The following is a 55,370-nucleotide window of genomic DNA, read 5'->3' as shown; positions in this document are numbered from 1 at the left end:
GCATCCTCACCAACTTCGACAAGGCGGCGCTCCTGCCGCCCGGGCCGGAGCGGGATCGCCTGCTCACGGTCGTCGTGGTGGGCGGCGGGTTCGCCGGCATCGAGGTGTTCGCCGAGCTGCGTTCGTTCGTGAGCGCGCTGGTCGAGACCTACCCCGAGATCGACTTCGAAGACACGCACTTCCACCTCATCGAGGCGATGGGGCGCATCATGCCCGAGGTGAGCTTGCCGACGTCGCTCTGGGTGATCAAGAACCTCGCCGAGCGGGGTGCGCAGATCCACCTCGACACGCAGCTGAAGTCGGCGGTGGGCGGTGTCATCGAGCTCTCGACCGGTGAGAGCTTTGAGTCGGACACCATCATCTGGACGGCGGGCGTCATGGCCACGCCCGACATCAAGCACTACGGTCTCCCGATCGAGGAGCGCGGCCGCCTGCGCGTGCGCGCCGACCTGCGGGTCGAGGGCGACGACGGCATCGTCGAGGGCGCCTGGGGTGCCGGCGACGTCGCGGCCGTGCCCGACCTCACCGGTGGCGGAGTCGGCGGGTTCTGCGTGCCGAACGCCCAGCACGCGGTGCGTCAGGGCAAGCTGCTCGCGAAGAACATCGTCGCGGAGCTGCGCGGCGAGGGTGTGAAGGACTACTTCCACAAGAACATGGGCGCGGTGGCCGGTCTCGGTCTCGGCGTCGGCGTCTTCCAGTCGGGCAAGCTGGCCATCAAGGGTCTGCCGGCCTGGTTCGCCCACCGCGGCTATCACGGCCTGGCCATGCCGTCGTGGGAGCGCAAGCTGCGCGTCATCTGGGGCTGGGTGAACAATTTCTTCCTCGGGCGTGACAACGTGTCGCTCGAGGCGCGTGTGCACCCGCGTCGCGCGTTCGAGGAGTTCGCGGCCCGGCCGCGGGCTGCCGCCGTCGAGGCCCCAGCCGCGGCTCCCGCGCCGACGCCGGCTGCGGAGCCGGTCGCGGTGGGTGCTGCGTCCGTCGCTACGTCGGCGACTGCCGGAGCGCAGAACCCGCAGCTGCCCGGTTCGCACTCGTCGGAGCCCGCAGCCACCGCCGAGGCGAACGGTGTCGCCGCGAGCGACACCGCGCCGGAGGCGCCGAAGGCGAAGGCGACCAAGCCGCGCACCCGGACCACGAAGGCGGCGGCTCCCTCGGGAGAGTAGTCGCCGAATTCGCGCGCCGCGCATCCGTCGGTCTGCAGACCTGCGGATGCGCGGCGCCGTCGTTCGGCGACCGCCCGGTACGATGAGGCACCCGCCCCCATAGCCCAATTGGCAGAGGCAGACGACTTAAAATCGTCACAGTGAGGGTTCGAGTCCCTCTGGGGGTACCGACGGCGCGCACGCCCGATCAGCGGGTCGGTGGCCTCTCCCGGGTGGCGGCGGCGATCTCTTTCGCGATGGCGACGAGGCCGGGCTCGGCCGACCACAGGCCGTCCTTGCCCTTCTTGTAGATCACGTCCTCGATCCCCTTCCGCACCGCGTTGCGGATGACGGCGGAGAGGATGAGGATGGCGAGCACGAAGCCCACCACGTAGACCGCGATCGCGATGATGACAGCGACAGATCCGTCGAGCACGTTGTTCCCCCTCATGGTGACTAATGCTGGGAACGCTAGCGCGATTTGTGCGTAACGGCTCGGTCGCCTGTGCCGCGGCGTGCTAGTCTGGCCGACTTTGCACGCGTTGGTCAGAGGAGGGAAGTCGTGAACGCCGAGGGACGCACGCTCGTCACAGCCGAGTACGGCTCGCGCGCGGTGGGTGTCGCGACGGGGGACTCCGACCGGGATCTGATGAGCGTCTTCCTCGAGGCGCCTCGGTTCGTGACGGGTATCGAGTCGATCGACACCGTTGCGGGTGGCACGGCCGAACCGGGTGCGCGTTCGACGAGGAACGACGTCGACACCGTGCGTTACCCGCTCCGCAAGTGGGCGCGCCTGGCGGCGATCGGCAACCCCACGGTGCTGTTCCTGCTGTTCGTGCCGGAGTACGAGGTGCTGACGGAGAAGTGGCAGCGCATCCTCGACATCCGCGATGCATTCGTCTCCCGCGACGCCGGGCGGCGGTTCGCGGGCTACTCATGGGGTCAGCGGGAGGCCATGCTGGGGCTCCGCAACAAGCGCACGAACCGCCCCGAGCTGGTGCACCGACATGGCTATGACACGAAGTTCGCCTACCACATGGTGCGGACGGCGATGCAGGGCATCGAGCTCATGCGAACCGGTCGACTGGTTCTGCCGCTCGGGGAGGAACGGCTGGCGGTGCTGCGGGCGATCCGGCGGGGCGAACTCGACAAGGACTCGGTGCTCGACCTCTCGAACGACCTCGATGCCGAGCTCGAGCGCGCCATCGCGGATTCGTATCTGCCCGAGTGCGCCGACCGTGACGTCATCAATCGCACGCTTCATGCGATTCACCTCGACGTGTGGCGAGGCTTGTCGTGAGCGTGGGGGAGCGGACGACCGCGGCGCGTGGGCGGGCGGCGGTGATCATCGACGTCGACGGCACGCTGGCGGATGTCGCGGGCATCCGCCACTACGTCGTCGACGACCCGAAGCATCGCAACTTCCACAAGTTCCACGATGCTGCGAGTTGGGTGTCGCCGATCGCCGACGTCGCGCGCGTAGCCCGCGGGCTGCATGCTGCCGGCCTTCCGATCGTGGTGCTCACATCGCGCGCTGAGCGGTGGCGGTACCGCACGCGGGTGTGGCTGGCCAAGTGGGAGATTCCCTTCGATGCACTCGGAATGCGCGCTGACCTCGACACCCGCCGTGACGATGCAGTCAAACGAGATCTGCTGGAACGGATGCGACTCCTCGGCTACGAACCGGTGCTCGCGATCGATGACAATCCGCAGGTCATCGAGCTCTGGCGGTCCCTCGATATCCCGACTGTGGTGGTCCCTGGTTGGCCGGAGTCCGAGTCAGAGCCAGAGGCAGTGCTCGGCCGGTAAGGCGACAGAGCAGGCCCGCCCTCCTGAGTGGGCCGTGCACGTGGGCAGCTGCCGCGCGCTGCGCGCTTGCCGTCGACGTGTCGTGGTTGGGTTCGCGGGCGCGCCGGGTTAGGCGGCTGGTCGGTTGATGGTGCGTCGGCGGGTGGTCGGGATCGGGGTCTGGGTGATGTCGATCCACCTCGGCGGCACGAGGTGGGGGACGCCGTTGAGCATGACCAGCTTCCACGCCGCTTTATGGAGGTGGGAGTGGTGGAAGTGGCAGAGGAGCACGCCGTTGTCGATGTCGGTGCGGCCCGGTGGGTGATCGTCGTTCTCCCATTCGTCGACGTGGTGGGTTTCGCAGAACGAGGGTGGCCGGTCGCAGCCCGGGGCGACGCAGCCGCCATCGCGGGCGGAGAGGGCCCGGTTCTGCGCCGGGGTGAAGAACCTCTTCATCTTCCCCTGGTGCAGCACCTCGCCCCGGTCACCGAACACCGTCACCGCCGTGGGGGACGAGCAGCGCATCTGCGCGACGGTCGACGCCGGGATCGGGGCGTCGATCCCATCGATCCACCCCACACCCCGGCCGGCTTCGATGTCGTCGAGAGTGATATGCACGTTCACGGTGGTGGTAGCGCCGTTCAGGCGGGCCATGCCGGGTGCTCCGGCGGCGCGGGCGATCAACTCGGTGACGGTGTCCGCGTTCTTCTGCGCCTGACTCCGCATATCGGTCATGATCATGTCCGCGACGGCTTCCTCGTCGGTGAGGAACCGGGGCCCGGTCACGCGGGGGCTTTGCATCGCCTGGATACTCGCCAACCACACCCCGCCCTGCTCCGGTGTCAACGCGAACTTCCCCCGGATCATCCCATCCGGAGCCTGCGCGATCGTCAACGACCGTTGCGCTTGCAACACCTCGTCGCGCGGTTCAGCACCATCGGGGTCGATCACCTCGCGGAGGTGGATGGCCAACTTGTGGGTCTCATCCGTGGTCAGGTGCAACGCGACCGACTCGTCAACGAGGGTCTGTTCCGCGCCAGCCACGACATCGGGGGCGCATCCCCGGGTGGCCAGCGCACCGCACTCCCGCACGATCACCGCCGCCGCTTCCACACCCACCGTGCCGTCATCGAGGACCGCTCCCACGGCGGGGAACGGTGCGGGACCTTCGCCACCGCCGAGGAGCATCGCCCCCCGCAACCGCTGCCCGATCTCGAGCCGCGCCTTACACTCCCGCGCCGACGCCCCCGTCACGTTCGCAACGAGTTTCACCGGGCTGGTGAAGTTCAACGACCGACTGAGCCCCTCATCCCCGAGCTCACTCCGCGACCGCACCCCCACCTCACCCGCAACCCGAACCTGGGCCGCAGAAACCACTCGCCCGACCGCTTCGAACGCGGCCATCACCTCCAGCAAGCCCTCATCCGAAAGCCCACCCAGCCCCACCCCAACCATGCCCGCGACATCACGGAGATCGGTGACGATCTCTCGGAGTCGGGCAGCTGAAGTCATACTGATATTCTATCATCAATCAGTGACGAATGCTCAAACAATCGAAGATCTGTTCGCCTGGCGCCCGTATTCTCCTTACTCGCTCACTCGCGCTGGAACGCCCACTTCGGGGCCGACGAACCAGGACCCTGGTTCTCGAATTCCTCGACGATCGAACCGGACGCATCGAACCGCCAGCCGAGCACCCGCCAGCCCTGCACGGTGACCTTCATGGCGACGCCATTGACGCTCGCCGTGCTCGGAAGATCGATCGGGCCCTCGAAGTACCAGTACTCGGCACCCGCGATCTCCTCCGGGGTCTCGATCACGCGTCGATCCGTTGTCGTGTACAGGAAGGCATTCGCCGGATGCTCGTCGAACACCGCCAGCTTGTCGCCCGTGAGCAAAGCGCGGTACGGCGCCAGTTCGTCGTCGGTGGCTTGCGCAGCGCCGGTGATCCGCGCATCCGCTGCCGCGAACAGCGTGGTCATGCGCCTCCGGAGATCTCCGAGAGTCGTGGCTGCACCCGCCAATGCTGCGGGGTGATCGTCGGGCACGGCTGCTGCGCCGTCTGCCAGTGTGGCGTACTCCTCCCGCTCGGCCAGGACGGCTTCGGCCTGCAACACCTGCCCGAAGTCGAACGGTGGTGAGGCGGCCATCCCCGCCTCCCAGGTGAGCAGGAGCCGTTCCGCACGGTCGACGAACCGCTGCAGTGCCGCCGACGTCGTCTCGTCGAACATCGGCGGTGGGGCGACCGTGGGCGCCACGCGACGAGCGTAGACGTCCGTGACGTCCACCCAGCTGCCCGCCGTCTCGGCGTCGCCGAAGAACGCTCCCGACGTATCCTCCTCGCTCTCGATAACGCCGCCCGTCTCAGTTTCAGTGGCCGGCGCCTGCGCAGGCACCAGGACCACTGCGCCGCGTCCGGGGTCGAACTCCACGCGCCCAGGCGCGACAAGGAGCCCGCCCGCCACCTCGAACGGGACCATCCGCACCACCGCCGCGTCGCAGAGCAGCTTCACCTCGTAGCGACCGTCGTGCTCGTCGAGCAGGTGCCAGCCGGAGCCCCAGCCGGTGTCACGGAGGTTGTTCCAGCCGCGCACGCCATCGAACACCGCGACGACCTCCGTCAGTGCCCGGGTGCCATCATTGGCGGTGGATGCGCCGAGCACACTCACGTCGGCGGAACTCAGGCGCTGCCCGTCGTGGATGCAATGCGCCTCGAGTCGGTAGGCATCGACCTCACCCTCGACGAAGGTCGTGACGGTCAGTCGCGGAGCGTCGTACTCGTCGACCGCATCGAGACTGACGAAACCGAGGTCGAGCATCCAGCCCCCGTCGATCGCGAAACGCTGCTCGCCCTCGAGCGCGACAGCACTCAGCGAGCCGCGGTGCAGAAGCTTGTCGACGCCGTCCAAGTCTGACCGGAGGCGCAGTGAGAAGCCCACCGTCCCCGCCCCCGGCAGGTCTTCGCCATCGACCTGACGACGAAGATCGACCACCGTCGTCTCGCCCGCCGCCAACTCGGGCACCCGGACGCGCTGCTCGAACCAGGGTTCGCTGTTCGGCTGATCCACCGACCAGAGGAGTTCGGCTGCAGCTGGGGTCGGGCCCAGCAGCGTCACACGCAACGACGGGCTCCACCCATCGGGTCGGATCGAGCCCGTGGTGGTGGCTCCGGCGCGAAGTGCATGCTTGATCACAGTCGTCATTGAGGAATGATCACTTAAAGAGGTGCACCACGCAAGACCCGTGACCCGCGCGGAGTCGAGCCGATCGGCACGGATCATGGCAGCATTGCAGGTGGGACGCGGTGCCGAGCTGAATGCGGCACTTGGGGAGACGATGATGTCGAATGGCCGGGCGACGACTGTCGCCGTCGTGGATGCGGATGCGGGGGAGCTCGCTGCCAAGGCTGCTGCCCTCTCTGCCCTGCCGGGCGTCGACGTGCGCATCGAAGCCGTCTCGCTCGGCCGCTTGCTCACCGATCCGTCCTTTCCACCGGACGTGGTGATCATCCAGCAGCGCCCTGGCGAACGGGTGTCGGTCAACTACAAGATCCGCGTCTGCCGGCTCGCCGATGCCCGGGTGATCGTCGTCTCCGACGACGAACGCGAGCTGGAACCGGATGTGGCGACCCTGATGACTCCGGTCAGCACCTTCGCCGAGGCCCTCGCTGTGATGGCAGCCTGAACCGGCGGGCAACGGCCGGGTGTCGGCGCCCCGTTCTAGACTCGGGACATGACCATTCCCCTCCGCTTCGGATACAAAGCCTCAGCCGAGCAATTCGGGCCGACCGAGCTGCTGAACTATGCCGTTCTGGCTGAGGAGGCGGGGTTCGACTCGGTTTTCGTCTCCGACCACTTCCAACCCTGGAATCACGAGGGAGGGCACGCTCCCGCCGCCATGCCCTGGCTCGGCGCACTGGGGGCGCGTACGCAACGCATCCTGCTCGGCACCTCGGTGCTCACGCCGTCGTTCCGGTATCACCCCGCCGTCGTGGCGCAGGCGTTCGGCACGCTCGGGGCGATGTTCCCCGGTCGGGTCATTCTCGGAGTGGGCAGTGGCGAAGCGTTGAACGAGGCCGCGCTCGGCATCCCGTGGCCGGAGGTGAAGGAGAGGTTCGCCCGTCTGAAAGAGGCGATCACCATCATCGAGACGCTCTGGGCGGAAGACAGGGTGAGTTACGACGGTCAGTTCTTCCAGACCGTCAACGCCACGATCTACGACAAGCCCGAGACGCCCGTGCCCATCTACATCGGGGCATCGGGGCCGGCCGCCACTCGACTGGCGGGGCGCATGGCCTCCGGGTTCATCACGACCTCGGGCAAGGCGCCCGAGCTGTACACCGACACGCTCTTGCCGGCGCTGGCGGAGGGGATCGAGAAGGCGGGCCGCTCGGCCGACGACGTCGATACTTTGATGGAGATGAAGGTCTCCTTCGACCACGACCGCGAGCGAGCCCTGAACGACACGCGGTACTGGGCTCCGCTGGCCCTCACCCCTGAGGAGAAGATGGGGGTCGAAGACCCGATCGAGATGCAACGGCTCGCCGACGCACTTCCGATCGAGCGGGCGGCCTCGCGATGGATCGTCTCGACCGACCCCGACGAGCACGTCGAACGCATCCAGTCGTACATCGACCTCGGCTTCCGGCACCTCGTGTTCCATGGTCCGGGCGCCGACCAGGAGCGGTTCATCCGACTCTACGGAGAGGAGATCCTGCCGCGCCTGCGCGCCCGCCACGCGTGAGCTGCGCGCGACTACTGGATCTTCGAGTGCTCGCCCAAGCGGTGCCAGGTGCGGTTGTGGTACACCAGAGGCTCGGCTTCGGCGGCGTCGGCCGACGGGTCACCCGCGGGCGGAGCCTTCGTCTCGAGCGCCTGCACGGCGACCACGGTCGATCCACCCGCTTCCATCTTGTTCACCACACGGCCCCGGATCCAGGCGTGCGCGGCAGGGAAATAGGGCTCACCGGTCGGCAGCCTTTCCCAGATGGAGGTGTCCGCGAAGCGGTCGATACCGCTCGTGGCGCCCAGCTTCGCGATGTCGAGTTGCCCTGCACCGAGCAGATGCACCACCACGGTGTCGGCTTTGCGGATGGTGGGTGTGCTCGATGACAGGTCCGAGATCGAGAACACGAGCAGTGGCGGCTCTGCACTCACCGAGAACACCGAGGTCGCGGTCAGTGCGACCGGCCCCTCGCCGGCGTCGGCCGTGATGACCGCGACGCCGGCCGGGTGATTGCGGAAGGCCGCCTTGAACTCCTCCGGTGAGACGCTGTCGGCGTTCGGATGCGCCACCAGATTCCCCGCGTGCCGCCCGCGCGGGCGGTCGAACTGGTCGCCGGTGGGGGAAGTCTGCGCGTTCGTCACCCTTCGATCCTAAAACCGTTCAGGCACGTGAGGTCGCGCAGCGGTAACACGGCGCAACCCGGGCGCTGCGCGGGGCGGACCCGTCGGCGCGCCATCCGTCTCACGAGGCGTCGGAGTCGGCATCGGCCACGAAGGTGGTCCATGCCCAGGCGGAGACACTGACGGCTGCGAAGGCCGCGGCGGCGATGAGCAGGGCGACGGCCCTGCCATCGGCGACCACTGCGGCGAGAGTCGGCAGGAACAGCATGGCCAATGCGCTGAACGACGCGATCGTGAGGAGCAGCCAGGTCGCCGGCGACCACCGGAGCAGCTGTCGACCAGTGGAGCGGCCGATCGGCAGAAGCAGCAGCGAGCTCGCACCGAACGAGGCGAGCACCACGACGTGGAGGAATTCGGCCGTGGCGGCGAGCATCAGGTCGGCGGAGCCGGTCTGGTCGCCGAGCCAACCCGACCCGAGCCAGGCGATGGTGCCGACCACACCGAGCGCCAGCACCTGCACGGTGGCGAGCTTGCCGTCGGCGCCGCCCGCGGCGACGGTGCCCTGCCCGGCGGCCTGCAGGGGCGTGGAGGCGGGCGGCGACGACGCGGGCGACGAGCCGGTGCGGTGCGACCCGTTGCCCTCCGCCAACGGCGAGCCGGCCGCATCCGCCACCACGAGGCCGGCGACCAGTCCGAAGACGAGACTGGGTTCGAGATCGGCCAGCCGGGAGACCACGGCCAACGCGGCGGAGATCAGAAGGAGGCCGGGTCGGAGCCGCGTGACGCTCCGGATGCCGAAGGCGACCCGAGCGACGCCGGCGGGTACGACCGTGGCGACCACGTTCACGAGCGCGAGCGCGAGCGCCACCGCGACGAAGAGCCGGAGGTACGCGGGTTGACTCTGCACCGGACCCGACAGCGTGACGATCGCCGCGGCCGCGAGCACGGCGGCAGCGTTCGTGACCCGCGGGTCGATCCGCACCTCCGGCGCGCGATCGAACTCGTGACGTGAGCGATTGCGGCCGAGCAGCGAGCCGAGAAGGCGCGAGCGACGCGAAGGTGCCACCGCGCCGGCCGCGTCACGCGCAGCCACGGTCTCGACCGTGCCGGCGAGCAGACTCGCCGGAAGCGCCACGAGCAGGAGCGCGAGGGCGCCGATCGCCAGGGCGACCCACCAGACGCCGCCGACGCCGCCGCCCAGAACGGGCTGCAGCGACGCGGTGAAACGCGTGGCATCGCTCCACGTGCCGGCCGGTGGCAGCGCGCCGGCCGGCGGAACGGCGTCGCCCGGCGCCGGCGCCGTCGAACCGCCCGAGCCGCCGTCGGGCGTCGATCCCGAGCCGCCCGAGCCGCCCGAGCCACCGGTGCCGCCTGAATCCCCCTGGGCCGGCGCCGGCGTATCCGGCGAACCGGCGGAGCTCCCCGGCGTCGTGCCGGGCGCTCCGGTCGACGGGGCGCCGGGTGCCGTGGCGGTCGCGTCCTGGAACGTCAGCGTCAACGGCCCGCTTTGCACGCTCACGTTGCCGGCGGGGTCTTGTTGCAGCACCGCCACCGGGTAGTCGCCCGCCGGAACGGCTGCGGCCGAGCACGACCACGAGGTTCCGGACACCTGCACCTGGCAGAGCGAGTACGCGCCGGCGAAGACCGAGACGGTGGCGCCGTCCTCACCCGAACCGGTGAACGTCGCCCCGCCGAGTGGGAGCACCTGCCCGGAGCGGGGGGAGAACAGCTGCGGCGCCGCGGGAACGGTGACGTCGACCTGGATGCCAAGCGGCTCGCTCGAGGGCGAAGCGGCGCCGCCCGACCACGACGTGGTCTGCGTCGCCGTCACGACGTAGTCGCCATCGGTGATGCCGCCGCCGAGCGCGCACGACCACGCGCCGGATGCGTCGGCGGTGCCCGAACAGGTGAAGCCGGACGCCGTCGCGGTGACGACGCCTCCGGGCACCGCCGAGCCCTGCACCACTGCGTTGGTGAGGGTGCCCCGCGGGCCGCCGGTGACCACGGGGGCGTTGAGGATGCGGAGCGAGACGCTGTCCTGCAGCGACTCGCCACCCGATGCGAGTTCGACGGCGCGGATGCTCGTGCCCGGTGAACTGGTCAGTCCCTCGGCCAGGCAGGACCACTCGCCGGCCGCGTCGGGGGTGACGATGCAGAACGGCTCGCTGGCGCCCTGGGCGAGAATCTGCAGCGATCCGCCGGGGGTGCCCGTGCCGCTCAGCGTCACCGGCGAGGAGACGAGGGCGCCGTCGGCCGGCGACAGGATGCGCGGCTGCTCCGGCGCGGGTGGCGGTGTGGTGGCGTCATCCGCCGGCGGGGTCGGCGATTCGTCACCAGGAGGCGCGTCGCCCGAAGCGGGTGCGTCGCCCGAGGCGGGCGCACTGGGCGCGGGCGCGGAGGGCGGATCGGTCGGTGCCGCGACCGCTGCCGCCGCGCCGAACCCGGCTCCGGTCGCCAGCAAGAACGCCGTGATCGAGGCCGCCAGAACGAGGCGTACGGCCCGCGTGCGGGATCGCGACTCGACGGCGTCGCGCGGTTGCGACGCCGTTCCATCCCACACTCGTCGCGATGTCACCTCCTTCTATTCAGACAGATTCGCGCCGCAAACCCAAGAACGGGCGCGGGGTTTCGCATGAAATTCGGAGCGGACCGTGTACAGAAGGCGGCATCTGAGCCATACTTGCCCAACTGGGACGGATGACCCAGTCGACGGTGCGGTGCAACGGAGGGAGGGGCTCATGGCGCACATGCCCGTGGCCGAGCGTCGTGCTCGCCTCCTCGCCGCCGCCTTCGAAGTGATCTCCCGCGCCGGGGTGAGCGGCGCGACCACCCGTGCGATCGTCGACGAGGCGGGCATGAAGCTCGCGAGCTTCCACTACGCCTTCGAGTCCCGTGAAGACCTGCTGGCCCAGCTCGTCGACGTCGTCGTGCACCAGCAGGAAGTGGTGCTCGACCTGCGGGACGCCGAGCCGGTGAAGGGTTCGCCTGCTGCCGCCGTCGCCCCGGGCGAGCATGCCGCGCTCACGGCCCTCCGGCACCTGCTCGAGCGGGGCCTGGCGCGCTACTTCGACGAGGTGCGGGCGAACCCGTTGCGCGAGCGCGCGATGTTCGAGCTGACCCAGTACGCGTTGCGCACCACGAGCATGGCGGGCGTCGCCGAGCGGCAGTACGAGCGCTACCGCGGCCTGGCGGCCGCGTCGCTGCAGGAAGCCGCGACGCGCACCGGATGCACGTGGCGGCGTCCGCTCGACGAACTCGCCGCCGACCTGGTCGCCCTCACCGACGGCATCACGCTCGCCTGGCTCGCCGACGGCGACGACGCCCGCGCTGCCCGCACCATCGCCTTCGCCGCCCGCGCCCTGGCAGCCGAAGCCGCCCCACCCGCCGAGGCCGCCCCACCCGCCCCGACCACCCAAGCCGCCCCACCCGCCGAAGCCGCCCCGCCCGCCGAAGCCGCCCCACCCGCCCCACCCACCCCGACCCCGCCCACCACCACGGAGGCACCATGACCGCCGACCGCGAAGACACCGCCCCCGCGCCGCTCGCCGAACCGGTGCGCCGGGTCGGCGGTGCCTGGATCGCCCTGTTCGGCGCCGCCTGGCTCGGCATCTGGATGGCGCAGCTCACCCCGGTTCAGCTGCTGCTGCCCCTCCAGGTCGAGGAGCAGCTGCACGACGCCGCGAGCTGGACCGACAGCGTCGTGGCCTTCGGCGTCATCTCGGCCATCGCCGGCGTCTTCGCACTCATCACCTTCCCGCTCACCGGCGCCCTCTCCGACCGCACCACCTCGCGCTTCGGCCGCCGCCGCCCGTGGATCGCCGGCGGCGCCCTCCTGTTCGCCCTCGCGCTGTTCGCCCTGGGCTTCCAGAGCGGCCTCGTCGGCATCGGCGTGTGGTGGACGCTCGCCATCATCGGCTTCTGCGTGCTCTCCGCCGCGCTCACCGCCGCCATCTCCGACCAGGTGCCGGTGAACCAGCGCGGTTTCGTCTCGAGCTGGATCTCGGCGCCGCAAGCCGTCGGCCTCATCCTCGGGGTGCTGCTCGCGACCACGCTGTTCACCGGCCAGTTCCTCGGCTACACCGCCGTCGCCGTGCTCCTCGTCGTGCTGGTGGCCCCGTTCTGCCTCTGGATGCCGGATGCCCGACTGCGCCCCGCCGAACGCCCGCCGTTCACCGTTCAGGCGCTGGTCGAGGGCATGTGGGTGAGCCCGCGCGACCATCCGGATTTCGGCTGGACGCTCTCGAGCCGCATCCTCGTGAACATCGGCAACGCGCTCGGCACGACCCTGCTGCTCTACTTCCTCATGTTCGGCCTGAACGACGCCCATGCCGAAGACGACCTGCTGGTGCTCATCGTCATCTACACGATCTTCGTCGTGGTGGCCTCGATCGCCGCCGGCGCGCTCTCGGACCGCCTCGGGCGCCGCCGGGTCTTCGTGCTGGTCGCCGCCGTGCTCCAGGCGGTCGCGGCGCTGCTGCTCGCCTTCGTGCCCGAGCTCACGGTGACGATGGTGGGTGCCGCCCTCCTCGGTCTCGGCTACGGGTGCTTCCTCTCGGTCGACCAGGCCCTCGCCACCCAGGTGCTGCCCGACCCGGCGTCCCGGGGCAAGGACCTCGGCATCATGAACATCGCGACCGCCGTGCCCCAGGCCGTCGCGCCGCTGCTCGGTGCCGCGATCGTGTCGTGGCTCGGCGGTTTCCCCGGCCTCTTCCTGCTCTCGGCCCTGTTCGGGTTCGCGGGCGCCTTCGCCGTCTCTCGTGTCAGGAGTGTTCGATGACCCTGCCCCTCACCCTCGCCGCCGACGAGACCGTCGCCGCCAGTGCGCCCCGCCCGTGGCGCGACGAGCAGCGCTACTGGCGCGGCCTCACCGAAGCCACCGCCGACCGGGAGCCGCCGGTCGCGGTGATCGGCCTCGAGGCGCTCCGCCACAACGCGCAGTCGATGCTCCGGCGCGCCGGCGGCACGCCGATCCGCGTGGCCAGCAAGTCGATCCGGGTGCGCGCGGTTCAGGATGCGGTGCTCGCGCTCCCGGGGTACGCCGGGGTGCTCGCCTACACGCTGCCCGAGGCGCTCTGGCTCGCCGAGACGGTGGACGACGTCGTGGTGGGGTACCCGACCGTCGATCGCAGCGCCGTCCGCGCCCTCGCCGCCGACGAGCGCGCCGCGAGCCGGGTGACGCTCATGATCGATTCGGTCGCCCACCTCGACCTGATCGACCAGGCGGTCGCACCGGGCGCCCGCCCGCGCATCCGCGTCGCCATCGAACTCGACGCCGCGTACACCGCGCCCGGCCTCGGGCGGCTCGGCGTGTGGCGGTCGCCGATCGCGACCGTGGCGGATGCCACCGCTCTCGCGCGGGAGGTGGTGGCCCGCCGTGGCTTCGCCCTGGTGGGGATGATGGCGTACGAATCGCAGATCGCCGGGGTCGGCAACCGTCCGCGCGGCGGGCTCGTACGGGGCGTCGGCCAGGGCCGGGTGATCGACTGGATGCAGTCACGCTCCGCCGCCGAACTCGCCGAGCGCCGGGGTGCCGTCGTGGCGGCGGTGCGCCGCATCGCCGAGCTCGAGTTCGTGAACGGCGGCGGCACGGGCTCCCTCGAGTCGACGAGCGCCGACCCGTCCGTCACCGAGATCGCCGCCGGCAGCGGCCTGTTCGGCGGCCACCTCTTCGACACCTACTCGCGCTTCACACCCGCGCCCGCAGCCGCGTTCGCGTTGCCCGTCGTGCGCAAGCCCCGGCGTGACATGGCGACCCTCCTCGGCGGCGGCTGGATCGCATCCGGCCCGCCCGCCCCCGACCGCCTGCCCGAAGTGGTCTGGCCCAAGGCCACACGGATGCAGCCACGGGAGATGGCGGGGGAGGTGCAGACCCCGCTCTCCGGCCGGGGCGCTGCCGGGCTGAAGCTCGGCGACCGGGTGTGGCTGCGGCACACCAAGTCGGGCGAGCTCGCCGAGCACGTCAACGAGTTCTGCGTGGTCGACGGTGGACAGGTCGTGGCCGTGGTGCCGAGCTACCGCGGCGAGGGGAAGGCGTTCCTGTGACGGCGTTGAACGGCACCTGGCGCAACTGGGCGCGCACCGAATCGGTGAAGCCGGTGCGCATCGAACGCCCCGACAGCATCGGGGCGGTGCAGCGAGCGGTGCGCGGTGCAGCACGCGCCGGACTCCGGGTGAAGGCGGTCGGCGCCGGCCACAGCTTCACCGGCATCGCGGTGGCGACCGGGGTGCTGCTCGAACTGGACGAACTCACCGGCATCGTCTCGGTCGACCGTGAGCGGCAGCGGGTCACGCTGCTCGGCGGCACGCGCCTGTTCGACCTGCCGCGGTTGCTCCGGCCGCACGGGTTGGCCATGGCGAACATGGGCGACATCGACCGGCAGTCGATCAGCGGCGCCATCTCCACCGGCACCCACGGCACGGGCGCGCAGTTCGGCGGCATCTCGACGCAGGTCACCGGCCTCACGCTCGTGACCGCCGACGGCGAACTGCTGCACATCGACGAGAGCGAGAACGCCGAGCTGCTCCCCGCGGCCGCGCTCGGCCTCGGGGCCCTGGGCATCATCGTCGAGGTGACCCTGCAGTGCGTGCCGGCGTTCGTGCTCGAGGCCGTGGAGCGCCCGCTCCCGCTCGACGGTGTGCTGGAGCGGCTGGATGCGCACGTCGGCGACAACGATCACTTCGAGTTCTACTGGTTCCCCGGCACGCGCACCGCCGTCACGAAGACGAACACGCGCGCCGACGCATCCGCCGCCCGCCGCCCGCTGCCGGCGCTGCGTGCCTTCGTCGACGACACGCTGATGGCCAACGGCGTGTACCGGGTGACCTGCGCCGCCGGCGCCATGGTGCCCGCGCTCGTGCCGGGGGTCAACGCGCTCGCCGACAAGCTGTGGTCGAACCGCGAGTTCTCGGACCACTCGCACCGGGTGTTCACCACGAAACGCACCGTGCGGTTCCGCGAGATGGAATACGCGCTGCCCGCCGCCGACGTGCCGGTGGTGCTAGGCCGCATCGACCAGCTCATCCGGGAGCGCGGCTGGCGCATCTCGTTCCCGGTGGAGGTGCGCTTCGCGCAGGCCGACGAGTTGTGGCTGTCGACCGCGTCCGGGCGGGCGAGCGGGTACATCGCGGTGCACCGCTACTTCCGCGAGAATCACACGGAGTACTTCGAGGCGGTGGAGGAGATCATGACCGAGCACCAGGGGCGCCCGCACTGGGGCAAACTGCACACGCGCGACGCCGCCGACCTGGCGGTGCTGTACCCGAGACACGGCGACTTCGTGGCGCTGCGCGACCGGCTCGACCCCGAGCGCACCTTCGGCAACGCCTACCTCGACCGCGTGCTGGGGGCCTGAGGATGCCCGCACCCACGCCCGAGGAGCGCCGCGAGCTCGCCCGCGACCTCGGCTCCCGGCTGCCCGCCGGGTTCGTGCTGGGCGCCGCCACGAGCGCCTTCCAGATCGAGGGCGCCACCCAGGAGGGCGGCCGCGGCGAGTCGGTGTGGGACGCGTTCACGACGCAACCGGGCCGCATCCTGGACGGGTCGACGGCCGACCGGGCCACCGACCACTTCCACCGGGTCGACGAGGACGTGGAACTGCTGCGTACGCTCGGCATCGACTCCTACCGCTTCTCGTTCGCCTGGCCGCGCCTGCAGCCCGAGGGCAAGGGGGCGCTCCGGCAGGCGGGCGTGGACTTCTACGAGCGGCTGCTCGACCGGCTGGACGCCGCGGGTCTCACGAACCTCGCGACGCTGTTCCACTGGGACACCCCGAATGCCCTCGAGGGCGGCTGGTTCGCCCGCGACACGGCACAGCGCTTCGGGGACTTCGCGCACCTCATGGGGGAGCGCTTCGGCGACCGGATCGGTTCCTGGGCCACGATCAACGAGCCGGCCACCGTCACGCTAGAGGGCTACGCGCTCGGCGTGCACGCCCCGGGAGCGACGCGCCTGTTCAACGCGCTGCCCGCTGCCCACCACCTGCTGCTCGGCCACGGCATCGCCGTGCAGGCCCTGCGCGCCGCCGGGGTGACGGGCGGTGTCGGCATCGTGAACGTGCACTCGCCGGTGGTGCCGGCGACCGACGCCGAGGCCGACGTCGCCTTCGCAGAACTCTTCGACGTGCTGCACAACCGCATCTTCGCCGACCCCGTGCTGCTCGGCAGCTATCCCACCGTGCCGGAGGGATTCGAGGCGTTGTTCTCGGCGCTCGGCGAGGTCTCGGCCGCCGACCTGCAGCTGATCGGGCAGCCGCTCGACTTCTACGGCCTCAATTATTACGCCCCGACGCGGATCGCGGCGGGCTCCGGCGCCGCCTCGACCCCCGATGGCGCGTCGGCCGCGATGGCGTCGTTGCCGTTCCACCTCGCCGCCTGGCCGGAGTACCCCAGCACGGGGTTCGGGTGGCCGATCGCCCCGGAGTTCTTCGGCACGGCGCTCGACGAGCTGGCGACGCGGTACGGCTCGGTGCTCCCGCCCGTGTTCATCACCGAGAACGGGGCGAGCTTCCCCGACGCGGTGGAGTTCGACCCTGCGACGGGGGAGCGGCAGGTGCACGACGGCTCCCGTATCGACTACCTGGCGAGCCACCTCGATGCCGTCCTCACGGCGACGTCGGGCGGCGGTGCGGCGGGCGCCATCGACCTCCGCGGCTACTACGTGTGGTCGCTGCTCGACAACTTCGAGTGGGCCGCGGGCTACACCCAGCGGTTCGGGCTGGTGCACGTCGACTTCGCCGACTTCACCCGTACGCCGAAGGACTCCTACCGCTGGCTCCGGCTCGTCACCGAATCCCGCTGATCGCGTTCACACCGGAAGGACCATACGATCGTAGCCATGCGTACCGAAGGCGATCTCGCAGAACCGCTCATCACCGCTGGGCGCCGAGCCGTGCTGGCCGTGGGGCACGGGCGGTACGCCGACCCGTGGCATCCGTACGACGAGGTGGGCGAGCGGATGCGCGAACTCCTCGAGAGCGACGACTGGGTGGTGCGGGTCGAGACGGATGTCGACGCGGCGATGACGCGGCTCGACGACGCCGACCTGCTCGTGGTGCTGGCGGGCGACCCGTGGGGGCAGGGGGAGCGGTCGTTCGGCGCGCCGGCGGCGTCGATCGCGGGCCTGGACCGCGCACTGGGGCACGGAACCGGTGTGCTGGCGCTGCACTCCGCCGCGGCGTCGCTCCGCGACTACCCTGCCTGGGGGCAGGCGATCGGCGGGATCTGGATTCCGGAGGCCTCGATGCATCCGCCGTTCGAGGAGGCGGCCCTCGTGGAGGTGGCCGAGCATCCGCTCACCGTGGGGATCGGCGACTTCACCGTCGCCGACGAGCGGTACAGCCGCCTGCAACCGATCGGCGATCGCGTGGTGCTCGCGGAGCACACCGAAGATGGCGTGCGCGAACCGCTGGTGTGGCTGCGCCGGCTCGGTGCCGCCCGGGTCGCCTATGACGGGCTGGGGCACGACACCCGCTCCTACGACAGCGAGCCGCACCGCGAACTGCTGCGCCGGCTCGCGCGCTGGGTCGCCGGCCGTGACCTCCCGCCCGGTGTGGGCTGAGCGCGGGGTGGGCTGAGCGCGGGCGCGTAGTTTGCCCCTGAAAGCTGGGAGGCCGCCTCGATCCCGCTGAGGAGCTGGGTTCCGCTCGTTATAGTGGTCGCATGGAATGGCTCATCCCGGTAATCATCGTCGTCGTGATCCTCGCGATCATCGGTATCTACCTCTGGGCGACGTACAACTCGCTCGTCACGCTGAACGTGCGGGTCGACGAGGCCTGGAGCGACATCACCGTTCAGCTGAAGCGGCGTGCCGATCTGCTGCCGAACCTCATCGAGTCGGTGAAGGGCTACGCCGCGCACGAGAAGGCGGTGTTCGAGAACGTCACCAAGGCCCGGGCCGAGACGCTGTCGGCGCAGGGGCCGGCCCAGGCATCCGTCGCCGAGAACCACATGCAGCAGGCCCTGAAGTCGATCTTCGCGGTCGCGGAGGCCTACCCCCAGCTGCAGGCGAGCCAGAACTTCCTGCAGCTGCAGGCCGAGATCGTCGACACCGAAGACAAGGTGCAGGCCTCGCGCCGGTTCTACAACGGCGGGGTGCGGGAGCTCAACACCAAGATCAAGGTGTTCCCGAACACGCTGTTCGCGCGCAACCTCGGTTTCACCGAGCGCGAGTTCTTCGAGGTCTCCGACGTCGCGGCCATCGCTGAGCCGCCGCGCGTGCAGTTCTAGCCCGCTGACGGGTCCATGTACTCAGCGATAGCCAAGAACAAGCGCAACACCGTCTTCATCATCGCGCTGTTCCTCCTCATCATCGGCGGCCTCGGGTATCTGGCGAGCGTCATCTACGGCAACCTGTCGATCGTCATCATCACGGTGGTGGTCTCGATCGGGTACGCGCTCATCCAGTACTTCGCCGCCAGCGGGCAGGCGCTCGTGATGAGCGGGGCGCGCGAGATCCAGAAGCGCGACAATCCGCGGCTGTGGCGCGTGGTCGAGAACCTGTCGATCACCACGGGCACGCCGATGCCGAAGGTCTACATCATCAACGACCCGGCGCCCAACGCGTTCGCGACGGGGCGGGACCCGCAGCACGCGGTCGTGGCGGCGACAACCGGTCTCCTCGACATCATGGACGACGCGGAACTCGAGGGCGTCATGGCCCACGAGATCGGGCACGTGCGCAACTACGACATCCGGGTGTCGATGATCGTGTTCGGCCTCGTGGTGGCCGTGGGGTTCATCGCCGACATGTTCCTGCGGATGGCGTTCTTCGGCCGCAACAACAACAACCAGAACCCGATCGTGCTGGTGTTCGGTCTCGCCGCCATCATCGTGGCGCCGCTCGTGGCGACGGTGGTGCAGCTGGCCGTGTCCCGGCAGCGCGAGTACCTCGCGGATGCGACCGGTGCCATGACGACGCGCCACCCCGACGCCCTCGCCTCCGCACTCGAGAAGCTGGCCGCCTACGGCCGGCCGATGCAGCGCCAGGCCACATCGATGTCGCACATGTGGATCGCCGACCCGAACAAGCCCGGCATCATCGACAAGCTCTTCTCCACCCACCCGCCCATCCCCGACCGCGTCCGTCGCCTCCACGAAATGGGCGGCGCGTTCTAGCTGCCTTCGCACCCATGTGTGAGAATTGCTCATCTACGAATGCGAGATGGGATGGGCGATGAAGGGTTTGTGGCGAACCGGCGCGGTGGCCGCGACGATTGTGGCGGTAGCTATCGGGGTCAGCAGCTGCGCCAGCGTGAGTAAAGAGTCCACCGACGGCGGAAACCTCGGTGGCCCACCTGAGCGACACGAGCCCGTCGCGCCGAAGGATGCGAGCTGGCCACCCGCCCCGGTCGGCGACCCGAACCCGGTCACGATCGAGATCCCCGTGAACTGGCCCGAGGCGGACAAGGCAGTGGCACGGGAGTGGGTCACAGTTCAGCAAAGCACGCGGGCCTGCCAGCTCGCTCGCGGAATCGACTACCGGTACATTCCGGTCTGGGAGCAATCGCTGGATGAGGCGGGAAACGTTGTCGACGGGCCGCCGCCGGCCGACTGGTCGACTCACTTCCAGCGCCCGTTCCAGTGGTTCAGGAACAGCGCGATGGTGTGCTTCGATCGCGCCCTCGTCTCAGTGGGCCGCGAGAGTCCTGGGCCGCTCGACTTCTCTCCGCGCCTCCCACGCTTCGAGGAGTCGGACTTCGCCGATCCCACGACGCTCGACATGCCCGATGATTGGAGTGACGAGGAGCAGGCAGCGGGGCGCGAGTCCTGGGCGGTCGAGACGCATATCCGTGCCTGCATGGCGGAGGCAGGCTACCCCAGCTACGGTGTGGCGCCCTATTGGTTGCTGACCGACGAGCGTCGAGCTGAAGACCCATGGGTCAACTCGCTGCCATTGGCTGACCAGCCTGCCGGGTCGCTGGCGCTGAACGGCGAGAACGGTGGTGCTGTCTACGACTGGCAGACGGCGGGGTGCGTCGGCCGAGCCAACCACGAGGTTCATGGCTGAGTGGGATCGCCGATCAGTCGCTTGCGAGTTCGGCGGCCAGGGCGGGGGCCAGGGTGCCCCGGGGCATGACCTCGACGGGGCCGAGGCCCTGCCAGGCGGCGGCGTCGCGAAGGAGGGCGGCGATGCGCGGGACGTCGTCGGGGACGAGTGAGGGCTCGGCCCACGCCGCCTGCACCCGCAGCACCCCCGCCTGCCGGTCGCTCTTGAGGTCGAGCCGGGCCGGGATGCAGTCGTCGAGCAGCACCGGCAGCACGTAGTAGCCGTAGACCCGCTTGGGCTGGGGCGTGTAGATCTCGATGCGGTAGTGGAAGTCGAACATCCGCAGCGCCCGGTCGCGCTCCCAGACCACCGGATCGAACGGCGACAGCAGCGCCGCCGCCGCCATCCGTCGTGGCAGCCGTGCGTCGCGGTGGAGCCACGCCGGGCGCCCCCAGCCGGCACCGTCACCGGCAGCAGCTCGCCGGACGAGACCAGCTCCGCGATCGCCGGCTGCACGTCGCCCTGCTTCAACCGGAAGTAGTCGGCCAGGTCTTTCGCCGTGCCGATGCCGTGCGCGCGCGCCGAGATGGCCACGAGTTCGCGCACCGCATCCGCCCGCGGCACCGAGGCGTTGAGCACCGCCGAGGGCAGCACCTGCTCCGGCAGCGCATACGCCCGCTCGAACCGGATTCGCCCCGCCGACACCACATCCCCCTGCCGGAACAGCGTCTCGAGCCCCCGCTTCACGTCGGACCAGCCCCACCACGGCCCCTGCCGCTTGTTCGACTCGTGCTCGATGTCGCTCGCCCGGAGCGGCCCTTTCGCCTGGAGCTCTGCGAGCAACCACGCCATGGTCTCGGGATTCGAGGCGCCCCACGAGTCGGGGTGCGAGGCGTAGTAGGCGCGGTAGTCGTCTTTTCGCCACGCGAGTAGCGGCAGCGTCTCCATCGGGAGGAAGGATGCCTCGTGCGCCCAGTACTCGGTGACCGCACGACCGTAGGTGAGCTTGTCGAGCAGCGCCTTGTCGTACGCGCCGAGGCGCGCGAACACTGGCTGGTAGTGACTTCGTTCGTAGACGTTCACGGAATCGATCTGCAGCAACCCCAGCCGACGCAGCAGCACGCCGAACTGGCGCGTGCCCGGCACCACCTGCCGGGCGGCGCCGAAGCCCTGCGCGGCCAAAGCGACTCGGCGCGCCAATGCGGGTGAAATCGACTCGACCATCGGATACGACCCTATCGACAGCCTCCGACATCCGCCGTTCATCCGGGGTTCACAGCGGCGACCACGCCTCGACGACTGCCGGCCCTAACCTCCAGAACGTCGGCCCTTCCCGGCAGAGAACAGCACGCACACAGCGCGGGCGGCCTGGGGCCGCGAACCCCGTCACCCTGGAGGAACACTTGTTCACGAAGCGCATCGCGAAGGTCGGCCTCGCCGTCGCCGCAGCCCTCGCCGTCGGCCTGAGCGGATGCTCGGCCAGCGCCGAGGCCGGCTCGACCGACAGCGGAACCGACGCCGCCACCGCCACCAGCCTCGACGCCTTCGGCGGCCTCGCCGGCCTCGAGGAAGCCGCGAAGGCGGAAGGCGCGCTCAACGTCATCGCGCTGCCGCGCGACTGGGCCAACTACGGCGCCATTCTCGACGCCTTCGCCGAGAAGTACCCCGAGATCACGATCAACGAGGCCACCCCGGATGCCTCGAGCGCCGAGGAGATCCAGGCCGCGAAGAACCTCGACGGGCAGGACACCGCGCCCGACGTGTTCGACGTCGGCGCCGCGGTCGCCCTCGCCAACACCGACCAGTTCGCGCCCTACCAGGTGGCCACCTGGGCCGACATCCCCGACGCCTTGAAGGAGCAGAGCGGCCTCTGGGTCGGCGACTACGGCGGGTACATGGCCATCGGCTACGACCCCGACGCCGTGCCCGAGCCGAAGAGCCTCGACGACCTGCTCGGCGCCGACTTCAAGGGCAAGGTCGCCATCAACGGCGACCCCACCCAGGCCGGTGCCGCCTTCGCCGCGGTCGGCATGGCCGCGGTGCAGAACGGCGGGGGAGTCGACGACTTCCAGCCCGGCATCGACTTCTTCGCCGAGCTCAACAAGGCCGGCAACTTCGTGAAGATCGACCCGACCCCCGCCACCATCGCGTCAGGCGAGACCCCGGTCGTCTTCGATTGGGACTACCTCAACGTCGGCTACGGCAAAGACCTCGAGGGGCAGCGCAACTGGAAGGTCACCATCCTCCCGGGCGACGGCTACGCCGGGTACTACAACCAGGCCGTGAACAAGGATGCCCCGCACCCCGCGGCCGCCCGCCTCTGGCAGGAGTTCCTCTACAGCGACGACGCCCAGAACCTGTGGCTGGCCGGCGGTGCCCGCCCGGTGCGCGCCGACGCGATGGCCGAGGCCGGCACCATCGACAAGGAGCTGTTCGCGGCCCTGCCCGAGGTCGACGGCGAGACCGTCGTGCCGGATGCCGACCAGGCGGCGACCGCATCCGCTCTGCTCGGTCAGAAGTGGGCTGCGGCCGTCCAGTAGGGCGGCAGCAGAATGAGCGCAGGGACGACCGATGACTGACACGATCACCTCGACGGTCGTCCCTGCGACCCCGCCGGCGCGGATGCCCGCGGCGGTGGCCGCCACCGGCAGCACCCCTCGTCGGCGCCTCCGGGTGCCGGGCAGCGTTCTCGGACTGGTTCCGTTCGCGGCCTACATCCTGCTCTTCCTCGGTCTCCCCACCGTCATCGCCTTGGCCACCGGGTTCCTCGACGGGGACGGCGCGTTCACCTGGTCGAACCTCACCGCGCTCGGCAACCCGGTGGTGCTGAGCGCGTTCGGCAACTCGCTCTGGCTCTCCACCCTCACCGCGGTGGTCGGCGCCCTGATCGGGGCCCTGTTCTGCTACGCCATGATCGGCGCGGCTCCCACCGGCGCCCTCCGCGCCGTGGTCGACGCGGCCAGCGGCGTGCTCGCCCAGTTCGGCGGCGTGATGCTCGCGTTCGCGTTCGTCGCGACGATCGGCATCCAGGGCATGATCACGGTGTTCCTCCGCGACAGCCTCGGCATCGACATCTTCGCCGACGGCGTGTGGCTCTACGACACGCCGGGCCTCATCCTGCCCTACATCTACTTCCAGGTGCCGCTCATGATCATCACCTTCGCGCCGGCGCTCGAGAGCCTGAAGCCGCAGTGGGCCGAGGCGAACGCCATGCTCGGCGGCTCCACCCTGAGCTACTGGCGGCACATCGGCGTGCCCGTGCTGCTGCCCTCCTTCGTCGGCTGCCTGCTGCTCCTGTTCGCCAACGCGTTCTCCTCGTTCGCCACGGCCGCGGCGCTCACCAGTCAGGGCTCGCAGATCGTGCCGCTGCAGATCCGTGGCGCCCTCACCAGCGAGACCGTGCTCGGCCAGGAGAACCTCGCCGGGTCGCTCGCGCTCGGGATGATCGTGGTGATGGTGATCGTCATGTCGGCCTACTCGGCGCTCATGCGGCGGGCCGCGCGGTGGCAGCGATGAGCCGGATCGTGGCGGACGTGCATCCGGGCCCCGGCCGCCGCACCCGCTGGATCATCATCGGCGTCATCGGGCTGCTCTTCCTCGTCCCCGTCGTCGCCATGATCGAGTTCACCCTGCGCAAGGGTCTCGGCGGCGGCTACGACCTCAGCCGCTGGATCGCGGTGTTCAGCGGCGGCCTCGGCCCCGAGTACAAGCCGATCTTCACCGGGCTCGGCAACTCGTTGCTGCTCGCGGTGGTGACGGTGGCCGTGATGCTCGTGCTCCTCGTGCCCACGATGGTGCTGGTGCGCATCCAGTTCCCGAAGCTGCAGCGGATGCTCGAGTTCGTGTGCCTCGTGCCCATCACCATCCCCGCGATCGTGCTCGTGGTCGGGCTCGCGCCGGTGTACTCGGTGATCGCCCGCCTGTTCGGGAGCGGCGTCTGGACGCTCGCCTTCGCCTACGGCGTCATCGTGCTGCCCTACGCGTACCGCGCCATCCAGACCAACCTCGCCGCGGTCGACGTGGTGACGCTCAGCGAAGCCGCGCGCTCGCTCGGCGCCGGCTGGCTGACCATCCTGTTCCGGGTCATCGTGCCGAACCTCCGGCGCGGGCTCCTCGCCGCCTCCTTCATCTCGGTGGCGGTCGTGCTCGGCGAGTTCACCATCGCCGCGCTGCTGAACCGGGTGAACCTGCAGACCGCGCTCGTGGTGGTGAACAAGGCCGATCCCTTCGTCGCCGTCATCTTCGCTCTGCTCGCGCTGGCGTTCGCCTTCGTGCTGCTCATCGCGATCGGGCGCATCGGCGGCCGGCCGCACTCCTCCCACCGTTCGAAGAAGGCCTCGGCATGACGCTCTCGATCTCCCGCCCCGCTCCCGCGCCCGCTGAACCCCGCTCGCCGGGTTCGCGGGTCGAACTCCGCTCGATCGTGAAGGAGTTCGCGGGCGGCCACCGCGGCCTCGACGGCATCGACCTCGCGATCGAGCCCGGCGAATTCGTGGCCCTGCTCGGGCCGTCGGGCTGCGGCAAGACGACGGCGCTGCGCGTGCTCGCGGGGCTGGAGGCCGCCACCAGCGGCACCGTGCTGATCGACGACGCGGATGTCTCGCGGCTGCCCGCGCGCAAACGCGACATCGGCATGGTGTTCCAGTCGTACTCGCTGTTCCCGCACCTGACGGCCCTCGCCAACGTCGAGTTCGGGCTCCGGATGCGCAAGGTCGACGGTGACGAACGTCGCCTCCGCGCCGGCAACGCGCTCGAGATGGTGGGTCTCGGCTCCTTCGGCGGCCGCTACGCGCACGAGCTGTCCGGCGGCCAGCAGCAACGGGTCGCCCTGGCCCGTGCACTCGTCACCGAGCCGCGCGTGCTGCTCCTGGACGAACCGCTGTCGGCGCTGGATGCGCGGGTGCGGGTTCAGCTGCGCGACGAGATCCGGCGCATCCAGCAGGACTTCGGGATCACCACCCTGTTCGTCACGCACGACCAGGAGGAGGCGCTCGCGGTCGCCGACCGGGTCGCCGTGATGCGAGCGGGCACGATCGAGCAGATCGGCGCACCCGAGGACCTCTACGCGCGCGCGACCACGCCCTTCGTGGCCGAGTTCGTGGGCCTCAGCAACCGGCTGCGTGCCACGGTCGAGGGCGGGTGGGCCGAGTTCTGCGGCGTTCGGCTGCCGCTGCTCGACCCGGCCACCCCGGACGGTGAGGCGATCGTGTTCGTTCGGCCGGAGGACATCCGGTTCGCCGCGACCGGAGTGCCGGTCGACGTGGTGTCGACGAGCTTCCTGGGCGCGTTCCGTCGCACCGCGGTGGCGCTCGAGGACGGCACGGTGCTGTCGGTGCAGCACGCCGCCGGATTCGTGCCCGAGGTCGACGCGCGGCTGCACGTCGAGTTCGATCCGGCTCCCGTCACGGTCAAGCCCTGGGAGTCGTGAGCGCGCCGTCTGACGCATGCGGGCGGCTGCATACATCCGCTCCTAGACTTGGCTCATGTCCGACAACGAGCCGGCTCGCCGCGGCGGCCTGAAGCGCAGCAAGACGACGCTGTCCGGCCCGCGCGGGCGGTCGCGCAGCGGTGACGACTCCGTGCCGCTCGGCATGCGCATCGCGGGTGCGTGGTCGTGGCGCATCCTCGTGGTGCTGGCCGTGCTCGCGGCGCTGGTGTTCCTGATCATCCAACTGCGGCTGCTCATCATCCCGCTGCTGGTGGCCGTGGTGCTCTCGGCGTTGCTGGTGCCGTTCAAGAACTTCCTGGTGCGGCACCGGTGGCCGCGCTGGGCCGCGATCGCGGTGGCCGAGCTCAGCACGATCGTGGTGGTGGCGGGCCTCGTCTTCCTGGTCGTGACCCAGGTCACCTCCGGCTTCGACGACTTGCGCACGCAGTCGATGAACTCCTACAACGACCTCAAGGCCTTCCTCGCCGACTCGCCGCTGCACGTCTCGGAGAGCGACTTCAACTCCTACGTGGCGCAGGCCTGGGCCGCGGTGCAGCAGGACAGCGCGGCGCTGCTCTCCGGTGCCGCGGCGGTGGGTTCGAGCGTCGGGCACGTGCTCACCGGTGTGCTGCTGACCCTGTTCTCCACCCTGTTCATCCTGATCGACGGCTCGCGCATCTGGGCCTGGCTGGTGCGGCTGTTCCCGCGCCGGGCGCGGGCGGCGACGGATGGCGCGGGCAAGGCCGGCTGGGCGACGCTGCAGAGCTTCGTGAAGGTGCAGATCCTCGTCGCCTCGATCGATGCGGTGGGCATCGGGCTCGGGGCCTTCATCCTGCAGGTGCCGCTCGCCATCCCGATCGCGGTGCTGGTGTTCCTCGGCTCGTTCATCCCGATCATCGGTGCGGTCGTCACCGGGGCGGTCGCCGTGTTCATCGCCCTCGTCTACAACGGGCCGGTCATCGCCCTCATCATGCTCGGCGTGGTGCTGCTCGTGCAGCAGATCGAGGGGCACGTGCTGCAGCCGCTCGTGATGGGCACGGCCGTGCGCGTGCATCCGCTCGCCGTGGTGCTCGCGGTGGCGGGCGGATCGATGGTCGCCGGCATCGCCGGGGCCTTCTTCGCCGTGCCCGTGGTGGCGACCCTCAACGTCATGATCAACTACATCGCCGGGGGCACCTGGCGCGACCCCGCTCTGCGAACCCGTGAGGAACCACCGCTGAATGTCTGAGTCCGACACCACTTTCGCCGGCCCCGCCCTGGCCGACATCGAGAACGCCCGGGAGCGGGTGGCCAAGGCCGCCCAGGTGACCCCCATGGAGAGCTCGCGTTACCTCGCCGAGATCGTGGGTTCCCCGGTGTACCTCAAGTGCGAGAACCTGCAGCGCACGGGGTCGTACAAGATCCGTGGCGCCTACAACCGCATCTCGTCGCTGAGCGACGCCGAGAAGGCCGCCGGCGTCGTCGCGGCGTCGGCCGGCAACCATGCCCAGGGCGTGGCCTTCGCGGCACGCGAGCTCGGCATCAAAGCCACCATCTTCATGCCGATCGGTGTGCCGCTGCCGAAGCTGCAGGCCACCCGGCACTACGGCGCCGACGTCATCCTGCGTGGTCATTCCGTGGAGGAGGCGTTGCGCGCGGCGGCCGAGTTCTCGCACGCGACCGGTGCCGTCATCATCCCGCCGTTCGACCACATCGACGTCGTCACCGGCCAGGGCACGCTCGGCCTCGAGATGCTCGACCAGGTTCCGGATGCCGACACCTTTGTGGTCTCGATCGGCGGCGGCGGGCTCATCTCGGGCATCGCGAGCGCCGTGAAGCAGCGGGCGGCTGCCGAGGGCCGCACGGTGCGGGTGATCGGCGTGCAGGCCGCCAACGCGGCGCCCTACCCGCCGTCGTTGGCCGCGGGGGAGCCCGTGCAGATCACGACGAGCCCCACCATCGCCGACGGCATCCACGTGGCGAAGCCGGGCATCCTGAACTTCGAGATCATCCGCGACCTCGTCGACGAGGTCGTGACGGTCTCGGAGGCCGACATCGCACGGGCGCTGCTCGTGCTGCTGGAACGCGCCAAGCAGGTCGTCGAGCCGGCCGGCGCGGCCGGGGTCGCGGCGATCCTCTCCGGTCAGGTGCGCGACACCGGGAAGACGGTGGTGGTGCTCTCCGGCGGCAACATCGACCCGCTGCTCATGCAGCGCGTGATCAGTCACGGCCTCGCCGCATCCGACCGCTACCTGAAGCTGCGCATCATGCTGCCCGATCGGCCCGGCCAGCTCGCCCGCACGGCCGAGCTCGTGGCCGAGGCGAACGCCAACGTGGTCGAGGTGCTGCACACCCGGCACGGCAAGGGGTTGCAGATCAGCCAGGTCGAGCTCGAGCTGCACATCGAGACCCGCGGGCCCGACCACCGTGACCAGGTCATCGCGAAACTCCGCGACGCGGGCTACGAGCTGCGCCTCGAGGACTGACCTCCTCGCGGTCAGCCGGTGAAGGTCTCGACGTTCGTGACCTCGACGGTGATGTCACGGCCGTTGGGGGCCGTGTACGTCGTCTTCTCGCCGATCTTCAGGCCCATGATGGCCGCGCCGAGCGGGCTCTGCTCGCTGTAGACGTCGAGGTCGGTGTTGCCCGCGATCTCGCGGCTGCCGAGCAGGAACCGCTCCTCACCGCCGGCGACCACGGCCGTCACGACGACACCCGACTCCACGACGCCGTGGCTCTCGGGCGTCTCGCCGACCTGAGCGGTGCGCAGCAGCTGCGTGAGCTGACGGATGCGCGCCTCGATCTTGCCCTGTTCGTCCTTGGCCGCGTGGTAGCCGCCGTTCTCCTTGAGGTCGCCCTCCTCGCGCGCCGCTTCGATGCGCTTCGCGATCTCGGTGCGGGCCGGCCCCGACAGTTCCTCGAGCTCGTTCGCCAGACGGTCGTACGCCTCCTGGGTGAGGAAGGTGACCTGCGTGTCTTCAGCCATCGGAATACTCCCTTTGAGCAGCAGTCGTCCGAGCCGAACCGGCCCGGACGATCAAGAAAGACTATGTGAGCCAACAGTCGTAAATCAAACCCGTCGAGGCCAATTCGCTCGTGCGCACGGTCTCCGAGAACGAGCGGGTGGACTGGTCGGATGCGGGCAGATCGATGACCTTCCAGCCCACCACCGCGAACTTCTCGCTGAGCGCCTGCACCGCGCAACTGGCGGTGGCGCCCCGCGGCACGGTGACGTCGAACTCCACCTGCACGCTGCGGGAGTCGATGACGGTGTGCGCGGTGTCCTGCGTGGCGACCGTCGCGGAACTGCCGTCGAGCCCGGCCCAGATCACCCACACCAAGGCCACCAGCACCGCGCCTGCGCCGCCGATCCACGCGAACAGCCGGCCCCGCAGGCGGCGCCCCGGGGTGCGACCGTAGCGTGCCTGCAGTTCAGCGGATTCGACGGGTGCGGCGGGCGACGCCGGCTGCGTCTCGTCGTCCATGCTCACGCGGCATACTCCCGGGGGAAAACAATTAGTCTTGGTGGTGGTCTGGTACCAGGCTAATTGCTATTCCTGAGGAGTTGAGACCGCTGACGCTGCGCCTCATGGCCGTGCACGCCCATCCCGACGACGAGTCGAGCAAGGGTGCCGCCACCTACGCCTACTATCTCGATCGCGGCGTGGACGTGATGGTGGTCAGCTGCACCGGCGGTGAGCGCGGCTCCATCCTCAACGAGAAGCTCGAGCCGCGATTCTGGGCCGAGCGCGACATGGGCGGCCTCCGCCGGGTCGAGATGGCGGCCGCGCAGGCGGCGGTGGGCTTCCAGCACCGTTGGCTGGGCTACGTCGACTCCGGCTACCAGGAGCCGGGCTCGGGCGACCCGGTGCCCACCAACTCCTTCGGCGCCATCCCGGTCGAGACCTCCGCGGCGCCGCTCGTGAAGCTCATCCGCGAGTACCGTCCGCACGTGCTCATCACCTACGACGAGAACGGCGGTTACCCGCACGCCGACCACATCCGCTGCCACGAGGTCTCGGCGCTGGCCTACCGGGCCGCGGCCGACGCATCCGCGTACCCGGATGCGGGGCCGGCCTGGTCGGTGTCGAAGCTCTACTACGACCAGATCATGAACCCGAAGCGGTTCGAGGCGGCATTCACCATGCTGCAGGCCGAAGACCCGGAGAACCCGCTGATCGAGTCGCTCACCGAGATGCGGGGCTGGATGAAGGACCGCGAGTACGTGGCCACCGTGAGCATCCCCGCCGGACCGTTCTTCCCGGTGCGCGACGCCGCGCTGCGTTCGCACGCGAGCCAGGTCGCCCCCGATCATCCGTTCTTCTTCTGGCCGGGGGACGTGCAGCAGCGCGCCTGGCCGTTCGAGGACTTCCAGCTCGCCGACTCCCGGGTCGACGCACCGACGCCCGAGGCCGACCTCTTCGACGGGATCGAGGACGACGAGTGATCGCCACGTCCCTCCTCGTCGCGGCCGGTGCCGTGTTCGCCGACGACCAGGTCACCCCCGATCCCGACACCGTGACGCCCGGTGTGGTCGGCTTCATCGTGACCTTCCTCGTCGCCGTGATCACGGTGCTCCTGATCATCGACATGGTGCGCCGGGTGCGCCGGGTGAACTACCGCGACCAGGTGCGGCAGGAGCTCGAGGCGGAGCTCGCCGCGAAGCAGGCGAGCGAGAGCGGCGAGACGCCCGCGGAGGGCCCCGGCCGCTGACGCCGCTGACGCCGCTGACGGGTCAGCCGTTGAACGGCGGGGCGATCGCGAGCAGGAGGATCGCCGTCCAGTGGCAGAGGAAGGCCACCACGGTCAGCGTGTGGAAGATCTCGTGGAACCCGAATCGGCCGGGGAACGGGTTGGGGCGCTTCAGGCCGTAGGCCACCGCCCCGAGCGTGTAGGCGAGGCCGCCGACGAGCACGAGCACGAGCGACGCCGGGTTGGCCTGGAAGATGTCGACGACGTACATCACCGCCGCCCAGCCGAGCGCCAGGTAGAGGATGACGTACAGCCAGCGGGGCGCGTGAATCCAGAACACCCGGAACCCGATGCCGAGCAGGGCCCCCGCCCAGACGGCGCTGAGCAGCAACACGCCCTTCTCCGGCGGCAGCGCCAGCACCGCGATCGGGGTGTACGTGCCCGCGATCAGCAAGAAGATGTTGGCGTGGTCGATGCGCTTCAGCAGCAGCTTCGTCTTCGGCTTCCAGTTGAAGCGGTGGTAGAGCGCGGAGTTGCCGAAGAGCAGCATCGAGGTGAGCATGAACACGGCGCTCGCCCACTTGGCCGGCGCGCCGTCGGCCAGGCAGATGAGCACGATGCCCATGGCGATGGTGAAGGGGAAGGTGCCCGCGTGGATCCAGCCGCGCCAGGTGGGCTTGAGTTCCGCCGCCAGATGCTCGATCACGTCCTCGAGCAGCGGGATCTTCGGTAACTCCGGGCCGCCGTCGGCGGGGGAGTCGCTCACCGCATCCGTCGACCCGGCGAGCTGGCTCGCCCGCGTCTCGGGGCCCGGATGGGTGGGGGAGGGGGACTCGGGGGACGCCATGCCGCCAGACTACGCCCGCCCTCCGCACGGGCGTTGGGAACGCACCGGGTGCCGGATGGCATCCGGGGGTGCATGCAGGTGGTGCCCGCCGGGAGCGAGTACGGTATCGGTGTGTCGAATCGCCAGCAGAAGGTCGGGAAAGGGCTGCTCTACCGTCTGTACCAGCGGCGCATCCGTCAGCACCTCGAGGCCGACGGGGTGGTGCTGCCGAAGCACGTCGCGATGATCCTCGACGGCAACCGGCGGTGGGCGAAACAGCGGTCACTCGGCACCGCGGCGCACGGGCACCGGGCGGGTGCGGCGAAGATCCGCGAGTTCCTGGTGTGGTGCGACGACCTCGGCATCGAGGTGGTGACGCTGTACCTGCTCTCCACCGACAACCTCAAGAACCGCTCCGGCGAGGAGCTCACCGAGCTGATCGAGATCATCGCCGACCTCGCCGACGACATCTCGCGCTACCGCGACTGGCGCGTCAAGCACGTCGGGTCGGATGCGGGACTCCCTGAACCCCTGATCGCAGCGCTCGACGCGGCCGAGGCCCGCACGGCGACGAACAGCGGGCTGCACGTGAACCTCGCCATCGGCTACGGTGGGCGGTCGGAGATCGAGGATGCGGTGCGCAGCATCATCCAGAAGCACAAGGCGCTCGGTCACGGGCTCGACGAGCTCGAGGCGGCCATCGACCAGGAGCTGATCGGCGAACACCTCTACACCGGAGGTCAACCCGACCCTGACCTGGTCATCCGCACCTCCGGCGAGCAGCGGCTGAGCGACTTCATGCTGTGGCAGTCGGCGCACAGCGAGTTCTACTTCATGGAGGCGCTCGGCCCGGATGTGCGTGAGGTCGACTTCCTCCGCGCGCTGCGCGACTACGCCCGGCGCCAGCGCCGCTTCGGCGGCTGAGGGGCGCCCATCGGCTGCGCCGATTGCGTTCGCGCCGCGTGAATTACAGGCGTGTAACACGAAGTTAATCCGATTCGGTGCGTGTCGTAACCTGCCGCGGGCGACACGGACGTAGGTTCGTCTCATCAGGCATGGCGCCTGATCGAAACGGCCACATAAGTACGTTTCGACACTCTGACTGTGGCCCGATCGCCGACTGAACCGAGCGCCGCGCGTTCGGAATTGGAGTGGATGTGGCCGAGCCCATGACTCACCAGACCAGCGGGACCAACACCGGAAAGGATGCACGAAGCACCACCCACCGCCCGAGTACGACATCGACGACCGAGGTGACCTACGTTCTGGACACCTCGGTCTTACTGTCCGACCCGAAGGCGATCTTCCGGTTCGCCGAGCACGCGGTCGTCCTCCCGGTGATCGTCATCACCGAGCTGGAGTCGAAGCGCAACGACCCCGAGATCGGCTACTTCGCCCGGCAGGCGCTGCGCAACCTCGATGAGCTGCGCATCCAGCACGAACGACTCGACTTCCCGATCTCGGTCGGCACGGAAGGCGGGACGCTGCGGGTCGAGCTCAACCACTCCAACACGTCGGTGCTGCCCTCGGGGCTGCAGCTGGGCGACAACGACACGCGCATCCTCGCCGTGGCGATGAACCTGGCGAACGAGGGCTACGCGGTCACGGTGGTGTCGAAAGACCTCCCGCTGCGGGTGAAGGCAGCCTCGATCGGTCTGGCGGCCGAGGAGTACCGGGCCGAACTCGCGGTCGACTCGGGCTGGACGGGGCTCGCCGACATCACGCTCGGCTCCGACGAGATGTCCCGGCTGTACGACGACGAGGAGTTCGTGACGCCGCTGGTGCGCGACCTGCCCGTGAACACCGGCCTCGTCATCCACTCCGACCGTGGCTCGGCGCTCGGCCGGGTGAACGGGCGCGACTCCTTCCGGCTCGTGCGCGGCGACCGCGACGTGTTCGGCCTGCACGGCCGCTCAGCCGAACAGCGGGTGGCGATCGACATGCTGCTCGACCCGGAGGTCGGGATCGTGTCGCTGGGGGGTCGAGCTGGTACGGGGAAGTCCGCTCTGGCCCTCTGCGCCGGGCTCGAGGCGGTGCTCGAGAAGCAGCAGCACAAGAAGATCATGGTGTTCCGGCCGCTGTACGCGGTGGGTGGCCAGGAGCTCGGCTTCCTGCCGGGTGACGCTGCCGAGAAGATGAACCCGTGGGCGCAGGCGGTGTTCGACACGCTCGGCTCGCTGGTGTCGCAGAACGTGCTCGACGAGGTGATCGACCGGGGCATGCTCGAGGTGCTGCCGCTCACGCACATCCGTGGGCGCTCGCTGCACGACGCCTTCGTGATCGTCGACGAGGCGCAGTCGCTCGAGCGCAACGTGCTGCTGACGGTGCTCTCCCGCATCGGGCAGAACTCGCGGGTGGTGCTGACGCACGACGTGGCGCAGCGCGACAACCTGCGCGTCGGCCGGCACGACGGCGTCGCCTCGGTGATCGAGACCCTGAAGGGGCACGCGCTGTTCGGACACATCACGCTGACGCGCTCGGAGCGCTCGGCGATCGCGGCTCTCGTCACCGAGATGCTGGAGTCGAACGAGCTCGCGTAACCCTCACCTCGCTGGGTCTTGCCGGCCCGTCCGTTCGTCCTGAACGGGCGGGCCGGCTTTGTGCACACGCCGGCGTCATCCACAGATCGCGCGGATGCTCCCGGCCCGGGATGCGATCCTCGTAGCGTCGGGGCATGTCGATCTTCGCCCTCGTGCCGCTCGTCCATCTCGCCGCTGTCAGCGTGCCGCTGGCGGTGACGGATGCACGAGAACACCGTCTCCCGAACGCGCTCGTGGTGCCGGGGCTGGTGGTGCTGACGTGGGCGCTGATCGGTGCGGCCCTGCGGGGGCCACCGGATGCGCTGGCCGGGTTCGCCGGGCTGGCCGGCGTCGTTGTCGCTGCCGGCGTGCTGGGGGCCGGCTGGGCGGTCGGCGCTGTAGGAATGGGCGACGTCAAGCTGGGCGCGTGGCTCGGCGGCTCGGCGGGGATGACAGGGGTGCTCGGGCGTCCGGACGTCATTGCCCACGCTCTCGTCGTGGGCGGGACGCTCGTGGCGGTGCAGGTCGCGGCGACGCTCGTGGGCGGAGCGACGCTCGCCGCCACCCGCGTGCCGCTCGGCCCAGCCCTGCTCGCCACCTTCTGGGCCGCCGCCGCCCTCGGGGTCGCCGCCTGATCGCTCCGTGCTACCCGCTCGGCGGCCCGGAACGACGGAGAATCGGCCCGAAAAGCCGAAACGACGGAGCCTGCGACCGAAGGTGGGCGCAGGCTCCGTCGTTCTCGTGTGGGCGCCGGGGCGCCGCGCGGGCTACTTGGCCGCCGGCGGGCGGGTCATCGACAGCACGTCGAGGGCCGCGTCGAGCTGCTCGAGGGTGACCTCTCCGCGCTCGACGAAGCCGAGGTCGATGACGGCCTCGCGCACCGTGATGCCGCGGGCCACCGAGTGCTTGGCGATCTTCGCCGCCGCCTCGTAGCCGATGATGCGGTTGAGCGGTGTCACGATCGACGGCGACGACTCGGCCAGTGCCCGCGCCCGGTCGAGATTGGCCTCGAGGCCCGCCACGGTCTTGTCGGCCAGCAGCACCGCCGAGTTCGACAGCAGCCGGATCGACTCGAGCAGCGCCGTGCCCATCACCGGGATCGCCACGTTGAGTTCGAACGCTCCCGACGCGCCCGACCAGGCGATCGACGCGTCGTTGCCGATGACGCGCGAGCACACCATCAGCACGGCCTCCGGGATGACCGGGTTGACCTTGCCGGGCATGATCGACGAGCCCGGCTGGAGGTCGGGGATGTGCAGTTCGCCGATGCCGGTGTTGGGGCCCGACCCCATCCAGCGGAGGTCGTTGCAGATCTTCGTGAGCGACACGGCGAGCACCCGCAGCGCACCGGATGCCTCGACGAGCGAGTCCCGCGCGCCCTGCGCCTCGAAGTGGTCGCGCGCCTCGGTGATCGGGAGGCCCGTCTCATCGGCGAGCAGCTCGATGACGAGCTGCGGGAACCCGGCGGGCGTATTGATGCCGGTCCCGACGGCGGTGCCGCCGAGCGGAACCTCCGCCACCCGGGGCAGCGCCGACTTCACGCGCTCGATGCCGAGCCGGATCTGCATGGCGTACCCGCCGAACTCCTGGCCGAGCGTCACGGGCGTCGCATCCATGAGGTGGGTGCGGCCGGACTTCACGGCGGTCGCCCACAGCGTCGCCTTCTCTTCGAAGGCTTCCGCGAGGTGCTCGAGCGACGGGATGAGGTCGTGGATGAGGGCGCTGGTCACCGCGACGTGCACCGAGGTGGGGAACACGTCGTTCGACGACTGGGAGGCGTTCACGTGGTCGTTCGGGTGCACCGGCGAACCGAGCGACTCGGAGGCGAGCGAGGAGAGCACCTCGTTCATGTTCATGTTCGACGAGGTGCCGCTGCCGGTCTGGTAGACGTCGATCGGGAAGTCGCTGCCGAACTCGCCGGCCACGACGCGGTCGGCGGCGGCGGCGATCGCATCCGCGATGCCGGCGTCGAGCACACCGAGCTGCTTGTTCGCGAGTGCCGCCGCCTTCTTGATGCGGGCCAGCGCCGCGATCTGGGCGGGCTCGAGCACATCGCCCGAGACCGGGAAGTTCTCCACCGCGCGCTGGGTCTGGGCGCCGTAGCGGGCACTCACCGGAACCCTGACCTCACCCATGGTGTCGTGCTCGATGCGGTACTCGGTCTCCGAGGCGTTCTCCACCACTGTGTGGTCGTCCTTTCGTGTGCCCGTGGCGCGCTGCGCCGCCGGTTCGGGGTTGTCGCGGGGGTTGGTCGGATGCGTCAGATCTCGCCGATGGCGATGTCGGCGACGGCACGGCCCTCGGCCAGCCGGTAGTTCGCACCCACCACAGCCAATCTACCGTCCGCCACCGCCGCTGTGACGATCTCCGATGACTCCAGGAGCTCGCGCACGGTGTCGCGGAGGTGGGCGCGGCCGACCACCGCCGCATCCGGAGCCTCGAGCAGACTGCCGTCGTCGGCGCGCCCCGCGTCGACGTGGGCGAGCGCCGGCACGATCCGGTCGACGAGGGAGCCGATGTGGCCGGGCAGCGGCGCCGCATCCGGCAGCTGGGAGTCGATGGCGGCCCGCACCGCACCGCAGGCGTCGTGCGCGAGCACCACGATGAGCGAGACGCCCAGCACTTCGACGGCGTACTCGAGACTGCCGATGGCCGACTCGGACACCACCTGGCCGGCGTTCCGCACCACGAAGAGGTCGCCGAGGCCGAGGTCGAAGATGATCTCGGCCGCGAGCCGGGAGTCGGAGCAGCCGAGGAGCGCCGCGCGAGGCGTCTGCAGACCGGCCAGCTCGGCTCGGGTCTCCGCGTCCTGGCGGGGGTGCTTGGGCGTGCCGGCGATGAACCGCTCGTTTCCGCGCACCATGGTGGCCCAGACCCGGGCGGGCGTCGTCGCTTCGGTGGTGCTGTCGGTCATTTCGCTCCGTTGGTCGCCGTCGCCGGCGAATCGTCCTGCTGCTGGATGTTGTCGGTGAGGGAGCCCGCGACCAGCGCGATCTCCTCCGGCGTGGCCGAACCGAACACGACATAGGTCGCGCGGCCCGCTTCGGTCGTGAGCGCGTACTCGGCGTTGCCGACATCGGCCGACGAGGTGCGGTTGTCGTAGACGTCCCATTGCACGCCGTCGATGGTGACGACGTCGGATGCCCGCCCCTTCGCCACCTGGTCGTTCAGCCAGCTCGGGTTCGCGTCGAGCGCCTGCGTGATGCCCACGTACTGCTTCTCGGGCGTCAACAGCCCGATGTACCAGGACACGATGTCGTCGCCCGTGGAGGTGCGGATCTCGGCGGCGTTCGAGGTCCAGCCGTCGGGGAGAGCGGGCACGGTGAGCGGAATGGGCATCGACGGCTGCGCATCCGCCGCCACCTTCTGGTAATCGACCGCCTGCAGGAGCGAGGTGTCGCTGCGCGGCACGAGGAAGACGATCACCGCGACCAGGCCCACGCACACCAGCAGGGCGTAGAGGAGGTTGTTGAGCGTCTTGCGGTCGCGGTAGAGCCGCGACTGCTCCGCCTTGCGGGCCGCGGTCTCCTCGGGGGTCTCGGGCCGGCCGAGTTCGGCGACGACCGGCTTCTCCGTGCTCCTGGCCATCAGCCCTGCCCGCTCGCCGCGCCGCGCGCGGCATCGAGGCGCTCCTTGGCGCCGATCAGCCACTCCTCGCAGCGCGAGGCGAGCGCTTCGCCGCGCTCCCAGAGCGAGAGCGACTGCTCGAGCGTGGCCGAGCCCTGCTCGAGCTCCGCGACCACCCGGATGAGTTCGTCGCGCGCGTCTTCATAGCTCAACGCCTGGACGTCGGATGCGGGCGGGACTGCCATGGTTCAATCCTATCGATCGCCGGGGTGCCGGGAGTCTGAGTGCGGCCCGCGGGAGACCGCGTCGAGCGAGCCCTCCGCCACGGTCACGGTGAGGGCGGTGCCGTCCGGCGCATCCGTGCTCGTGCGGACGATGTGACCGTCGGCGCCCTGCACGATGGCGTAGCCGCGGTCGAGGGTGCGCTGCGGCGAGAGCGCCCGGAGGTGGCCCGCGAGCTCGCGCACCGTGTTGCCCTCGCGCTCGATCACCCGGGTGACCAGTTCGTCGCCCCGGGCGACGAAGCGGGTGAGCTCCTCGGAGCGGGAATCGATGATCCAGCCGGGGTTCGCGAGCGCCGGCCTGCTGCGGATCTGCTCCACGCGGTCGATTTCGCGGGAGAGGTAGGCCGTCAGACGGCTCCGGATGCGCGTGCGCGCCTGGTCGACCCGTGCCAGCTCCTCGGTGACGTCGGGGACGACCCGCTTCGCCGCATCGGTCGGGGTGGAGGCGCGCAGGTCGGCCACCGAGTCGAGCAACGGCCGGTCGGCCTCGTGCCCGATCGCGCTCACGATGGGTGTCGTCGCCGCGGCCGCCGCACGAACGACGGATTCGTCGCTGAAGCCGAGCAGGTTCTGGAAGTCGCCGCCGCCGCGGGCCACGATGATGACGTCGATCTCGGGGTCGGCGTCGAGCTCCCGGATGGCGGCCACCACCTCGCGGGCCGTGCGGTCGCCCTGCACCGCGGCGTGCACCACCCGGAAGCGCACCGAGGGCCAGCGGAGCTGGGCGTTGCGCAGCACGTCTTTCTCGGCGTCGCTGTCTTTGCCCGTGATGAGCCCGACGCCCCGGGGGAGGAACGGCAGCGGGCGTTTGCGAGACGCGTCGAACAGCCCCTCAGCGGCGAGTTGGGCGCGCAACCGCTCCAGGCGCTCGAGCAGGTCGCCGAGCCCCACGTGCTTCATCTCGAACACCTGCATGGTGAGCGTGCCGCCACGCACCCAGTAGTTCGGCTTGATGAGCGCGACCACGTGGTCGCCGTGCTTCAGATCGGCCGGGATGCGCGCCTTCACCGACGACCAGATGGTGAAGCTGATCGTGGCATCGCCCTCGAGATCCTTGAGTTTGCCGTAGACGTTGCCGCCGGAGACGCCCCACTGGGTGATCTCGCCTTCGACCCAGGCGGTGCCGAGCCGCTCGATGTAGCCGCGGATCTTCGCCGCCAGCTCGCCGACCGGCCACGGGTTGTCGGCCGTCGGCGGACCCGAGACGAAGCTGGGGGCGTCGGTCACGGCGGATGCTCCTGAGGTGTGGTTGGGTGCGGTCGGTTCGGTCATCCGGCAGTTGTCCAGATCGTTCGACGTAGACTCAGAGGGTGAGCACTGCGACGACCATCAGCCTGCCGATGCCGAGGATCCCCGGCACTCGCAACAGGCTAAAGGATAATCCCGTGGCCGGGCACAAGCGTGTGTTGCTCGCCGCCCCCCGTGGCTATTGTGCAGGAGTGGACAGGGCGGTCGTGGCCGTCGAGAAGGCGCTCGAGCACTACGGGGCTCCGGTCTACGTGCGGAAGCAGATCGTGCACAACGTGCACGTCGTCACGACGCTCGAGAAGCGCGGCGCCATCTTCGTCGACGAGATCGACGAGGTGCCCGCGGGTGCGCACGTGGTGTTCTCGGCGCACGGTGTCTCGCCCGCGGTCGTCCAGGGAGCGGCCGATCGGGGCCTGCAGGCCATCGATGCGACTTGCCCGCTGGTCACCAAGGTGCATCGCGAGGCGGTTCGGTTCGCGCGCGACGACTTCGAGATCCTGCTGATCGGCCACGAGGGCCACGAAGAGGTCGAGGGCACCGCCGGTGAGGCACCCGAGCACATCACGCTCGTGAACAGCCCCGACGACGTGCCGAACATCGAGGTGAAGGACCCCGACAAGGTGGTCTGGCTCTCGCAGACCACGCTCTCGGTCGACGAGACCATGGAGACCGTGCGGCGTCTGCGGGAGAAGTTCCCGAACCTGCAGGACCCGCCGTCGGACGACATCTGCTACGCCACCCAGAACCGGCAGGTCGCCATCAAGAAGGTGGCGCAGGGCGCCGACCTCGTGATCGTGGTCGGCTCGGCGAACTCGTCGAACTCGGTGCGTCTCGTGGAGGTGGCGCTGGAATACGGCGCGAAGGCTGCCTACCGCGTCGACTACGCGCACGAGGTGAAGCAGGAGTGGCTCGACGGCGTGGAGACGGTCGGGGTGACCTCTGGCGCATCCGTTCCCGAGGTGCTCGTGCAGGAGCTGCTCGACGACCTCGCGGGCGCCGGCTACGGCGACATCGAGACCGTGCAGACGGCGGAGGAAGACCTCGTGTTCTCGCTGCCCAAAGAGCTGCGGCGCGACACCGCGGGCAAGAAGGACACCCGGGCGCTGGGCGGCCGCCACCGCGCCTGAGGACGCCGGCCGGGTCTGAGCGCGAGCCCGTGCCCGAACCGCGCAGCGCTAGCGCGACTGCTCGAGGATGGCGTTCATGAGCCCGCCGTCGGCGAAGAACGCGAGCATCAGCACGAAGAACATCGCCATGAAGCTGAGCACGGCGCAGGCGATCGGAATGGGGAACGCCCGCCGTCGCGCCCGCAGCGCGATGACCGAGAGCCACACCGCCGCCGCGTAGATGAGCGCGAGCACCACCGCGCCGATGGTGCCGAGCAGGTTGGCTGCCGCTGTCGCCGTATAGGTGACGTCGAGGCCCTGGATGTCGAGCACCTGCTGGATGATCGCCGGCAGCTCGAGCAGGCTCGAGACACTGTTGGCCGTGGTGATGAGGCCGATGACGAGCAGGATCGAGGTGATCACCAGATCGGTCGTGTTGCGCGGCTTCGTCGACGAGTCCGGCGCCTCCGCCCGCGCGGTCGGCGAAACGACCGGAGCCGAAGCCGGCGAGGGGGTCTGGTGCGCATCCGGAGTCGTGGGCTGGGGTGGTTTCCACACCCAGCCTTCCGGGGCCAGCTCGCCGTACTTCGGCTTCGGTCGTTCGTCGGTCACGCGTTCGTCTCCCGAATGGTGGTTCTCCCGGTGCTTACTTGCCCGAGTGGCCGGCCGAGCCCAGCTGCTGGGTGGCCTCGACCACGCGCGCGGCCATGGCGGTCTCGGCCACCTTGCCCCAGGCGCGGGGGTCGTACTGCTTCTTGTTGCCGACCTCGCCGTCGACCTTCAGCACACCCTCGTAGTTGGTGAACATCGAGCCCGCGATCGAGCGGGTGAAGGCGTACTGCGTGTCGGTGTCGATGTTCATCTTGATGACGCCGTTCGCGACCGCCTCCGCGATCTCGGCGTCGGAGGAGCCCGATCCGCCGTGGAAGACGAGGTCGAGCGGCTTCGGGCCGGTGCCGTACTTCGCGGCGAGGCCGTCCTGGATCTCCTTCAGCAGCTCCGGGCGCAGCTTCACGTTGCCCGGCTTGTACACGCCGTGCACGTTGCCGAAGGTGAGCGCGGCCATGTACCGGCCCTGCTCGCCGAAGCCGAGCGCTTCGACCGTCTTGATCGCGTCATCCAGCGTCGTGTAGAGGTGCTCGTTGATGTCGTGGCTGACGCCGTCCTCCTCGCCGCCGACGACGCCGATCTCCACCTCGAGGATGGCGTTGATGGCCTTCGTGCGCTTCAGCATGTCCTCGGCGATGGTGAGGTTCTCGTCGAGCGGGATGGCCGAGCCATCCCACATGTGGGACTGGAAGATGGGGTTACGGCCCGCCTTGACCTCCTCTTCGGAAGCGGCGATCAGCGGAAGCACGAAGTCGGCCAGCGCGGGCTGGGGGCAGTGGTCGGTGTGCAGCGCGACGGTGATGGGGTAACTCTTGGCCACCTCGTGCGCGAACGCGGCGAACGCGAGCGCACCGGTGGCGCGGGCCTTGACGGTATGGCCGGCGAAGTAGTCGGCGCCGCCGGTGGTGACCTGGATGATGCCATCCGACTCCGCCTCGGCCAGGCCCTGCAGCACCGCGTTGAGCGTCTGCGACGACGAGACGTTCACCGCGGGGTACGCGAACCCCTTGGCCTTCGCCTTGTCGAGCATCTCTGCATACTGGTCGGGGGTTGCAATGGGCATGTCATCTCCTTTGGTGGGCGCGACAGCAGCGCGCCGGCCGGACCCGTGTCATCCCGATTCTAGCCAGCGCGCGTGGCACCGGCCGGGCCGATAGGCTGGATCGCGGCAACGGATGCGCCCCGCTTCACTCCGTCGTGACGCCGCCGTCGCGCTCCGGCCCGCCAGACTCTCCCGAAAGGACACGTCATGACCGCCGACTCCGCCCCCCTCTACGAGCAGCCCGACCGCAACCTCGCACTCGAGCTCGTGCGGGCCACCGAGGCCGCGGCCATCCGGGCGCAGCCGTTCATCGGAAAAGGCGACAAGAACGCCGCCGACGGAGCCGCGGTGGACGCGATGCGCGCGTTCCTCGGCACGGTCGACTTCGACGGCGTGATCGTGATCGGTGAGGGCGAGAAAGACAAGGCGCCGATGCTCTTCAACGGCGAGCACGTCGGCACCGGCCGCGGGCCGTCGTGCGACATCGCCGTCGACCCGATCGACGGCACCTCGCTCACCGCCGCGGGGCGACAGAACGCCATCTCGATGCTCGCCGCCTCCGACCGCGGTTCGATGCTCGACGCGTCGTCGGTGTTCTACATGAACAAGATCGTGACGGATGCCGACGGCATCGGCGTGATCGACATCGACCGGCCGATCGGCGACAACATCCGGGCCCTCGCGAAAGCCAAGGGCAAGGAGGTCGGCGACATCCGCGTGGCCGTGCTCGACCGGCCGCGGCACGCACAGCTGATCGACGACATCCGTGCCGCCGGGGCCGGCACCCGGCTCATGCTCGACGGCGACGTCGCCGGCGGCATCAACGCGGCCCGGTACGGCACCCGGATCGACATGTGCGTGGGGATCGGCGGCAGCCCCGAGGGCGTCGCCACGGCGTGCGCGATCAAGGCGCTCGGCGGCTTCATCCAGACGCGGCTCGCGCCCAAGGACGACGACGAACGGCAGAAGGGGATCGACGCGGGGCTCGACGTCGACAAGCTGTACGAAGCCGACGACCTGGTTCGGGGGGACAACACGTTCTTCGTGGCGACCGGGGTGACCGACGGAGGGCTCGTGGCCGGGGTGAAGCGGTTGGGGCCGATCATCCGCACCGAGTCGATCGTTCTTCGGTCGCATTCGGGGACTATTCGGCGGATTGAAGCCGATCACTTGGTGTCCAAGTGGTTGTAGGGGGTTGCTCGGTGGCGCTGGCGGGATGGCGGTTTCGGGTTCCCGCCTAAGGGTTGAGCGGAGCTCAAAGGCGGCGTGAACCCGAAACCGCCATCCCGCCAGCTCTCGTTGACCCACGGGTGGGGCGGCGAGGAGGCTTCGCCTCCCGCCTTGGCCGTGGGTTCGGAGTTGACCGGGGCTACGGGCCTGTGGTGCCGGAGCGGTCGTCGAGGTCGAGGTCGAGCTCGATGACTCGGTCGTGCTCGGTCTCGAGGAAGGCGGCGTCGCGGAGCGACGCGCCCCGGCCGAGGGCATCGAGCTCGGCGATGGTGCGCTCGACCTCCGCTGCGCGCTCGTCGTCGGACTCCTCCGCTGCGCGGTCGTTGTCGGGGTCCGTCGACGACTCCGCCTCCGCCACCTCGAGGTCGACGTCGGGGCCGTTCGAGTTCTCGGTCCTGGTCGCGTTATCGGGGTCGTCGGGGTGCTCGGATGTGGTCGCGTCGGGGTCGGGGCGTTCGGGGGAGGACGTGTCATCCGTGTCGGGGCGGGCCGAGGGGTGCGGGGCGGCTGCGGCGTCGGGGGTGGCCGCGGGGTCGGAGGTCACGACCACCAGGGGCGGGGTGGGGGCGGGCTGCTGCTCGGGGGTGGGGGACTCGAGCTCGGCGAGGAGCTCGCGGCCCGTGACCTCGCGAGGGGCCTCCTCGATGGCGGCGAGCTCGGGGAAGAGGTTCTCGCTGCTGAGGGCCGCCAGCTTGCGTGCGGTGGGGAAGACCTGGCGCTCGAATGAACCGATGAAGGCGTTGTAGTCCTTCACCGTGCGGTCGATCGTGCGGCCGAGCTTGTCGATGTGCTGCGCCGTCTTGCCGAGCCGGGTGTAGAGCTGCTGGCTGAGGTCGAAGAGCTGGCGCGCCTCCTGGGTGAGCACGTCCTGCTGCCAGCTGAACGCGACCGTCTTGAGCACCGACCACAGGGTCACCGGCGACGCCAGCGCCACCTTCTTGCCGAAGGCGAACTCCATGATCGAGGGGTCGGCCTCGAGCGCGCTCGAGACGAGCGACTCGCTCGGGATGAACGCGATCACGAGTTCGGGCGACGCCTCCAGCCCGTTCCAGTAGCCCTTGGTGCCGAGCGCCGTGATGTGGTCGCGGAGCGCCTTCACGTGCTTCTTCATCAGCTGTGCCCGGCGTTCGCCCTCGAGACCCGTGGCCGACGCCGCGATGGTCGACGCCTCGAGGTACGCGTCGAACGGCACCTTCGCGTCGACGGCGATGTTCTTGCCGCCGGGCAGGTGCACCACCATGTCGGGGCGCCCGGCGCCCGAGTCGCTGAGGATGCTCGTCTGCACGTCGAAGTCGACCCGCTCGATGAGCCCGGCCGCCTCGACGACGCTCCGCAGCTGCGTCTCGCCCCACACGCCGCGCGTGCTGTTCGAGCGGAGCGCCGACGCGAGCGACTCGGCCGTCGACCGCAGCCGCTCCTCCGACTCGGTGGCCGACTTGAGCTGCTGGGCGAGCTCGCCGTACTGCTGCTGCCGCTGCGTCTCGAGCTCGACCACCTTGGCCTGCACCGCCTTCAGGCTCTCCTGCACCGGGCTCAACGCCACAAGCACCTTGCCGTCTTCTTTCACCCGCGCCGCCTCGGCCTCCTGGAGGGAGCGCAGCCGCTCCTGGAAGTCGGCCAGCCGGTGCTCCTGGGTGGCGATCTGGTCTTTGAACTGGGTCTCCTGCTGGGCCAGTCGCTCCTGCGACTGCTCGCGGAAGAACAGCAGCTGTGCCTCGAACTGCTCGCGCACCTGCACGCTCTGCTCCCGCAGGGCGGTGGTGGTGGCGTCGGCGGCCGCCAGTCTGCTCTGCAGTGAGGCGCGCTCTTCGGTGAGCTCGCGCATCCGTTCGCCCGCCTGGGCCACCTCGGCCTCGAGCCTGGCGCGCACCTCCGCCTCGGCGCCCGCTCCGTCGGCGGGAACGGCCGTGCGGGCGCGCAGGACGAACCACACGGCGGCGGCGCCGACGACGATTCCGACCAGGAGACCGATGAGGAGGGGGGCGAGTGCGTCCATGCTGACAGTGTGTCATCGGCCACCGACACTGGCGTTCACGCCACGGCGGAGAACACCTATGCTTGCCTGCAACAGCTCGTAGGAAGAAGTGGGAACCATGTCTGAAACACGCCCCGTCGTCGATGTTCTGAGCGAGTCCGATGTGCTGCCCGTGGTGAACCACTGGGTGGCCGGGGCGGAGTACGTGAGCTCGAGCGGGCGCACGGCGCCGGTCTACGACCCGGCGCTCGGGGTGCAGACCAAGAGCGTGGCGCTGGCCGACCAGGCCGAGATCGACGTGGCGGTCGCGGCGGCGAAAGCGGCCTTCCCGGGGTGGCGCGACACGTCGATCGCGAAGCGGCAGCAGGTGCTCTTCGCCTTCCGCGAGCTGCTGAACGCGCGTCGCGGCGAGCTGGCCGAGATCCTGACCAGCGAGCACGGGAAGGTGCTGAGCGACGCGGCGGGCGAGATCACGCGCGGCCTCGAAGTGGTGGAGCTCGCCACCGGGTTCCCGCACCTGATCAAGGGCGAGTACTCCGAGAACGTGTCCACCGGGGTCGACGTTTACTCCACCAAGCAGCCGCTCGGCGTGGTGGGCATCATCTCGCCGTTCAACTTCCCGGCGATGGTGCCGATGTGGTTCTTCCCGATCGCGATCGCGGCGGGCAACACGGTGGTGCTGAAGCCCAGCGAGAAGGACCCGTCGGCGGCGAACTGGCTGGCGGCGCTGTTCCAGGAGGCAGGGCTGCCCGACGGTGTGTTCAACGTGCTGCACGGCGACAAGGAGGCGGTCGACGGGCTGCTCGAGCACAAGGATGTGAAGTCGATCTCGTTCGTGGGCTCGACCCCCATCGCGCACTACATCTACGAGACCGCTGCGCGCAACGGCAAGCGCGTGCAGGCGCTCGGCGGCGCGAAGAACCACATGCTGGTGCTGCCGGACGCCGACCTCGACCTGGCGGCGGATGCCGCGATCAACGCCGGCTTCGGGTCGGCGGGGGAGCGCTGCATGGCGATCTCGGTGCTCGTCGCCGTCGACACCATCGCCGACGAGCTCGTGGCGAAGATCACCGAGCGGATGGGCACGCTGAAGATCGGCGACGGCCGCCGCAACTGCGACATGGGCCCGCTCGTCACCGAGGTGCACCGCGACAAGGTCGCCTCTTACATCGACCTCGCCGCCGCCGACGGTGCGACCGTGGTGGTCGACGGGCGCGGCGTCGAGGTGGATGGGGCATCCGATGGTTTCTGGCTCGGCCCGACGCTGATCGACGACGTGCCGATCACCTCGCGGGTCTACCTCGACGAGATCTTCGGCCCGGTGCTCTCGGTGGTGCGGGTGCACTCCTACGAGGAGGGCGTGGAGCTCATCAACAACGGCGCGTACGGCAACGGCACCGCGATCTTCACGAACGACGGCGGGGCGGCGCGGCGGTTCCAGAACGAGGTGGAGGTCGGGATGATCGGCATCAACGTGCCCATCCCGGTGCCGGTCGCGTACCACTCGTTCGGCGGAGTCAAGGATTCGATCTTCGGCGACTCGAAGGCCTACGGGCTGGCCGGGTTCCGCTTCTTCACGCAGGAGAAGGCGATCACCTCGCGCTGGCTCGACCCGTCGCACGGCGGCATCAACCTGGGCTTCCCCCAGAACTGACCTCCTCGCGACCCGTCGATTTTGGCCCTTCCCGCGTGGTTTTAGGGCCGATTTCGACGGGTCGCGAGGAGGGGCTCGGGGGTGGGGGCGGGCATCCGGAAGGTAGGATGGATGCCCGTGGCTCTCACTATCGCGATCGTCGGACTCCCCAATGTGGGCAAGTCCACCCTGTTCAACGCTCTCACCAAGAACCAGGTCCTGGCGGCGAACTACCCGTTCGCCACCATCGAGCCGAACGTGGGCGTGGTGAACCTGCCCGACCCGCGGCTGGAGAAGCTCGCCGAGATCTTCTCGAGCGAGCGCATCCTGCCGGCGCCGGTGTCGTTCGTCGACATCGCGGGCATCGTCAAGGGTGCGAGCGAGGGCGAGGGGCTCGGCAACAAGTTCCTCGCGAACATCCGTGAGGCGGATGCGATCGCGCAGGTCATCCGCGGGTTCGAGGACTCGGACGTGGTGCACGTCGACGGCAAGGTCGATGCGGCCAGCGACATGGAGACGATCAACACCGAGCTGATCCTCGCCGACCTGCAGACGCTCGAGAAGGCGGAGGCGCGCTACGAGAAAGAGGTGCGTGGCAAGAAGCTCGACCCCGTCGTGCTCTCGACCGCGCAGGCTGCGCGGGCCTACCTCGACACGGGTAAGCCGCTCTCGACCTCGTCGATCGACCTCGCGCCCATCAAAGAGCTCGGGCTGCTCACGGCCAAGCCGTTCATCTACGTGTTCAACGTCGACGAGGCCATCCTGAACGATCAGGGGCGAAAGGATGCGCTGGCCGCCCTGGTCGCGCCGGCGCAGGCGATCTTCCTCGACGCCAAGCTCGAGTCCGAGCTGATCGACCTCGACCCGGCCGATGCGGCCGAGTTGCTCGCCTCGACCGGCCAGGAGGAGAGCGGCCTCGACCAGCTCGCGCGCATCGGGTTCGACACGCTGGGGCTGCAGACCTACCTCACGGCCGGCCCGAAGGAGGCCCGCGCCTGGACGATCGGCAAGGGCTGGACGGCACCGCAGGCGGCCGGGGTGATCCACACCGACTTCCAGAAGGGCTTCATCAAGGCGGAGATCATCTCGTTCGACGACCTGGTGGCGACCGGCTCGATCGCCGAGGCCCGCGCGAAGGGCAAGGCGCGCATCGAGGGCAAGGACTACGTGATGCAGGACGGCGACGTCGTCGAGTTCCGCTTCAACAACTGATCACAGGCACTCCTGATGAGCCCACAGGTCTTCGTCGTCTGCTGGGGCGTCTTCGCCTTGCTACTGGGAGCGCTCTTCGCTTTTCGGCCCGACATCGTCATCCGCGCGTACAGGTGGAACCTCGGCAACTATCCGCTCGGAAAGCGCCTTCGCAAACGAATGGCACCGCGGCCATGGACGACGACGTTCTACCGAGTCTCCGGAATCCTTTTCATGTGCGTCGGTGCAGTCGTCGGTACCCTCGCGGCGCTCGGCATCATCCGCGTCGACCGGCCGTGACGCCGTGGACGAAGGGAAGCAAGCAGAGGCGATTCAGTTCGTCCGAGTGGAGTGGGGGCGAGGCGTCCCCACTAAAACGCCCCGGACGGCCGCGGCGTCGGCCGGGTGCGCCTATGATCGCGAACAGTGACCGGGCTGCGTCGTGTGCGTCGGCCGAGGGTATCCGCTCGAGGAAAGGACGGCCGATGACGGCAGCAGGTGCAGGCGACGGAACACGGGGCGCAGGCGGACTTCTCGTCGTGGCGGGCTCGCTGTTCGTGGCTGCGGGAGCAGGAGCGTGGGCCGCGGTCACTGCACAGCTGCGAGCGGAGAAGATCACGGTTCCGCCGAACGCCCGCATCCTGCCTGGGGCACGCGTGCACGGCCCGGTATCGGCATTCGCCGAGGCCGAGGTGATCAAGGGCAATGCCGAGAAGGGTGCCGGCGGGCGCACCTTCGCCGACATCTCGGAGGCACTGCGAGGCGTCGACGGGAAGAGCGATGAGGCTGCCGAGCTGCGCAAACACAGCCTGTCGCTCTCGACGGCCGCCGCCCTGCGCACAGCGCTGATGACCTCCGTGCTCGCCTACGGCGTGAGCGCGCTCGTGGTGGGGCTGGGCGGCGTCTTCGTCATGGCGGGCGCCCTCCTGCGCCGGCGTGCCTGACCGTTTCCCTTGCGCCCGAATCGCCACCGTGCAGCATGCATCCGTTGTGCTGACGGCAGCGGCACGACAGCTGAAAGTACGTCCAGCTCCGGTACGTCGTGAGGCGACTAGTGAGTGGTTCGCGATCTTGGCACGACCATCCGGCGGCCTTCGTTATTACCATGATCGCCACCGTGGCAGACGCCGTGCTGCATCCGCGTCGAGCAGCCGCGTCATTGCATCAGGTCGTTTGGCTCGCGGGTAACGAGTAGCGTCATTAACGCTTCGCGTTATATAATCGGAGGGTGATCAGATCGTTTGGTGGCAAGGACACCGAACGGATCTGGGAGCAGCAGTACGTCAAAGGCGTTGACCGGACGGTGCAGCGGGCGACCTTGCGGAAGCTCGAGTTGATCCATGCGGCCAAGGATGTCGAAGATCTGCGCGTTCCACCGGGAAACCGGCTGGAGCGGCTCGTCGGCGACCGTCGTGGCCAGCACAGCATTCGAGTCAATTCTCAATGGCGGATCTGCTTCGTGTGGAGAGATGGAGGTGCGGAAGATGTCGAGCTCGTCGATTACCACTGAGGCCGACCTGATCGAGCCGATCCATCCGGGGGAGATCCTGATGGAGGACTTCATCGGGGGATTCGGGATCACGCAGAACAAGCTGGCCGTATCTATCGGCGTGCCGCCGCGGCGGATCAACGAGATCGTGCACGGCAAGCGCGGGATCTCGGCTGACACGGCGATTCGACTCGCGCGGTACTTCGGGACGTCAGAGGAGTTCTGGATGAATCTGCAGTCGAACTACGAGCTGCGGCTCGAACGTCGAGTGCTGCGGGATCGATTGACGGAGATCACCCCGCTGCAGGTGGCGTAGGGAGAGTCTCCCCGCGCGACCGTCCGTTCGTGACATAGCTGTCGGCGTCGCACCGCGGGTTCGCATGCCTCATCGGCTGAACGAGGCCACAGTCGAGTCGATAAGTGCGATCATGGGGAAAAGCAGCCAGCAGTGGCGGCCTGAGGACTGACATGGTGGAACGCGCGCGACTCGACGAACTGGTCGATCAGGAGTGGCAGAAGTGGCTCGAGCAGAAGAGGGTTCGGCTCGCGAAAGGCGACGATCTCACCGCTGAGCGTCGCGTCGAGCACGTCCTGTACTTTCGGCGGAGACTCGATGCACGCCGCGCCAGGATCGCTATCAACAAGACCCGCGCCGTGCGCCTGCTGAGAACCGACGGCCACCCCCGATGGATCCTGGAAGCGACCGCGCCGGAAGATCTGCACGATGAATCCGTGCGTCACTCGCTGAGTTTCATGCTGACGATCGCACTAATGTGTCAAGGCACCTACGACGGATTCGGTGCGCCGATCGTGCGGGGGAAGGGGGCAACGTCGAGTAGGACGTCGTGAACTGCTCATGCCTGATTTCGGCCCGTTCTGGGGGGAGAGCGGCCGAGCTCGGGCGGGCTAGTGTCGGCCCATCGAGACCGTCCCTCTGACGAGCGGCTCGCGAGGGGGCACGGATGCACGAACGGCACGCCGATCAGCACGGCGAGCGGCCCGCCGGGCTGCTGAGGGGCGACGCCGGGTTCGATGGCGCCGTCGCCGACGGGCTCTTCAACCGGGTCGACGCTGCAGTGGGCGCAGGAGCGGACGCCGCGGGGTACGCACCCGACGCGATCGTGTTCCCCGAGACGGAGGAGGACGTCGTCGAGATCGTGCGCGCCGCCCGTGAGGAGGGGCAGCGCATCGCGGTGCGCTCGGGCGGGCACAGCTGGGTCGCGTCGTCGGTGCGCGGCGACGGTGTGCTGGTCGACCTCGAAGCCTTCGACAGCGTGCGAATCGACGTCGCCGGCCGCACGGTGATCGTCGGGCCCGCCGTCCGCGGCGCGCAGCTGTCGGCGATGCTCGCCGCCGTCGGGCTGGCGTTCCCGGTGGGACACTGCGGCAACCCCGGCGTCGGCGGATTCCTTCTCGGCGGCGGACTCGGGGTCAACTGGGGTCACTGGCTCCCCGCCTGCTTCTCGGTGACCCGCGTGCGCATCGTCACCGCCGAGGGCCGCGTCCTCGACGCCACCGCCGACGAGAACGCCGACTGGTTCTGGCTGGCGCGGGGCGCCGGCCCCGGCTTCCCGGGCCTCGTCATCGAATTCGAACTCGCCCTGCAGCCGCTCCCGGCGGCCATCCGGGTCTCGACCTGGCAGTTCCCGCTGGCTGAACTCGGTGCGGTGACCGAGTGGATCACGGACGCGTCACCGCAGCTCCCCTCGAACGTCGAGGTGTCGCTCGTCACTGCGGGCCCCGACCGGCCGGGCGCCGGCGAGCACCCGTACGTGGTCGGCGTCGCCGCGACCGTGTTCGCCGCCGACGAGGTCGAGGCGACGGCGGCGCTCGCGCCGCTCACCGCATCCGTTCCCGCCACCCTCACGGTGCTCGACCACCTCGATGCCGCCCCCGCCGCCTTCGACCAGCTGCACCACGCGGTCGACGCCACCTACCCCGAGGGCGCGCGCTACCTCGCCGACACCTTCTGGACCGACCTCGACCTCCACGACGCCGCCGAACCTCTCGCCGCCCTGATGGTACGCGCTCCCTCGGGTAAGAGCTACGTGCTCGCCGGCATGCCCGCGAACGGCCGCGGCGCCGACCTCCTGCCGCGCGGCGAAGCGGCCTACGGGATGCACGACCGCACCCTCCTCATCGTCTACGTCATCTGGGACGACCCGGCCGCCGACGCCGCCAACCGCGCCTGGCTCGACGAGGTCGCCGACGCGCTGCTCCCCGTGACGACGGGGCACTTCCTGAGCGAGTCCGACATCCGTCGGAACCCCTCGCGGGTGGCCCGCTCCTTCACCTTCGCCGACCGCGAGCGGGTGGAGCACCTGCGCGCGGCCTTCGACCCGGACGGCCTCTTCCACGGCTTCCCGGGCGAGCCCGCCCGCACCTGACCGCGCGCGTTGCTACTGTCGGAGGCGGATGAGGGCCGACGAGAGGGAACGGGGACCCGGCATGCACACCCACATGATCACCGTCGTGAAGAACGGCAAACTGAACCCCGACGTGCGGTTGTGGACCGGCCTCGCCGCCCTCACCGTGGCGGCGCTCACCCTCGCCGAGTTCCTCGTGCAGGTGCTGCTCGTCGGCGCGCGCCCCGCCCTCGACGACTCCACCGCGCTGGAGCAGTTCATGGCCGCCACGGCCAACCAGACGCTCGTCACCATCCTCATCGACACCTTCCTGATGGCGGCGCTCATCGTCTTCCTCGGCGGTTTCCGCCAGATCATCACCCACACCCGTCCCGACCTTCAGTGGGTGGCCGACCTGGCGTTCGGCGCCGGTCTGCTGTTCATCGGCGTGACCCTGGTGGGCGACGCCATGGAGGGCGGCACCGCCCTCGACACCACGAACCTCACCCCCGACGCGTCGTCGCTCCGGGCTCTCACGGTCGGTCACACCCTCATGTTCGGCTCGATCGGATGCGCGCTCAACGCCCTGCTCGCCGCCGCATCCGGGTACGTGATCCTCGCCTCCGGCGCCCTCCCCGCCTGGACCGGCTGGGTGGCGTACACCACCGCCGCGCTCAACCTGCTCGCCGTCCCCACGATGTTCGGCGGCACCAGCCCCGACTCCTTCTTCGCCGCGGGCGGCGCGGCGAACGCGATGCTCGCGACCTTCCCGTGGCTCGTGTGGGTGGTGTGCGTCGGGTTCGTGGCCATCCGCGACCGCCGACGGCTGCACGACCTGCCGCCCGAAGTGCAGGCGGCCACCGGCGCGGCGACCCTGGCCGCGCGCTGAGCGAGACAGCGGATGCGCGCCGGTCTGCGACCGTCGAGGCGCTGCCCGGGGCCGCTCAGAGACCGCTGAGGAGCGCGGCGCGCAACGATTCGGGCAGCGTGGCCGGCGGCTCCACCTCGACCGCCAGCGCCTGCACCGCCTTGGCGTAGTAGTTTCGCACCGCGGCGGCCAGCGCGATGTCGACGATCTCACGGTCGGAGAAGCCGTGTTCGCGGAGCGCCAGGGAGTCGGCATCCGTCATCGACGACGCATCCGTGCTCACCTTCTCGGCGAACGCCATCATCGCGATCTCGGCCGCTGACAGCCCGGCCGCCTCGCCCTCGTCAGCAGGGGAGCGGGCGATGCGCTCGAGCGCCTCCTCGTCGAACAGGCCGAGCGCGAGGCTGCGGTTGCCGTGGGCGAGCCGGCAGTGCTTCGAACGGGCGCCGCGTGCGGCGGCGAGAGTGACGAGTTCGTAGCGGCGGAGGTCCATCGACGACACGATGGCCCGCACCAGGTTCTCGAACGCGACGACCGCCTCGGGATTGACCGCCATCACGCGCGTGTACGCGGCGACGCTCCCGAGCGTGGCGCGATCGCTCTCGTACTGCTCGGCGACCAGGCCGGTCGCCTCCGATTCCGGAGTCGTCTGGATGATCGACATGGCCGCCCTTCCCGCAGAGATGCACCCATGGTGCCACCCCGCGAGGGCGGAGTGAAGAGGGGGCGGGCGCCCTACTTCGTGCTGTCGCTCCCGGACGCCGACTCCGGGTTCGCTGCCGCCCCGCCGCCGGCGGTCACCGCGGTGCCGGCGAGTTCCTCGTCGGTCCAGCGCTCGGCCGCCGCGGCAGCCTCTGCCTCGGCCTGCTCCTCGGGCGACGCGACGCCCTTCGGCCCGCGACCTTCCCGGTACACCGAGATCTCGAGGCCGGGGTGCCGCCGACCCTGCACGATGAATAGCACGATGCCGAGCACGACCGCGGCGAACGAGGCCCAGACGTTGGCCGGGATGCCGAGGAAGCCGTCGCTCGACGGATCGATGCGGATGGCTTCGAGCCAGCTACGGCCGAGCCCGTACCAGACGAGGTAGAGCGCGAACAGGCGTCCCCAGCGCAGGTGGAACCGGCGCTCGATCAGCAGCAGGAGCGCCACACCGACCAGGTTCCAGATGATCTCGTAGAGGAACAGCGGGTGGAACAGGGTGCCGTCGGCCAGGCCCGTCGGGAACTTCGCGTTGGTCGACTCGATCTCGAGGCCCCAGGGAAGCGTGGTCGGCAGGCCGAAGAGCTCGTGGTTGAAGTAGTTGCCGAGGCGGCCGATCGCCTGGGCGACGAGCATCGCGGGCGCCAGCGCGTCCGCGAACGACCAGAGTCGGATGCCCGTGATGCGGCAGCCGATCCAGGCGCCGATCGCGCCGCCGATCAGCGAACCGTAGAGGGCGTTCCCGCCGTCCCAGATGGCGAACACGTTCCAGAGGTTCGCGCCGGGATAGAAGTAGTCGCCGATGTGCGTGAACACGTGGTAGAACCGTGCCCCGATGATGCCGAGGGGGACGGCCCAGAGCACGATGTCGATCACGATGCCCGGCTCACCGCCGCGCTTGGTCAGGCGCCGGTTCACGATGATCATCGCGACGATGATGCCGGCCAGGATGAACAACGCGTAGATGTGGATCTGGAAGATCCAGATGTTGAAGACGGCGAACGCGGGATCGGGGCTCGGGATGCTTAGCGGGCTGATGATCTGCGACCTTTCAGGAGTGCGCGGTGAGCTGCGCGATGCACCGGATCGACCCGGCCACGTCGAATTCTAAAGGATACGGCTCGGAGCATCGATCACAGCGCATTCGTAGCCAAACGGGCGACCGGCCGCTAAGCTGGATTCAGTTGTTGTGTGACCCATGAATCTTGAATAGGGTCTTTTGCCGGTGTTTCACGCCGGCGAGGACTTGCATTTCTGAGGAGCGGAACAAAGTACACCGCGACGGTAGGCCTCGACAAGCGGGGCCGCTTACCTCGAAATGAGAAAACAATGCCTACAGGTACCGTGAAATGGTTCAACTCCGAAAAGGGCTTCGGCTTCATCTCGCCCGATGACGGTGGCGAGGACGTGTTCGCTCACCACTCCGGCATCAGCGGCAGCGGTTACAAGAACCTCGAAGAGAACCAGCGCGTCAGCTTCGACGTCACCCAGGGCCGCAAGGGCCTCCAGGCCGAGAACATCACGCCGGTCAGCGCGTAGTCTCGCCCCACCACCCCGAAGAACCCGTGTCGGCCGCTGGCCGCACGGGTTCTTTGCCGTCTGCCGGGGCAATACGCAGGTTCGGCCCGTAGCGTGAGGGCATCTGAAGTGGGCATCCGCTCGAACACCCGGCTGGGAAGTCGAACCCGACACCAGTGAGCAGGTCCCGTGACCGTCTTGTCCACCTCGAACGTCCGCGCCACCGCGCCCCGCAAAGCGGGCGCCGCGCATCCGACCGCCGCCTACTCCGAGCTCCTCGCCACCGTGCGCGACGTAGGGCTGCTCCGCAAGCGGCGCACCTTCTACATCGTCATGTTCGCCGCGCTCGTGCTCGCTCTCGGCGGTGCCGCCACCGGGTTCGTGCTGCTCGGTGAATCCTGGTACCAGCTGCTCATCGCCGGCGGCCTCGGCATCATCTTCACGCAGTTCGCGTTCCTCGCGCACGAGGCAAGTCACCGCCAGGTGTTCGAGTCCGGGCCCGCCAACGACCGCGCCGGCCGCACCCTCGCCACCGCGTTCGTGGGCATGAGCTACACCTGGTGGATGTCGAAGCACACGCGCCATCACGGCAACCCCAACGTCGTCGGCAAAGACCCGGACATCGACATCGACGTCGTGTCCTTCCTCGAAGAGGATGCGGCCACCCGCCGCGGCCCGATGGCGTGGCTGACCCGCAGGCAGGGCTTCCTCCTCTATCCGCTGCTGCTCCTCGAGGGCTTCAACCTGCACTACCACTCGTTCAGGACTTTGTTGAGCCGCCGCCCGGTGGAGGGCCGTCGGCTCGAGCTGTGGTTCATCGGCATCCGCCTGATCGCCTACCTCGCCGTCATCTTCTATTTC

57 protein-coding genes, 1 tRNA gene and 1 pseudogene (2 of these 59 cut by a window edge) are annotated in these 55,370 nt (G+C 69.5%); 40 read left to right on the top strand and 19 right to left on the bottom strand.

Going from position 1 to position 55,370, the window contains the following annotated elements; translation table 11 throughout:
* Both AC3WLB_RS17220 and AC3WLB_RS17215 read left to right on the top strand, forming a co-directional pair.
* On the top strand, positions 1-1,163 hold the 3' portion of the coding sequence (locus AC3WLB_RS17220; RefSeq protein WP_492508046.1) for an NAD(P)/FAD-dependent oxidoreductase. Its footprint begins 415 nt before the window's first position; the window shows 1,163 of its 1,578 coding nt (coding positions 416-1,578); its start codon lies off the left edge, out of view; the stop codon is at positions 1,161-1,163.
* A gap of 93 nt (positions 1,164-1,256) precedes the next feature.
* A tRNA-Leu gene (locus tag AC3WLB_RS17215) sits at positions 1,257-1,330 on the top strand.
* Positions 1,331-1,350: 20 nt separating this feature from the next.
* Here AC3WLB_RS17215 and AC3WLB_RS17210 read toward each other — a convergent pair.
* Entirely contained in the window at positions 1,351-1,593 is a 243-nt protein-coding gene (locus tag AC3WLB_RS17210) for a hypothetical protein (RefSeq protein WP_492508044.1), read from the bottom strand.
* Positions 1,594-1,647: 54 nt separating this feature from the next.
* Here AC3WLB_RS17210 and AC3WLB_RS17205 point away from each other — a divergent pair, with 54 nt between their 5' ends.
* Both AC3WLB_RS17205 and AC3WLB_RS17200 read left to right on the top strand, forming a co-directional pair.
* On the top strand, positions 1,648-2,442 hold the full coding sequence (locus AC3WLB_RS17205; protein ID WP_492508042.1) for a DNA polymerase beta superfamily protein: 795 nt from the start codon (positions 1,648-1,650) through the stop codon (positions 2,440-2,442).
* Positions 2,443-2,483: 41 nt separating this feature from the next.
* Positions 2,484-2,951 carry a phosphatase domain-containing protein gene (locus AC3WLB_RS17200; protein WP_492508040.1) on the top strand — a complete coding sequence of 156 codons (468 nt, stop codon included), beginning with the start codon at positions 2,484-2,486 and terminating at the stop codon, positions 2,949-2,951.
* Between the two features lie 108 nt (positions 2,952-3,059).
* On the opposite strand, the gene AC3WLB_RS17195 is transcribed toward AC3WLB_RS17200, so the two are convergent.
* Both AC3WLB_RS17195 and AC3WLB_RS17190 read right to left on the bottom strand, forming a co-directional pair.
* Complete coding sequence (locus tag AC3WLB_RS17195) at positions 3,060-4,442, bottom strand: HNH endonuclease signature motif containing protein (protein ID WP_492508038.1); 1,383 nt, start codon at positions 4,440-4,442, stop codon at positions 3,060-3,062.
* A gap of 83 nt (positions 4,443-4,525) precedes the next feature.
* Positions 4,526-6,133 carry a hypothetical protein gene (locus AC3WLB_RS17190; RefSeq protein WP_492508036.1) on the bottom strand — a complete coding sequence of 536 codons (1,608 nt, stop codon included), beginning with the start codon at positions 6,131-6,133 and terminating at the stop codon, positions 4,526-4,528.
* A 76-nt stretch (positions 6,134-6,209) separates the two neighbouring features.
* Here AC3WLB_RS17190 and AC3WLB_RS17185 point away from each other — a divergent pair, with 76 nt between their 5' ends.
* Positions 6,210-6,614, top strand: coding sequence for a hypothetical protein (locus AC3WLB_RS17185; protein WP_492508034.1), 405 nt, complete (start codon positions 6,210-6,212; stop codon positions 6,612-6,614).
* Positions 6,615-6,662: 48 nt separating this feature from the next.
* Positions 6,663-7,673 (top strand): glucose-6-phosphate dehydrogenase (coenzyme-F420), encoded by a 1,011-nt coding sequence (fgd, locus tag AC3WLB_RS17180; RefSeq protein ID WP_492508032.1) that lies wholly within the window; start codon positions 6,663-6,665, stop codon positions 7,671-7,673.
* 11 nt (positions 7,674-7,684) lie between these two features.
* Here fgd and AC3WLB_RS17175 read toward each other — a convergent pair whose 3' ends face one another.
* Together AC3WLB_RS17175 and AC3WLB_RS17170 are read right to left on the bottom strand one after the other, a co-directional pair.
* Positions 7,685-8,227 carry a flavin reductase family protein gene (locus tag AC3WLB_RS17175; RefSeq protein WP_031282619.1) on the bottom strand — a complete coding sequence of 181 codons (543 nt, stop codon included), beginning with the start codon at positions 8,225-8,227 and terminating at the stop codon, positions 7,685-7,687.
* Positions 8,228-8,396: 169 nt separating this feature from the next.
* Entirely contained in the window at positions 8,397-10,850 is a 2,454-nt protein-coding gene (locus tag AC3WLB_RS17170; protein WP_492508030.1) for a hypothetical protein, read from the bottom strand.
* Between the two features lie 163 nt (positions 10,851-11,013).
* Between AC3WLB_RS17170 and AC3WLB_RS17165 the strand changes: the two genes are divergently transcribed.
* The 9 genes from AC3WLB_RS17165 to AC3WLB_RS17125 all read left to right on the top strand — a co-directional run bounded on the left by AC3WLB_RS17165 (position 11,014) and on the right by AC3WLB_RS17125 (position 20,279).
* Entirely contained in the window at positions 11,014-11,784 is a 771-nt protein-coding gene (locus AC3WLB_RS17165; protein ID WP_492508028.1) for a TetR/AcrR family transcriptional regulator, read from the top strand.
* The gene (locus AC3WLB_RS17160) at positions 11,781-13,052 is read left to right on the top strand and encodes an MFS transporter (RefSeq protein WP_492508026.1); all 1,272 of its coding nucleotides are present in this window, start codon (positions 11,781-11,783) and stop codon (positions 13,050-13,052) included. The genes AC3WLB_RS17165 and AC3WLB_RS17160 overlap by 4 nt, the downstream gene beginning before the upstream one ends.
* Positions 13,049-14,317, top strand: coding sequence for an alanine racemase (locus AC3WLB_RS17155; protein WP_492508024.1), 1,269 nt, complete (start codon positions 13,049-13,051; stop codon positions 14,315-14,317). Before AC3WLB_RS17160 ends, AC3WLB_RS17155 begins: the two co-directional genes overlap by 4 nt.
* On the top strand, positions 14,314-15,627 hold the full coding sequence (locus tag AC3WLB_RS17150) for a D-arabinono-1,4-lactone oxidase (protein ID WP_492508022.1): 1,314 nt from the start codon (positions 14,314-14,316) through the stop codon (positions 15,625-15,627). Before AC3WLB_RS17155 ends, AC3WLB_RS17150 begins: the two co-directional genes overlap by 4 nt.
* A gap of 2 nt (positions 15,628-15,629) precedes the next feature.
* The gene (locus AC3WLB_RS17145) at positions 15,630-17,072 is read left to right on the top strand and encodes a GH1 family beta-glucosidase (protein WP_492508020.1); all 1,443 of its coding nucleotides are present in this window, start codon (positions 15,630-15,632) and stop codon (positions 17,070-17,072) included.
* 36 nt (positions 17,073-17,108) lie between these two features.
* Positions 17,109-17,831, top strand: coding sequence for a ThuA domain-containing protein (locus tag AC3WLB_RS17140; protein ID WP_492508018.1), 723 nt, complete (start codon positions 17,109-17,111; stop codon positions 17,829-17,831).
* A 101-nt stretch (positions 17,832-17,932) separates the two neighbouring features.
* Positions 17,933-18,499, top strand: coding sequence for a LemA family protein (locus AC3WLB_RS17135; protein ID WP_022896782.1), 567 nt, complete (start codon positions 17,933-17,935; stop codon positions 18,497-18,499).
* Positions 18,500-18,514: 15 nt separating this feature from the next.
* The gene (locus AC3WLB_RS17130) at positions 18,515-19,387 is read left to right on the top strand and encodes a M48 family metalloprotease (RefSeq protein ID WP_492508016.1); all 873 of its coding nucleotides are present in this window, start codon (positions 18,515-18,517) and stop codon (positions 19,385-19,387) included.
* Between the two features lie 25 nt (positions 19,388-19,412).
* Positions 19,413-20,279, top strand: a complete 867-nt coding sequence (locus tag AC3WLB_RS17125; protein WP_492508014.1) for a hypothetical protein — start codon at positions 19,413-19,415, stop codon at positions 20,277-20,279.
* A 13-nt stretch (positions 20,280-20,292) separates the two neighbouring features.
* On the opposite strand, the pseudogene AC3WLB_RS17120 reads toward AC3WLB_RS17125, so the two are convergent.
* A pseudogene (locus tag AC3WLB_RS17120) lies at positions 20,293-21,341 on the bottom strand (winged helix-turn-helix domain-containing protein).
* On the opposite strand from AC3WLB_RS17120, the gene AC3WLB_RS17115 reads away from it, so the two are divergent.
* From AC3WLB_RS17115 to ilvA, 7 genes are all read left to right on the top strand, one after another.
* Positions 21,225-21,467, top strand: coding sequence for a hypothetical protein (locus AC3WLB_RS17115; RefSeq protein ID WP_492508202.1), 243 nt, complete (start codon positions 21,225-21,227; stop codon positions 21,465-21,467). The pseudogene AC3WLB_RS17120 and the gene AC3WLB_RS17115 sit on opposite strands and share 117 nt — an antisense overlap.
* Positions 21,468-21,661: 194 nt before the next feature.
* Entirely contained in the window at positions 21,662-22,798 is a 1,137-nt protein-coding gene (locus tag AC3WLB_RS17110) for an ABC transporter substrate-binding protein (RefSeq protein WP_492508012.1), read from the top strand.
* 31 nt (positions 22,799-22,829) lie between these two features.
* A complete protein-coding gene (locus AC3WLB_RS17105) occupies positions 22,830-23,774 on the top strand; it encodes an ABC transporter permease (RefSeq protein WP_492508010.1) in 945 nt (314 codons plus the stop codon).
* The gene (locus tag AC3WLB_RS17100; protein ID WP_492508008.1) at positions 23,771-24,604 is read left to right on the top strand and encodes an ABC transporter permease; all 834 of its coding nucleotides are present in this window, start codon (positions 23,771-23,773) and stop codon (positions 24,602-24,604) included. The genes AC3WLB_RS17105 and AC3WLB_RS17100 overlap by 4 nt, the downstream gene beginning before the upstream one ends.
* Complete coding sequence (locus AC3WLB_RS17095; protein ID WP_492508006.1) at positions 24,601-25,686, top strand: ABC transporter ATP-binding protein; 1,086 nt, start codon at positions 24,601-24,603, stop codon at positions 25,684-25,686. Before AC3WLB_RS17100 ends, AC3WLB_RS17095 begins: the two co-directional genes overlap by 4 nt.
* A gap of 55 nt (positions 25,687-25,741) precedes the next feature.
* Positions 25,742-26,914 (top strand): AI-2E family transporter, encoded by a 1,173-nt coding sequence (locus AC3WLB_RS17090; RefSeq protein ID WP_492508004.1) that lies wholly within the window; start codon positions 25,742-25,744, stop codon positions 26,912-26,914.
* A complete protein-coding gene (gene ilvA / locus AC3WLB_RS17085) occupies positions 26,907-28,151 on the top strand; it encodes a threonine ammonia-lyase (protein ID WP_492508002.1) in 1,245 nt (414 codons plus the stop codon). Before AC3WLB_RS17090 ends, ilvA begins: the two co-directional genes overlap by 8 nt.
* An 11-nt stretch (positions 28,152-28,162) precedes the next feature.
* Here ilvA and greA read toward each other — a convergent pair whose 3' ends face one another.
* Together greA and AC3WLB_RS17075 are read right to left on the bottom strand one after the other, a co-directional pair.
* Positions 28,163-28,651: a transcription elongation factor GreA gene (gene greA / locus AC3WLB_RS17080; RefSeq protein WP_022895323.1), complete on the bottom strand. Its 489-nt coding sequence runs from the start codon at positions 28,649-28,651 to the stop codon at positions 28,163-28,165.
* A gap of 61 nt (positions 28,652-28,712) precedes the next feature.
* Positions 28,713-29,150, bottom strand: coding sequence for a DUF4307 domain-containing protein (locus tag AC3WLB_RS17075; RefSeq protein ID WP_492508197.1), 438 nt, complete (start codon positions 29,148-29,150; stop codon positions 28,713-28,715).
* A 104-nt stretch (positions 29,151-29,254) separates the two neighbouring features.
* Between AC3WLB_RS17075 and mca the strand changes: the two genes are divergently transcribed.
* Together mca and AC3WLB_RS17065 are read left to right on the top strand one after the other, a co-directional pair.
* Positions 29,255-30,112 (top strand): mycothiol conjugate amidase Mca, encoded by an 858-nt coding sequence (gene mca, locus AC3WLB_RS17070; RefSeq protein ID WP_492508000.1) that lies wholly within the window; start codon positions 29,255-29,257, stop codon positions 30,110-30,112.
* Positions 30,109-30,378, top strand: a complete 270-nt coding sequence (locus tag AC3WLB_RS17065; RefSeq protein WP_492507998.1) for a hypothetical protein — start codon at positions 30,109-30,111, stop codon at positions 30,376-30,378. The genes mca and AC3WLB_RS17065 overlap by 4 nt, the downstream gene beginning before the upstream one ends.
* A gap of 22 nt (positions 30,379-30,400) precedes the next feature.
* On the opposite strand, the gene trhA is transcribed toward AC3WLB_RS17065, so the two are convergent.
* Entirely contained in the window at positions 30,401-31,204 is an 804-nt protein-coding gene (gene trhA / locus AC3WLB_RS17060; RefSeq protein ID WP_492507996.1) for a PAQR family membrane homeostasis protein TrhA, read from the bottom strand.
* 111 nt (positions 31,205-31,315) lie between these two features.
* On the opposite strand from trhA, the gene AC3WLB_RS17055 reads away from it, so the two are divergent.
* From AC3WLB_RS17055 to AC3WLB_RS17045, 3 genes are all read left to right on the top strand, one after another.
* Positions 31,316-32,107 carry an isoprenyl transferase gene (locus AC3WLB_RS17055; RefSeq protein ID WP_031281221.1) on the top strand — a complete coding sequence of 264 codons (792 nt, stop codon included), beginning with the start codon at positions 31,316-31,318 and terminating at the stop codon, positions 32,105-32,107.
* Between the two features lie 245 nt (positions 32,108-32,352).
* Positions 32,353-33,723, top strand: coding sequence for an RNA 5'-3' helicase PhoH2 (gene phoH2 / locus AC3WLB_RS17050; RefSeq protein ID WP_492507994.1), 1,371 nt, complete (start codon positions 32,353-32,355; stop codon positions 33,721-33,723).
* Between the two features lie 134 nt (positions 33,724-33,857).
* Positions 33,858-34,337, top strand: coding sequence for a prepilin peptidase (locus AC3WLB_RS17045; protein WP_492507992.1), 480 nt, complete (start codon positions 33,858-33,860; stop codon positions 34,335-34,337).
* Between the two features lie 132 nt (positions 34,338-34,469).
* On the opposite strand, the gene AC3WLB_RS17040 is transcribed toward AC3WLB_RS17045, so the two are convergent.
* The 5 genes from AC3WLB_RS17040 to xseA all read right to left on the bottom strand — a co-directional run bounded on the left by AC3WLB_RS17040 (position 34,470) and on the right by xseA (position 38,825).
* Positions 34,470-35,885, bottom strand: coding sequence for a class II fumarate hydratase (locus AC3WLB_RS17040; protein ID WP_492507990.1), 1,416 nt, complete (start codon positions 35,883-35,885; stop codon positions 34,470-34,472).
* A 77-nt stretch (positions 35,886-35,962) separates the two neighbouring features.
* Positions 35,963-36,616 carry a carbonic anhydrase gene (locus AC3WLB_RS17035; protein WP_492507988.1) on the bottom strand — a complete coding sequence of 218 codons (654 nt, stop codon included), beginning with the start codon at positions 36,614-36,616 and terminating at the stop codon, positions 35,963-35,965.
* The gene (locus tag AC3WLB_RS17030) at positions 36,613-37,290 is read right to left on the bottom strand and encodes a DUF4245 domain-containing protein (protein ID WP_492507986.1); all 678 of its coding nucleotides are present in this window, start codon (positions 37,288-37,290) and stop codon (positions 36,613-36,615) included. The genes AC3WLB_RS17035 and AC3WLB_RS17030 overlap by 4 nt, the downstream gene beginning before the upstream one ends.
* The gene (locus AC3WLB_RS17025; RefSeq protein ID WP_022896228.1) at positions 37,290-37,514 is read right to left on the bottom strand and encodes an exodeoxyribonuclease VII small subunit; all 225 of its coding nucleotides are present in this window, start codon (positions 37,512-37,514) and stop codon (positions 37,290-37,292) included. The genes AC3WLB_RS17030 and AC3WLB_RS17025 overlap by 1 nt, the downstream gene beginning before the upstream one ends.
* Before the next feature lie 9 nt (positions 37,515-37,523).
* The gene (gene xseA / locus AC3WLB_RS17020; RefSeq protein WP_492507984.1) at positions 37,524-38,825 is read right to left on the bottom strand and encodes an exodeoxyribonuclease VII large subunit; all 1,302 of its coding nucleotides are present in this window, start codon (positions 38,823-38,825) and stop codon (positions 37,524-37,526) included.
* 68 nt (positions 38,826-38,893) lie between these two features.
* Between xseA and AC3WLB_RS17015 the strand changes: the two genes are divergently transcribed.
* Complete coding sequence (locus tag AC3WLB_RS17015; protein ID WP_031282084.1) at positions 38,894-39,928, top strand: 4-hydroxy-3-methylbut-2-enyl diphosphate reductase; 1,035 nt, start codon at positions 38,894-38,896, stop codon at positions 39,926-39,928.
* A gap of 48 nt (positions 39,929-39,976) precedes the next feature.
* Here the strand turns inward: AC3WLB_RS17015 and AC3WLB_RS17010 are convergent, their stop codons facing one another.
* Both AC3WLB_RS17010 and fbaA read right to left on the bottom strand, forming a co-directional pair.
* Positions 39,977-40,519, bottom strand: a complete 543-nt coding sequence (locus AC3WLB_RS17010) for a DUF6264 family protein (protein ID WP_492507982.1) — start codon at positions 40,517-40,519, stop codon at positions 39,977-39,979.
* Positions 40,520-40,553: 34 nt separating this feature from the next.
* Positions 40,554-41,579 (bottom strand): class II fructose-bisphosphate aldolase, encoded by a 1,026-nt coding sequence (fbaA, locus tag AC3WLB_RS17005; RefSeq protein WP_022896224.1) that lies wholly within the window; start codon positions 41,577-41,579, stop codon positions 40,554-40,556.
* Between the two features lie 186 nt (positions 41,580-41,765).
* Here fbaA and glpX point away from each other — a divergent pair, with 186 nt between their 5' ends.
* Entirely contained in the window at positions 41,766-42,749 is a 984-nt protein-coding gene (gene glpX / locus AC3WLB_RS17000; protein ID WP_492507979.1) for a class II fructose-bisphosphatase, read from the top strand.
* A 178-nt stretch (positions 42,750-42,927) separates the two neighbouring features.
* Here glpX and AC3WLB_RS16995 read toward each other — a convergent pair whose 3' ends face one another.
* The gene (locus AC3WLB_RS16995) at positions 42,928-44,784 is read right to left on the bottom strand and encodes a DNA recombination protein RmuC (protein ID WP_492507977.1); all 1,857 of its coding nucleotides are present in this window, start codon (positions 44,782-44,784) and stop codon (positions 42,928-42,930) included.
* A 97-nt stretch (positions 44,785-44,881) separates the two neighbouring features.
* On the opposite strand from AC3WLB_RS16995, the gene AC3WLB_RS16990 reads away from it, so the two are divergent.
* From AC3WLB_RS16990 to AC3WLB_RS16950, 9 genes are all read left to right on the top strand, one after another.
* The gene (locus AC3WLB_RS16990; RefSeq protein ID WP_492507975.1) at positions 44,882-46,417 is read left to right on the top strand and encodes a CoA-acylating methylmalonate-semialdehyde dehydrogenase; all 1,536 of its coding nucleotides are present in this window, start codon (positions 44,882-44,884) and stop codon (positions 46,415-46,417) included.
* Between the two features lie 117 nt (positions 46,418-46,534).
* Positions 46,535-47,608 (top strand): redox-regulated ATPase YchF, encoded by a 1,074-nt coding sequence (gene ychF / locus AC3WLB_RS16985; protein WP_492507973.1) that lies wholly within the window; start codon positions 46,535-46,537, stop codon positions 47,606-47,608.
* A 15-nt stretch (positions 47,609-47,623) separates the two neighbouring features.
* The gene (locus AC3WLB_RS16980) at positions 47,624-47,887 is read left to right on the top strand and encodes a hypothetical protein (RefSeq protein WP_492507971.1); all 264 of its coding nucleotides are present in this window, start codon (positions 47,624-47,626) and stop codon (positions 47,885-47,887) included.
* 185 nt (positions 47,888-48,072) lie between these two features.
* The gene (locus AC3WLB_RS16975) at positions 48,073-48,531 is read left to right on the top strand and encodes an aromatic ring-opening dioxygenase LigA (protein ID WP_492507969.1); all 459 of its coding nucleotides are present in this window, start codon (positions 48,073-48,075) and stop codon (positions 48,529-48,531) included.
* A gap of 284 nt (positions 48,532-48,815) precedes the next feature.
* On the top strand, positions 48,816-49,097 hold the full coding sequence (locus AC3WLB_RS16970) for a type II toxin-antitoxin system RelE/ParE family toxin (RefSeq protein WP_492507967.1): 282 nt from the start codon (positions 48,816-48,818) through the stop codon (positions 49,095-49,097).
* The gene (locus AC3WLB_RS16965) at positions 49,072-49,392 is read left to right on the top strand and encodes a HigA family addiction module antitoxin (RefSeq protein ID WP_031281704.1); all 321 of its coding nucleotides are present in this window, start codon (positions 49,072-49,074) and stop codon (positions 49,390-49,392) included. Before AC3WLB_RS16970 ends, AC3WLB_RS16965 begins: the two co-directional genes overlap by 26 nt.
* Positions 49,393-49,544: 152 nt before the next feature.
* Positions 49,545-49,925 (top strand): ribonuclease E inhibitor RraB, encoded by a 381-nt coding sequence (locus AC3WLB_RS16960; RefSeq protein ID WP_492507964.1) that lies wholly within the window; start codon positions 49,545-49,547, stop codon positions 49,923-49,925.
* A 113-nt stretch (positions 49,926-50,038) separates the two neighbouring features.
* The gene (locus tag AC3WLB_RS16955; RefSeq protein ID WP_492507962.1) at positions 50,039-51,463 is read left to right on the top strand and encodes an FAD-binding oxidoreductase; all 1,425 of its coding nucleotides are present in this window, start codon (positions 50,039-50,041) and stop codon (positions 51,461-51,463) included.
* A 61-nt stretch (positions 51,464-51,524) separates the two neighbouring features.
* Positions 51,525-52,310 (top strand): hypothetical protein, encoded by a 786-nt coding sequence (locus AC3WLB_RS16950; protein WP_492507960.1) that lies wholly within the window; start codon positions 51,525-51,527, stop codon positions 52,308-52,310.
* Between the two features lie 55 nt (positions 52,311-52,365).
* Here the strand turns inward: AC3WLB_RS16950 and AC3WLB_RS16945 are convergent, their stop codons facing one another.
* Positions 52,366-52,953 (bottom strand): carboxymuconolactone decarboxylase family protein, encoded by a 588-nt coding sequence (locus AC3WLB_RS16945; RefSeq protein WP_492507958.1) that lies wholly within the window; start codon positions 52,951-52,953, stop codon positions 52,366-52,368.
* Between the two features lie 71 nt (positions 52,954-53,024).
* Entirely contained in the window at positions 53,025-54,032 is a 1,008-nt protein-coding gene (gene lgt, locus AC3WLB_RS16940; protein WP_492508195.1) for a prolipoprotein diacylglyceryl transferase, read from the bottom strand.
* Between the two features lie 288 nt (positions 54,033-54,320).
* Here lgt and AC3WLB_RS16935 point away from each other — a divergent pair, with 288 nt between their 5' ends.
* Positions 54,321-54,530 carry a cold-shock protein gene (locus AC3WLB_RS16935; protein ID WP_022897771.1) on the top strand — a complete coding sequence of 70 codons (210 nt, stop codon included), beginning with the start codon at positions 54,321-54,323 and terminating at the stop codon, positions 54,528-54,530.
* Positions 54,531-54,698: 168 nt separating this feature from the next.
* Positions 54,699-55,370, top strand: the 5' portion of a protein-coding gene (locus tag AC3WLB_RS16930; protein ID WP_022897772.1) for a fatty acid desaturase. Its footprint extends 429 nt past the window's final position; 672 of the gene's 1,101 nt are visible here — the first part of the coding sequence; the start codon lies at positions 54,699-54,701; the stop codon falls past the right edge of the window.

The sequence above is a fragment of the Herbiconiux sp. FW305-C-125 genome (assembly GCF_058783455.1).
Note: the sequence above shows the minus strand (reverse complement) of the source record. Positions and strands in the feature narration are given on the sequence as shown.

Bases quoted from the DNA above. Each gene is read 5' to 3' on its own strand.
- AC3WLB_RS17210 (WP_492508044.1), bottom strand. From the start codon at position 1,593: ATGAGGGGGAACAACGTGCTCGACGGATCTGTCGCTGTCATCATCGCG.
- AC3WLB_RS17195 (WP_492508038.1), bottom strand. From the start codon at position 4,442: ATGACTTCAGCTGCCCGACTCCGAGAGATCGTCACCGATCTCCGTGAT.
- AC3WLB_RS17190 (WP_492508036.1), bottom strand. From the start codon at position 6,133: ATGACGACTGTGATCAAGCATGCACTTCGCGCCGGAGCCACCACCACG.
- AC3WLB_RS17185 (WP_492508034.1), top strand. From the start codon at position 6,210: ATGGCAGCATTGCAGGTGGGACGCGGTGCCGAGCTGAATGCGGCACTT.
- fgd (WP_492508032.1), top strand. From the start codon at position 6,663: ATGACCATTCCCCTCCGCTTCGGATACAAAGCCTCAGCCGAGCAATTC.
- AC3WLB_RS17165 (WP_492508028.1), top strand. From the start codon at position 11,014: ATGGCGCACATGCCCGTGGCCGAGCGTCGTGCTCGCCTCCTCGCCGCC.
- AC3WLB_RS17160 (WP_492508026.1), top strand. From the start codon at position 11,781: ATGACCGCCGACCGCGAAGACACCGCCCCCGCGCCGCTCGCCGAACCG.
- AC3WLB_RS17155 (WP_492508024.1), top strand. From the start codon at position 13,049: ATGACCCTGCCCCTCACCCTCGCCGCCGACGAGACCGTCGCCGCCAGT.
- AC3WLB_RS17145 (WP_492508020.1), top strand. From the start codon at position 15,630: ATGCCCGCACCCACGCCCGAGGAGCGCCGCGAGCTCGCCCGCGACCTC.
- AC3WLB_RS17140 (WP_492508018.1), top strand. From the start codon at position 17,109: ATGCGTACCGAAGGCGATCTCGCAGAACCGCTCATCACCGCTGGGCGC.
- AC3WLB_RS17135 (WP_022896782.1), top strand. From the start codon at position 17,933: ATGGAATGGCTCATCCCGGTAATCATCGTCGTCGTGATCCTCGCGATC.
- AC3WLB_RS17130 (WP_492508016.1), top strand. From the start codon at position 18,515: ATGTACTCAGCGATAGCCAAGAACAAGCGCAACACCGTCTTCATCATC.
- AC3WLB_RS17105 (WP_492508010.1), top strand. From the start codon at position 22,830: ATGACTGACACGATCACCTCGACGGTCGTCCCTGCGACCCCGCCGGCG.
- AC3WLB_RS17100 (WP_492508008.1), top strand. From the start codon at position 23,771: ATGAGCCGGATCGTGGCGGACGTGCATCCGGGCCCCGGCCGCCGCACC.
- AC3WLB_RS17095 (WP_492508006.1), top strand. From the start codon at position 24,601: ATGACGCTCTCGATCTCCCGCCCCGCTCCCGCGCCCGCTGAACCCCGC.
- AC3WLB_RS17090 (WP_492508004.1), top strand. From the start codon at position 25,742: ATGTCCGACAACGAGCCGGCTCGCCGCGGCGGCCTGAAGCGCAGCAAG.
- ilvA (WP_492508002.1), top strand. From the start codon at position 26,907: ATGTCTGAGTCCGACACCACTTTCGCCGGCCCCGCCCTGGCCGACATC.
- greA (WP_022895323.1), bottom strand. From the start codon at position 28,651: ATGGCTGAAGACACGCAGGTCACCTTCCTCACCCAGGAGGCGTACGAC.
- AC3WLB_RS17075 (WP_492508197.1), bottom strand. From the start codon at position 29,150: ATGGACGACGAGACGCAGCCGGCGTCGCCCGCCGCACCCGTCGAATCC.
- mca (WP_492508000.1), top strand. From the start codon at position 29,255: ATGGCCGTGCACGCCCATCCCGACGACGAGTCGAGCAAGGGTGCCGCC.
- trhA (WP_492507996.1), bottom strand. From the start codon at position 31,204: ATGGCGTCCCCCGAGTCCCCCTCCCCCACCCATCCGGGCCCCGAGACG.
- phoH2 (WP_492507994.1), top strand. From the start codon at position 32,353: ATGACTCACCAGACCAGCGGGACCAACACCGGAAAGGATGCACGAAGC.
- AC3WLB_RS17045 (WP_492507992.1), top strand. From the start codon at position 33,858: ATGTCGATCTTCGCCCTCGTGCCGCTCGTCCATCTCGCCGCTGTCAGC.
- AC3WLB_RS17035 (WP_492507988.1), bottom strand. From the start codon at position 36,616: ATGACCGACAGCACCACCGAAGCGACGACGCCCGCCCGGGTCTGGGCC.
- AC3WLB_RS17030 (WP_492507986.1), bottom strand. From the start codon at position 37,290: ATGGCCAGGAGCACGGAGAAGCCGGTCGTCGCCGAACTCGGCCGGCCC.
- AC3WLB_RS17025 (WP_022896228.1), bottom strand. From the start codon at position 37,514: ATGGCAGTCCCGCCCGCATCCGACGTCCAGGCGTTGAGCTATGAAGAC.
- xseA (WP_492507984.1), bottom strand. From the start codon at position 38,825: ATGACCGAACCGACCGCACCCAACCACACCTCAGGAGCATCCGCCGTG.
- AC3WLB_RS17015 (WP_031282084.1), top strand. From the start codon at position 38,894: ATGCCGAGGATCCCCGGCACTCGCAACAGGCTAAAGGATAATCCCGTG.
- fbaA (WP_022896224.1), bottom strand. From the start codon at position 41,579: ATGCCCATTGCAACCCCCGACCAGTATGCAGAGATGCTCGACAAGGCG.
- glpX (WP_492507979.1), top strand. From the start codon at position 41,766: ATGACCGCCGACTCCGCCCCCCTCTACGAGCAGCCCGACCGCAACCTC.
- AC3WLB_RS16995 (WP_492507977.1), bottom strand. From the start codon at position 44,784: ATGGACGCACTCGCCCCCCTCCTCATCGGTCTCCTGGTCGGAATCGTC.
- AC3WLB_RS16990 (WP_492507975.1), top strand. From the start codon at position 44,882: ATGTCTGAAACACGCCCCGTCGTCGATGTTCTGAGCGAGTCCGATGTG.
- AC3WLB_RS16980 (WP_492507971.1), top strand. From the start codon at position 47,624: ATGAGCCCACAGGTCTTCGTCGTCTGCTGGGGCGTCTTCGCCTTGCTA.
- AC3WLB_RS16975 (WP_492507969.1), top strand. From the start codon at position 48,073: ATGACGGCAGCAGGTGCAGGCGACGGAACACGGGGCGCAGGCGGACTT.
- AC3WLB_RS16965 (WP_031281704.1), top strand. From the start codon at position 49,072: ATGTCGAGCTCGTCGATTACCACTGAGGCCGACCTGATCGAGCCGATC.
- AC3WLB_RS16960 (WP_492507964.1), top strand. From the start codon at position 49,545: ATGGTGGAACGCGCGCGACTCGACGAACTGGTCGATCAGGAGTGGCAG.
- AC3WLB_RS16955 (WP_492507962.1), top strand. From the start codon at position 50,039: ATGCACGAACGGCACGCCGATCAGCACGGCGAGCGGCCCGCCGGGCTG.
- AC3WLB_RS16950 (WP_492507960.1), top strand. From the start codon at position 51,525: ATGCACACCCACATGATCACCGTCGTGAAGAACGGCAAACTGAACCCC.
- AC3WLB_RS16945 (WP_492507958.1), bottom strand. From the start codon at position 52,953: ATGTCGATCATCCAGACGACTCCGGAATCGGAGGCGACCGGCCTGGTC.
- AC3WLB_RS16935 (WP_022897771.1), top strand. From the start codon at position 54,321: ATGCCTACAGGTACCGTGAAATGGTTCAACTCCGAAAAGGGCTTCGGC.